Raw genomic sequence first — 45985 nt, 5'->3', positions numbered from 1 at the left:
GAGGAGACCCTCGTGCGGGGCACCGACCCACACCCGTACACCGCCGAGCACCCCGCAGGGGACGGGCCGAGGAGACCCTCGTGCGGGGCGCCGACCCACACCCGTACACCGCCGAGCACCCCGCAGGGGCACGGCCGAGCAACCCCGCAGGGGCACCGCAAGGGGGCCGCTCAGAACAGCGGTAGTTGGCCGGGGTGTTCGGGCAGGGTGAAGCCGTCCAGGGTCGGCGCCGAGGCGCCGAGCGCCACCCGGGCGCGGGAGCCGGGGCAGGACACCAGATCGCCGTGCCCCCGCCCCGAGGGCGGGTCGTGGCGGGCGATCCGGCCGGCGGTGACGGCGCAGTCGCGGCCGCAGGCGGGGCAGGCCCGGCGGGGGGAGTGGGACATGGCGCCCAGTCTGCCCTGCCGGACCGACATCACTCCTGCTGGGAGACGAGCCACGCCTCGTGCGCCCGCTCGATCCGGGCCCACAGCGCCGCCCGGTCCGCCGCCGTCAGGTCGTCGAGCTCACGCCCGAAGACCGTGGACATGGCCTCGAAGAGCTCCTCCGGGCCGGCCAGTTCGCGCTTGTCGCGTCCGCCCGCCGGGTCGAGGGTCAGCAGGATCTTGCCGTGCAGCCGGTTCATGACCCCGGCGTTCCGCCGCAGCATGAAGAAGGACTGCAGGAAGGGGGAGTCCTCGGAGGTGGAGAGCCGCAGGTGCTCGTCCGCGAAGTCGGCCATCGTGGCCGGGGCCGAGCGGAAGTTCATCGCGGGGAAGGGCGAGTCCTCGTTGAGGAAGGTCCAGCCCGCGCCGGCCCCGTCCGCGCCCTCCAGCGGCCGCAGGCCGTACCGGAAGCCCCGCTCGTAGCGGCCCTCGCGCAGGGGCAGCGGCTCGGGGGGCCCGTCGCCCAGGCCGACGTCCACGAAGTAGGCCTCTCCGTCGATCCGTACGGTCAGCGCGAGGTGGTCGCCGCTCACCTCCGTGGACTCGGGATCCGCGGCCATGCCCCCGACGTGGCGGGTCACGTCGTAGCCGAGCTGCTCCAGCAGCGCCGCGAAGGCCCCGTTGAGGTGGAAGCAGTAGCCGCCGCGGCCGGCGCCGATGCGGCGCACGGACAGCTCCGGGTCGATGCCCGGCGGCCGGCCCAGCTGGATTTCGGTGTTCTCGAACGGGATCCGTTCCAGATGGGCCCGCGTGAGCGCGAACAGCCCTTCCACGGAGGGGGATCCGGGGTCCGTGACACCGATCCGGGCCAGGTAGTCGGTGTATATGCCAGTGATCATGTGGACAGCCTAGATCCGGACATGTCCGCGGGACGGACTATTTGTCGATGTCGCCGACCACGAAGAAGAGCGAGCCCAGGATCGCCACCATGTCCGCGACCAACTGCCCCGGCAGCAGCACCGCCAGCGCCTGGATGTTGTTGTACGAGGCGCTGCGCAGCTTCAGCCGGTACGGGGTCTTCTCGCCCTTGGAGACGAGGTAGTAGCCGTTGATCCCGAGTGGGTTCTCGGTCCAGGCGTACGTGTGTCCCTCGGGCGCCTTCAGGACCTTGGGCAGCCGCTGGTTGACCGGACCCGGCGGGAGGGCGTCCATCCGGTCCAGGCAGGCCACGGCCAGGTCGAGCGCATTGTGGGTCTGGTCCAGCAGGCACTCGAAGCGGGCCAGGCAGTCGCCCTCGGTGCGGGTGATCACCTTCAGGACGTCCTGGAGCTCGCCGTAGGCCAGGTACGGCTCGTCGCGGCGCAGGTCGAAGTCGACGCCGGAGGCGCGGGCGATCGGGCCGGAGACCCCGTACGCGTGCACCGCCTCCGCGGACAGCACGCCCACGCCGCGCGTGCGGGCGCGGAAGATCTCGTTCCCGTGCACCAGCTTGTCGTAGACGTCCATCCGGCTCCGGACGTCGGCGATCGCGGCGCGGGCCCGGCCCAGCCAGCCGGCCGGGAGGTCCTCCTTGAGACCGCCGACGCGGTTGAACATGTAGTGCATACGGCCGCCGGAGATCTCCTCCATCACGGCCTGGAGCTCCTCGCGCTCGCGGAACGCGTGGAAGATCGGAGTGATTCCGCCCAGTTCGAGGGGGTACGAGCCGAGGAACATCAGGTGGTTCAGCACCCGGTTCAGCTCGGCCAGCAGCGTCCGCATCCACACGGCACGCTCGGGGACCTCCATGCCGAGCATCCGCTCGACCGCCATGACCACGCCCAGCTCGTTCGAGAAGGCGGACAGCCAGTCGTGGCGGTTCGCCAGCATCACGATCTGGCGGTAGTCGCGGGCCTCGAAGAGTTTCTCGGCACCGCGGTGCATGTAGCCGACCACCGGTTCGGCACTGACGATCCGCTCGCCGTCCAGGACGAGGCGCAGGCGCAGCACGCCGTGCGTGGAAGGGTGCTGGGGGCCGATGTTGAGCACCATGTCGGTGCTCTCCGCCGCTCCGCCGATACCGACCGTGGTCTCCGTCATGCGGGCATTGTCTCAGCCCTAGGGTGGACGCATGGAAACGGGGACAATGGGCGAGACGGGCGGCCCCGCGTGGGTCGGGCTGCCGGGCGGGCTGCTCACTCTGCGGCGGACGCTGCTGGTGATATGGACGGTGCTGCTCGCCGTCGTGACCGCCGTCGGCACGGGGCTGACGCTCGGCCCGGCGTGGGCGGTCCTGGGGGTGTTCTGGCTGCTGGTCCTGGCCTGGGGCTGGGTGCTCCTCGGCCGGAACTGGCGCTCCTGGCGGTACGCCGAGCGCGCGGACGACCTGCTGATCAGCCGGGGCGTGCTGTGGCGGGAGGAGACCGTGGTCCCGTACGGGCGGATGCAGCTGGTCGAGGTCACCTCGGGCCCGCTGGAACGCCGCTTCGGCCTGGCCTCCGTACAGCTGCACACGGCCGCGGCCGCCAGTGACGCCAAGATCCCCGGGCTGGTGCCGGCCGAGGCGGAGCGGCTGCGCGACCGGCTCACGGCCCTCGGCGAGGCAAGGTCGGCCGGCCTGTGAGCCCCGCACCGGTCGACGGCGCCGTCGGACCGGCTGCCGGACCCGCCGAGGAACGCCGGCTGCATCCCTTCACCCCGCTGCGCCGCGCCTGGGTACCGATCGCCGCGACCGTCGGCGTGCTCGCCCAGCAGGGTGACCAGGCGGGGAGGTGGGTGGCCGACCTGTCCGCCCTCCTGCGGGTGGCGGCGCTGGCCGGCCTGGTCATGGTCTTCGGCGCGTACGGCTTCCTCAGCTGGTGGTTCACCCACTACGCCATCACCGACACCGAACTGCGCATCCGCAGCGGGCTCCTCTTCCGGCGCACCGCGCACATCCGCCTCGACCGGCTCCAGGCCGTGGACGTCACCCGCCCCCTCCTGGCCCGGCTGACCGGCGTCGCCAGCCTGCGGCTCGACGTCATCGGCACCGAGGAGAAGGACCAGCTGTCCTTCCTCAGCGAGAAGGAGGCCGTCGCCCTGCGCGCCGAGCTCCTCGCCCGCGCGGCCGGCTTCGCCCCCGAGGAGGCCGTACGCCTGGGCGAAGCCCCCGAACGCGAACTGCTGCGGGTGAGCCCGCGCGAGCTCGTCGTGTCGCTGCTGCTCAACCTGGGCATCTGGGCCCTGCTGGTTCCCGGGCTGACCGTGCCGGCCGTCGTGTGGTGGCTCAGCTCCAGCCCGTGGGCGGCCCTCGTCTCCGTGCTCCCGATGCTCGGCGCGGTCTGGGCGGGCACCGCCGGCCGCTTCCTCACCGAGTACGACTGGCGGGTCGCCGAGTCCCCGGACGGGCTGCGGCTGGACCACGGCCTGCTGGACCGGGCGCACGAGACCGTGCCGCCGGGGCGCGTGCAGAACGTACGGATCGTGGAGCCGCTGCTGTGGCGGCGGCGCGGCCTGGTCCGCGTCGAGCTGAAGGTCGCGGGCTCGAACAACACGGTCCTGGTCCCGGTGGCCACACGGGACGCCGCCTCCGCCGTCGTCGCCCGGGTGCTGCCCGGGGTGGACCTGGCGGCCCTGTCCTTCTCCGGCTCCCCGCGGACCGGGTCCCGCTGGGTGGTTCCGGTGTGGTGGAAGGGCTACGCCCTGGCCGTTTCCCCGGAGGTGTTCGCCGCCCGGCACGGCCGCCTGTGCCGGCGTACGGAGATCGTCCCGCACGCCAAGGTGCAGAGCGTCCGCTTCACCCAGGGCCCGTGGGCCCGCGCCCGCGGCGTGGCCGACGTCCACGTGGACACCGGCGCGAACTGCACGGTCACGGCCCGGCTCCGCCCGGAGCCGGAGGCCGCGACCCTGCTGCACGCCCAGGCCGCCCGCTCCCGCACCTCCCGGGCCTCGGCCCGCCCGGACCGCTGGATGACGGCCCGGCCACCGGCCCCGGAGACGGGGGCCGGGGCGGAGTCCGGCGCGTAGGAGGGAGGGGCGGGGCCGGCTAGCCGGCCCCGCCGCCCGCCCGGACCAGGCCCGTCTCGTATGCCAGGACCACGACCTGGACCCGGTCGCGCAGCCCCAGCTTGGTCAGGATGCGGCCCACGTGGGTCTTCACCGTCGCCTCGGAGAGGACCAGCCGGGCCGCGATCTCGCCGTTCGACAGGCCCTGCGCCACCAGCAGCATGACCTCTCGCTCGCGGTCCGTCAGCCGCTCGATCTCCTTGTTCTGCGGCTCCTGCGTGGTGGTGGGCAGCATCGGCGCGAAGCGGTCCAGCAGGCGCCGCGTCGTGGACGGGGCCACCACCGCGTCCCCGCTGTGCACCGAGCGGATGGCCGCGAGCAGCTCGCCCGGCGGGACGTCCTTCAGCATGAACCCGCTCGAACCCGCCTTCAGACCCGAGAAGGCGTACTCGTCCAGGTCGAAGGTGGTCAGGATGATCACCTTCGGGTGTTCCTCCGGCTCACAGATCCGCCGCGTCGCCTCGACCCCGTCCAGCCGGGGCATGCGGACGTCCATCAGCACCACGTCCACCTTCGTGGACCGCAGCACCTCCAGCGCCTCCAGGCCGTCTCCCGCCTCGGCGACGACCTCCATGTCCGGCTGGGCGGCCAGCACCATACGGAAACCGGTGCGCAGCAGCACCTGGTCGTCGACCAGCATCACGCGGATGGACATCAGTTACCTCGTCCTCGTCATCTCTTCTTCAGGGGAAGCAGTGCGCTGATCCGGAAACCGCCACCGGGCCGCGGCCCCGCGTCCAGGGTTCCGCCGACCATACCGATGCGCTCGCGCATGCCGATCAGCCCGTGCCCGGCGCCGTCGGCGCCGCCGTCCTCGTACAGCTCGTGGGCCGCGCCCCGGCCGTCGTCCTCGACCAGCAGGCCGAGCCCGTCGTCGAAGTAGACCAGCCGGACGCTGGCCGTCGCGTCCGGGCCGCCGTGCTTGCGGGTATTGGTCAGGGCCTCCTGCACGATCCGGTACGCCGTCAGCTCGACCCCGCTGGGCAGCCGGCGCGGGGTGCCCTCGACCTCGAAGTCCACCGCGAGCCCTGCCGTCCGTACCTGCTCGACCAGGACCTCGATCTGTTCGACGTCGGGCTGGGGCACGTAGTCCTCGGACTCCTGCGGCTCGCCGGTGCGCAGTACGCCCAGCAGCCGGCGCATCTCCGCGAGGGCCTGGCGGCCGGTGCCGGAGATGGTCTGGAGGGCTTCCTTGGCCTGTTCGGGGGCCACGTCCATGACGTACGCCGCCCCGTCCGCCTGGACCACCATCACCGAGACGTTGTGCGCGACGACGTCGTGCAGCTCGCGGGCGATCCGGGCGCGCTCGGCGGCCACCGCCACCTTGGCCTGGGCCTCGCGCTGGTTCTCCAGGCGCTGGTTCCGCTCGACGAGCTGGGCGTAGTAGGCCCGGCGGGTGCGCAGGGAATCGCCCAGCACCCAGGCGAGGGCGAACGGGACGATGGCGAAGAGCACGAAGAAGAAGTTGTCGCGCAGGTTGCCCTTGTCCACCGCGAAGCGCAGGGCGTACAGGGGCGAGGCGAGGAATCCGATGGCGAACGCGGTACGGGACATCCGGCGCGAGATGTCGGCGGAGGCGGCCACCGTGTACAGGATGATCAGCATCGCGAGGTCGGCGTTGTTCACGTCGGTATGGGTGATCAGCTTGTAGACGCCGGTGCCGACGGCCAGCCAGAACATCGCCAGCGTCCACTTGCGGCGCAGGGCGACCACGACGCCCATCGCCACCACCGCGGGGACGGCGAGCAGCCGTGCGGTGGTGCTGCTGAAACTGTCGTCGGCGACTTGCAGCATCCCGACCCCGAAGAGGAGGACAGCCCAGAAGCTGTCGACGCCCGTCGGGTGTCTGCGGAGGAAGTCGTAGAGGCGCTGCACGTAACCCAGAGTAGGGAACGCAGATAGGTGCTGGAGTCAACCAGAGGTCCGAACCTGACCTCGGGCGAGTACTCCCCTAGGTGGACGGAAGCATAGCCTTTGTCCGGTGAGCTCTCAGGGTGAAGGTGTGGACCGGGTCCGGTGGCGCAGGGCGATGGACGCCGCGCTGTACGGGCCCGGGGGCTTCTACGTGCGGCCGGGCGGGCCGGGGCCGGCCGGGCACTTCCGTACCTCCGTGCACGCCTCGCCGCTGTACGCGGGGGCCGTGGCCCGGCTGCTGGAGTGGGTGGACGCCGAGCTCGGGCATCCGGCGGAGCTGGACCTGGTGGACATGGGGGCCGGCCGGGGGGAGCTGCTGGCGGGGGTGCTCGCCGCGCTGGAGCCGGGGACGGTCGCGCGGTTGCGCCCGTACGCCGTGGAACGGGCCGAGCGGCCGGCCGGGCTCGACCCGCGGATCCGTTGGGTCGCGGCCCCGCCCGACCGGGCGACGGGGCTGCTCTTCGCCAACGAGTGGTTGGACAACGTGCCCCTGGAGATCGCCGAGGACGGGCGCTACGTCATGGTCGCCCCGGACGGTACGGAGCGCCCGGGCGGCCCGCTGGACGGCGCGGACCGGGCCTGGCTGGAGCGGTGGTGGCCGGGCGGCGGCCGCGCGGAGATCGGCCGGGCCCGGGACGAGGCCTGGGCGGCGGCTGCGGGGACCCTGGAGCGGGGCCTGGCGGTGGCGGTGGACTACGTCCACACCCGGGACGCGCGGCCCCCGTACGGCACCCTGACGGGCTTTCGCGCCGGGCGGGAGGTCCCGCCGGTCCCGGACGGCACCTGTGACGTCACCGCCCACGTGGCCCTGGACTCCTGCGCGGGGCCGGGGGCGGTCCTGCTGACCCAGCGCGAGGCGCTGGCCGCCCTCGGCGTCTCGGGTGCCCGGCCCCCGCTGGCCCTGGCCGGGGCGGACCCGGTGGCCTACGTACGGGCTCTGTCCGCGGCCGGCGAGGCCGCCGAGCTGACGGACCGCGCCGGCCTGGGAGCCTTCGGCTGGCTGGTGCAGCCGGTCGGCATCCCGGCCCCCGCGTGGCCGGGGCGGCCGGCGGCGCACTGACCTGCCGGCGGCGCACTGACCTGCCGGACAGCGCGGAGGGCCGGGATCCAGTGGCGGATCCCGGCCCTCGTCGTCATGCGCTCACCTGGTTACTGCTGGACCTCGTCGTGGCCCTGGTGCAGGCCGCCGCCGCTGCCCGAGCCGCCCGTGGGCTGCGAGACGACCGGCTTCGACAGCGGGGCCAGGTCGTGCGCGTAGTGGCCGACCGCGTCCGCGATGACGTCGACGTTGATGTCGAGCGCCTTCTGGTCGATGTTGGTGATGTCGTCACCCTTGCCGTGGTAGTTCACGTCGTAGGCGACGCCCGCCTGGCCGCCGAACTTCGCGGCCTGCTCCGGGGTCTTGATGCCCTCGGCGCCGGTGAAGGTGCCGCCGGAGGGGATGCCCACCTCGATGAACGGGCCGTAGTCCGAGCGGCCCGAGAAGTCGGTGCCCTCGTGCGGGATCTTCTTCGAGTCGAGGAAGTCGGTGATCCCCTTCTCCAGCTGGGCGGAGCCCGCCGGGCCGGGGCCCGCGCCGGTCGCGTCCGAGTCGTCGCCGTCGTAGACGAAGTAGGCGGCGTTCGGCGAGGCGATCATGTCGAAGTTCAGATAGAGCTTGATCTGCTTCTTCTGCGCGTCCGTCAGTCCGGCGACGTACGCCTCGGAGCCGAGCAGGCCGAACTCCTCCGCCGACCACCAGGCGAACTTGACCTTGTTCTTGACCTTCTTCTGCTCGCTCGCGAGTCGCTGGGCGACCTGGAGGATGCCCGCCGAGCCGGAGCCGTTGTCGTTGATGCCCGGGCCTGCCGCGACCGAGTCGAGGTGTGCGCCGAGGAAGACGGTGTTGTCCGCGTCGCCGCCCTTGGTCTCGGCGATGACGTTGAACGTCTTGCGGTTCTCGCGCAGCTCGCGGATGTCGAGGGTGACCTCGACCGGACCTGCGGCGGCCTCGGCGGCGAGCTTCTCGCCGTCCTCCTGGGTGATGCCGCCTGTCGGGACCTTGCCCAGCGTCGGGTCGCCGAGGGTGCCGTTCAGGGCGCCCGCGGTGTTGTTGTAGATGATCGCGCCGACCGCGCCGGCGGTCGCCGCGTTCTGCTGCTTCACCGCGAAGGTGCAGCCGCCGCGCTTGACCAGGGCGATCTTGCCGGTGAAGGTGCCGGAGGCGAAGTCGCCGGGCTCGCAGCCGTTCGTCCCGTCCGCGTCGACCGGGGCGACGGCGACCGGGGCCGTCACACCGCCCTCCGGGGAGTTCGCCGTGTAGGTCATCAGGTGGATCGGTACGTCGCGCTCGTTCGCGCCGCCCACCGTCAGCTTCTCCTCGATGGTCTCGACGTAGACGAAGTCGAACTCGTTGCGGGTGACCGTGTATCCGGCCGCCTTCATCACGGCCTCGATGTACTTGGCCGACTGCTCGTGGCCCTTGGAACCGGCCGCACGGTTGCCGTTGTTGTAGTCGGCGAGCGACTGCAGCACCTTGAGGTGGTTGTAGGCGCCCTTGCCGGTCGCCTCCTTGACCAGCTTCCTGGCGAGGGCGTCACCGCGGGCGGCGTCGCTCTGCGGGCTCCCGGTCGCGCCGGCGGGTCCGGCCAGCAGCAGGGGCGAGACGAGGGCCGCGGCTGCCAGGGCGGCGGTTGCTGCGGCTATACGGCGTGAGGGCATGAAGGTCCTTCCACGACAAAGACGAGCAGGGCAGGGCGGAGCAGGCACAGCAAGGCGGAGCATGGCGGATCGTGGTGGTGCGGGTGCGCAGAAGTGGTGCGCGTTACGTGGGGGATCGGTGGACGCACGTTAGACAGCAAGTGGCCACCATGGCCAGAGTTTTCGCTGATTCCGGTTTATGAATTCCGCATATCGGTGAATACGGGCCGTGTGATTCCGGCCAACCGCCCGTCGTCCCGAGCCCCGGTCCGGAGCTAGCGGAGGATGCCCTCGATGAAGTCCGATCCGATCCGGGCCACCGCCGTCAGGTCCAACTGGTGCTGGACGTACCGACCCTGACGCCGCGTGTGCATGAGGCCCGCCTTTTTCAGGACGGCCAGATGCCGCGACACCTCCGGCGCGGTGATCCCGTACACGGTCGCCAGTTCGCTCGTCGTGTACGGGGCCCGGGCCAGGCTCCGGCACAGCAGCATCCGCATGGGGTGCGCCAGCGCCTCCATCCGCAGCTGGAGCAGTTCCACCGAGCCCGGCGCGGAGGCCAGTTCGGGGGAGCCGAGAGGATAGTGGACCACCGGGCGCCAGCCCGGGGCGTGCAGCACCAGCAGATGCGGCCAGCCGAAGTTGGTCGGCACGAACACCAGGCCGGCGCCTATTCGGTGATCGGTGGCCGTGGTCGACCCGTGGACCATCTTGTCGGCGGTGATCGTGGTGCCGCGCTCGTCGATGCTGAGGGCCGCCGAGACCTCCTTCAGCGCGGTCGGCAGCCCCTTGCGGCGCAGCACCTCGGTCTTGTGCCGGGCGTCGGCGCTCTGGCCCGGCTCGACGCGCTTCCACGTCTCGGCGAAGAAGGCCTCGTCGCAGTCCTCCAGCAGGCGCCGCATCCACACCCGTACGGCGGCGGTGTCGTCGAGCAGCCGCACCGAGAACTCCAGCTGGCGCGGGCCGCGGGCGGCGGCCGTCTCCAGCGCCTTGGCCCGCGCCGCCGGGTTCGCCAGGGGGGAGGTGGCGGGGCCGCCGTCGTTGTAGAGCGCCAGCCAGCAGTGCTCCATGGCGGCATGCACGAACCGCTCGTCGTCCAGCCGGTCGAGTACGTCCAGCTCCTCGGCCAGCGTGGCGGCCGGCTGCCCGGTACCGCCGGTGATCCCGGCGAAGGCCATGAAGATGTCGGAGAAGGAGCTCCGCCACATGAAGTCGGCCTCCAGCAGCCGGTCCGCGAGGCACGGATCGAGGGAGGCGGCGGTGGCGGTGGTCCAGGAGGTCAGCCCGGGGTGGTGCGCGGGCTGGGAGAGCGCGTGCAGGGACATGCAGAGCTCCGCGAGCGGGGAGGGCGCGAAAGTGATCCGCTCGGTGGGCAGGCCTGCGATGTCGATGGTGACGCTCATCAGGCCATTCTCACGGTCCGCGCAGGTCGGGGACGTCGGGAGGTCCGCGCCGGGCCGCCGTACGAGTGATCGTCAGCGGCCCGGCGCGGCGTCCGGACGAGTGATCATCCGCCACGCGGGGGCGCTTTCGGGCCGTGGATTGACGGGGAACGTCAACTGTCGTGCGGGATGCCGCCGACGGGGTGAGGCTTGAGCCATGAGCGCCATCGAGCAGTACCTCCTCGACACCTACCGGGCCTCCCAGCAGGGCGCCCCGATGCCCCCGCCGCCCGGCCGCGACGACGTCGCCGTCCTGCGTTCGGCCCGCACCTACGCGCAGGCCCGCGCCGTCATGGACGGCGGCTCGGGCCGCCACCCGTGGCGTGCGGCCCTGCGCCGGATACTGGTCCGCCCGCGGCCGTGCTGACGCGGCGGCGGCTGCGGGCCGGACCCGGCCCGGGAACCCACCGCCCGGCCGGACCGGTGCGACGCACGCGCCGCCCCGCCCGCCCCGCCCGGTGCCGGTCTACTCGAAGTTGGGCGCGTTGCGCTGGTACACCAGCCGCAGCCCGATCAGCGTCAGCCACGGCTCGTGGTCGTCGATCACCGAGGATTCGCCCAGCACCATCGGAGCCAGTCCGCCGGTGGCGATGACCCGGACGTCGTCCGGGTCGCCGTGCGGTCCGGCCAGCTCCTTCGCCATCCGGGTCACGACCCCGTCGACCTGTCCCGCGAAGCCGTAGACCACGCCCGACTGCATCGCCTCGACCGTGGACTTCCCGATCACGTTCCGCGGCCGCGCCAGCTCGATCTTCCGCAGCTGGGCCCCCCGTACGCCGAGCGCCTCCATCGAGATCTCGATGCCCGGGGAGATCACCCCGCCCACGTACTCGCCCTTCGCGGACACCGCGTCGAAGGTGGTCGCCGTACCGAAGTCGACCACGATCGCCGGGCCCCCGTAGAGCTCGACCGCCGCGACCGCGTTGATGATGCGGTCCGCGCCGACCTCCTTCGGGTTGTCCATGAGGATCGGCACGCCCGTCTTGATCCCGGGCTCCACCAGCACCGCCGGCACGTCGCCGTAGTAGCGCCGGGTGACCTCGCGCAGCTCGTGCAGCACCGACGGCACCGTGGAGCAGATCGCGATGCCGTGGATCCCGTCGCCCAGCTCGCTGCCGAGCATCGGGTGCATGCCCATGAGGCCCTGCATCAGCACGGCCATCTCGTCGGCCGTGCGCCGCGGGTCGGTCGAGATGCGCCAGTGCTCGACGATCTCGTCACCGTCGAACAGGCCCAGGACCGTGTGGGTGTTGCCTACGTCGATGGTGAGGAGCACGGGTTACACCGCCTCGCGCAGATCGAGCCCGATGTCCAGGATCGGCGAGGAGTGCGTCAGCGCGCCGACGGCCAGGTAGTCCACGCCGGTCTCCGCGTACGCGCGCGCCGTGCCCAGTGTGAGGCGGCCCGAGGACTCCAGCACCGCACGGCCGGCGACCAGGGCCACGGCCTGCGCGGTCTGCTCGACGGTGAAGTTGTCGAGCAGGATCAGGTCGGCGCCGGCCTCCAGGACCTCGCCGATCTGCTCCAGCGTGTCGACCTCGACCTCGATGGGGACCTCCGGGAAGGCCTCGCGCACGGCCTTGAAGGCCTGCGCGACACCGCCCGCCGCCACCACGTGGTTGTCCTTGACCAGCGCCGCGTCCGACAGCGACATCCGGTGGTTGACGCCGCCGCCGCAGCGCACCGCGTACTTCTCCAGCGAGCGCAGGCCCGGCGTGGTCTTGCGGGTGTCGCGGACCTTCGCCGCGGTGCCCTCCAGCACGTCGGCCCAGCGGCGGGTGGCCGTCGCGATGCCCGACAGCCGGCACATGATGTTCAGCGCGCTGCGCTCCGCCGTGAGCAGGTCACGGGTGCGCGAGCGCACGGACAGCAGCAGCTGACCGGCCGTGACGGCGTCGCCGTCCTCCGCGTGCCGCTCCACCTCGAAGGCCTCCGTGCAGACCACGGAGAACACGGCCTCGGCGATGCGCAGACCGGCCACGACGCCGTCCTCGCGCGCGACGAAGTCGGCGACGGCCTCGGCCTCCTCCGGCACGGTCGCGACGGTCGTCACGTCCACGCCGCCGTCCAGGTCCTCGGACAGCGCCATGTGCGCGATGTCCTCGACCTCGATCGGGTCCAGGCCGGCGTCCGCCAGCAGCTGGGCGAGCGCCGGGTCGAGGCCGCTCTCCTCGCCGTCGCCGCAGGCGCAGTCGTCGCCGCAGCCGCCGTCGTTCTGGTCGATCAGGGGAAGTTCGGGGGTGCTCACGGTCACTGCTCCAGGCTCGGGGTGCTCAGGGGGTGCACGGACGGGAAGTCCGCGGAGTCGGTGGGTACGACCACCAGGGCGCGCTTCTCGGTCGCGGAGAGCCGGACGACGAGGTGGCGGCGCCAGTGCGCATCGTCCCGCTCGGGGTGGTCCTCGCGCCAGTGGCAGCCGCGGGTCTCCACGCGCCGCTGCGCCGCGGCGACCAGGACCCGTGCCACGCACAGCAGGTTCGTGGCCTCCCAGGTGTCCACGCCCGGCTCGGCGGTCCTGCCGTGCGCTTCGAGATCGTTCAGGGCGGTGGCGTACAGCGCTTCGAGGGCCTCGGCGGCCGCGTTCAGCGACGCGGCGGAGCGGAGCACGCCCGCGCCGTCCGTCATGATCCGCTGGACCTCGTACCGGGCCCCGGCGGGCTGTAGCGGGCCGGTCGCGGGGACCGGTATGCCCGGGCCGCTGCCGGCGGGCCGCTCGGCGACGATGTCCTCGGCGATCCGCTCGGCGAAGACCAGGCCCTCCAGCAGCGAGTTGGAGGCCAGCCGGTTCGCGCCGTGCACACCGGTGCAGGCGACCTCGCCGCAGGCGTACAGACCGGGGACGGTGGTCCGCCCGTGCAGGTCGGTGCGGACGCCGCCGGACGCGTAGTGCGCCGCGGGTGCGACCGGGATCGGCTCGGTCACCGGGTCGATGCCGTGGGAGCGGCAGGCGGCCAGGATGGTCGGGAAGCGTTGCTCCCACATCTGCGCGCCGAAGTGCCGGGCGTCGAGGTACATGTGCTGCGCGCCCTGCTCCTGCATACGGCGCATGATGCCCTTGGCGACGATGTCGCGGGGCGCCAGCTCGGCGAGCTCGTGCTGCCCCTGCATGAAGCGCACGCCGTCCGCGTCGACCAAGTACGCGCCCTCGCCGCGGACCGCCTCCGACACCAGCGGCTGCTGCCCCTCGGCGTCCGGGCCGAGGAAGAGCACCGTCGGGTGGAACTGCACGAATTCGAGGTCGGAGACCTCGGCGCCGGCCCGCAGCGCCAGCGCCACGCCGTCGCCGGTGGACACCGACGGGTTGGTGGTGGCGGAGAAGACCTGGCCCATGCCGCCGGTCGCGAGGATCACGGCGGGCGCGTGGACGGCGCCGACCCCGTCGTGCTGGCCCTCGCCCATGACGTGCAGGGTGACACCGGCCGTACGGCCCTGCGCGTCCTGGAGCAGGTCCAGTACGAGGGCGTTCTCGACGGTCTCGATGCCCGCGGCCTGGACGGCCTCGACGAGCGCCCGGGAGATCTCGGCGCCGGTGGCGTCGCCGCCCGCGTGCGCGATCCGGCGGCGGTGGTGGCCGCCCTCGCGGGTCAGTTCTATCTCGCCGGTCTCCGTGGAGGTGTCGAAGACGGCGCCGGTGGCCATCAGCCGCCGTACGGCGTCCGGGCCCTCGGTGACGAGCAGCCGTACGGCCTCCTCGTCGCACAGGCCCGCACCCGCGACCAGGGTGTCGTCGAGGTGCTGTTCCGGAGTGTCGCCCTCGCCGAGGGCCGCGGCGATACCGCCCTGGGCCCAGCGGGTGGAGCCGTCGTCCAGCCGGGCCTTGGTGACCACGACGGTACGGCGGCCCCCGGCGGCGCAGCGCAGCGCCGCGGTCAGGCCCGCCACGCCGGAACCGACGACCACGACATCGGCGTCGAGGGACCAGCCGGGGGCCGGCGCGTGCAGCCGTATGCCGGTGCCCGCGGCCGTGTCTGCGCCGCCGCTGCCTGCGGGGCCTCTGCCCGGTGTGCTCACGAGTGTGCTCCGAATTCCAATGGGATGTTGTCGATCAGCCGGGTCGAGCCCACCTTCGCGGCGACGGCCAGCACGGCCCGCCCGGTGAAGTCCTGACCGGTCTCGGTGAAGTCCAGCGGGTCCACCAGCGCCAGGTAGTCCAGCACGAGCGGCGGCTCGTGGCGGCCCGCCTCCTCCAGGACGTGGAGCGCGGCGGCCCGGACGGCGTCCGGCAGCCCGGCGCCCGCCGCCGAGACGGCGTGCGCGTCGGCGGAGGCCCGGATCTCGCCCAGTCGGGCCAGGGCGGTGGCCCGCTCGTCGCTGGCCGGGGCGGCCTCGGCGCGGGCGCGCAGGGCCGCCTGCGCGGCGAGTCGGTCGCGGCCGGCGAACAGGGCGCGCGACAGGGCGAGGGCGGTGTGCCGCTCGGCGGTCGAGAGGTAGCGGTTGCGGGACGACAGCGCGAGCCCGTCCTCCTCGCGGACGGTCGGTACGCCGACCACCTCGACGGGGAAGTTCAGGTCGGTCACCATCCGCCGGATCAGGGCCAGTTGCTGTGCGTCCTTCTGGCCGAAGAGGGCCAGGTCGGGGCGGGTGAGATGGAGCAGCTTGGCGACGACGGTCAGCATCCCGTCGAAGTGCCCGGGGCGGGTGGCTCCTTCGAGGCGCTCGCCCATCGGGCCCGCGGTGATCCGCACCTGCGGGTCGCCGCCCGGGTAGACCTCGTCGACGGCGGGGGCGAACACCGCGTCGGCGCCCGCCGCTTCGGCGATCGCGACGTCTGCGTCGAGGGTGCGGGGGTAGCGGTCGAGGTCCTCGCCCGCCCCGAACTGCAGCGGGTTGACGAAGACGGTGACGACGACCTGGCCGCCCGGCCCGGCCTGCTCGCGAGCCGTACGGATCAGGGTGGCGTGGCCCTCGTGGAGGGCGCCCATGGTCATCACCACGGCCCGGCGGCCGGTGCGCGGCAGCTTGTGCAGCTCCTCGGCGGTGTGCAGCAGCAGGTCGGTCACCGGTCGCCCCCGTCGGACTTCGTGTCGGCGAGCACACCGAGCAGGTCCTCGGCGAGTTCGGGCTTGAGCAGACCGTGCGCGAGGGCCCGGTCCGCGGTGGCGCGGGCCATCGCCAGGTATCCGGCGACGGCGCCGGGCGCGTGCCGGCGCAGCTCCGAGACGTGCGCGGCGACCGTACCGGCGTCGCCGCGGGCCACCGGCCCGGTCAGGGCGGCGTCGCCGGAGCGCAGGGCGTTGTCGAGAGCCGCGCCGAGCAGCGGGCCGAGCATCCGGTCGGGGTGTTCCACCCCGGCCTCGGCCAGCAGCTCCATCGACTGGGCGACCAGCGTGACCAGGTGGTTCGCGCCGAGGGCGAGGGCCGCGTGGTAGAGCGGACGGTTCTCCTCCGCGATCCACTCGGGCTCCCCGCCCATCTCGATGACCAGGGCCTCGGCGGCCAGGCGCAGCTCGTCGGGGGCGGTGACACCGAAGGAGCAGCCGGCGAGCCGCTGCACGTCGACCTCGGTGCCGGTGAAGGTCATCGCCGGGTGCAGGGCCAGCGGCAGGGCGCCCGCGCGGCGCGCCGGGTCGAGCACGGAGGTCCCGTACCGGCCGGAGGTGTGCACGAGGAGTTGTCCGGGCCGGACCGCGCCGGTCTCGGCGAGGCCCTCCACGAGGGACGGCAGTGCGTCGTCGGGGACGGTGAGCAGCACCAGGTCGGCCAGCTCCAGCACCTGCGCGGGCGGCACGATCGGTACGTCGGGCAGCATCCGGGCGGCCCGGCGCACGGAGGTGTCGGAGACACCGGAGACGGCGACCGGCCGGTGTCCGGCCTGCTGGAGCGCGCGCGCCAGGGCGGGACCGACGCGGCCGGCTCCGACGACGCCGACGGCGAGCCGGGCAGGGCGTGGCGGCTGTGATGGATTCACGCGGGGAGGGCCCTTCCGTTCCAGTCCGCGGGGGGTACCGGACGATACGCCGCCATGCTAGCTCCTGGGGCTGTTGGCCGGTCGGCGGCGACGGGGGCGAGGATTTGTGCTCATGAGTGACAACAGCGAGGACACGGAACGTACGAAGCGGCTGGTCGCGGCCTGGCGAGGGGCGGGCCGGCGGCTGTCGCACAGCCTGCTGGAGCCCACGGTCGGGGAGCTGCTCGGCTCCCTCGCCGAGGCCCCCTACGACCTGGACGGCCCGGCTGACGTCTACGGCGACGGGGTCGTCACCGCGCTGGAGCGCAGGGTCGCGGAGCTGCTGGGGACGCAGGACGCGGCGTTCTTCCCGAGCGGGACGATGGCGCAGCAGATCGCGCTGCGGTGCTGGGCCGCCCGGACCGGGAACCCGGTGGTGGCGCTGCACCCGATGAGCCATCCGGAGCGCTGGGAGGGGGGTGCCCTGTCGGCGGTCTCCGGACTGCGGGTGGCGCACCCGACGACGGAGGCGCGCCAGCCGTCGGCCGAGGAGGTCGCCTCGCTGCGGGAGCCGTTCGGCACGCTGATGCTGGAGCTGCCGCTGCGGGACGCGGGCTTCCTGCTGCCCACCTGGGAGGAGCTGGAGGCGCTGACGGACGCGGCCCGGGAGCGGGACGCGGTCGTGCACTTCGACGGGGCCCGGCTGTGGGAGTCCACCGTCCACTTCGGGCGCACGCTGCCGGAGATCGCGGGGCTCGCGGACTCGGTCTACGTCTCCTTCTACAAGTCGCTCGGCGGGCTGAGCGGGGCGGCGCTGGCGGGGCCGCGGGAGTTCGTGGAGGAGACCCGGGTCTGGCGCCACCGCTACGGCGGCCAGATCTTCCGGCAGTTCCCGCAGGCCCTGTCCGCGCTGGCCGGACTGGAACGGGAACTGCCGCGGCTGCCGTCGTACGTCGCCCAGGCGCGGGTGGTGGCCGCGGCGCTGCGGTCGGCGTTCGCGGACTCGGGGGTCCCGTGGGCCCGGATCAATCCGGAGGAGCCGCACACGCACCAGTTCCAGGTGTGGCTCCCGTACGAGGCGGACCGGCTGACGGAGGCGGGTCTGCGCCAGGCGGAGGAGACGGGCACGGTCCTCTTCCGTCGCTGGTCCGCGGAGGGGCCGCCGGGTCTGGCGGTGACGGAACTCGACATCACGGAGCCTGGCCTGGCCTGGACGGAATCCGACGTCCACGAAGCGGTATCGGCCTTCGTGGCCCGGATCTGACGCGGCCGGGCGGGCCGCCGCTGCCCGGGCGGGGCCCCTGCCCGGCCCTGCACGGTCTGCCCGGCTCCGCCCGGCCCTGCCCGGCTCCGCCCGGCCCGCCGCGCCGCGGCCCGCACCCCGGGAGCGAAGTGCCCGGGAAACACCGAATTCCGGAAAGTCACCGGCGGGGACCGGCCACGGCGTTACCGTCCCTTCACGGCAATTACCGGCCACCGCGCCCGGAGGAGACACCATGACCACTCAGCCCGCGTGGCGGAAGTCCTCGTTCTGCAGCGAGGGCGACGCCTGCGTATACGTCGCCACCGCCCCCGGGGCCCTCGTCAAGGTCGCCGATCGCGCCGACCCCGCCCACCTCGTGCTCGCCACCACCCAGGCCGCCTGGGCCGACTTCCTGCGCGCGGTCAAAGAGACCGGCTGAGGGGCCGGCAGGGGGGCGGCCGAGGGGCCGGCCGAGGGACCCGCCGCGCCGCGCCGTGCCCACGATCAGGGGATTTTGTCCGATTAGCGCGTATCTTCGGCCCCATGCCCACGCCCTACGGATCCCGCGGCGGCATGGCGTTCAGCGCCGCTGAGCTGCACCTGCTCAGGCGTCTCCTCGCCCACGCCCTTCAGTCCTCCTCGGCCCCCCTGGCGGCCGAGGAGGTCCAGGACTGCCTGCGCCTCGCGCAGTCGGTGGACGACGCGGTCCTGGAGGCGGGCCGGCTCAGAGCGTTCCTCCTCGCGGACCTCGCGCGCTACCGAAGCGCCCTGCCCGGCAGTCTGTCCGGCTACCTGGAGCTGCTGCAGGACGCCCTGGCCGCCGGGTACGAACCGGAACCCGACGACCTCGCCGCCCTGCGCGCGCTCCGCGCCAATCCGGTCGCCGCGGCGCTGCTGGAGCGGGTCCGGGCCGTCGCGGAGCGTTCCGTACGCCGACGGCTGTCGACCGCCCCGGCGCCCCGGACCCGGCTGCTGGCACTGGCCGGCGGCAAGGACGCCGGAGGCAAGGGCGCCGGCGGCAAGGAGAAGGACGAGCAGCCGTCGCATCCGGCGCCCCACCCCGAGGAGCAGCCGCGCCCCGAGCGGCCGATCCCCACGCCCGGTGAGGTGTTCCCGCCGCGCCGCAAGCCCGCCCCGCCCCCGGCGGCCGGGCGGGTCGCCGGGTAGCTACGCTGTGGGGCATGGACTACGTCTCCGCGCTCGTGCCCCCCTTCGTGATGGCCGCGTTCTTCATCGCTCTCGTCGTGACGATCGTGAAGAGCCAGGGCGGCGCCAACAAGGCCAAGGAGGACGCGGCGGTCGATGCCGTGCTCGCCCGGGCCGAGGCCACCCAGCAGCAGAAGTAACCCCTCAGGGCGTGCGGCCGCACCGGCCGTGCGCCCGTTTTCGTGGCGCGTTGCCGAGCGAATAGTCGGGCAATTCCATACAAGCCGCACTATCGTGCTGTTGTGCCTCGCCCACTGGGAGATCTCGAAGACGCCGTCATGACGCGGGTGTGGCAGTGGAACCGCCCGGTCACCGTCCGAGAAGTACTGGAAGACCTCCAGCAGGAACGGTCCATCGCGTACACCACGGTGATGACCGTTATGGACAATCTTCATCAGAAGGGTTGGGTCCGGCGGGAAGCCGAAGGCCGCGCCTATCGATATACGGCGGTCTCCACCCGCGCTGCCTACTCGGCCGCGCTGATGAACGAAGCCTGGTCGACGAGCGACAACCCGGCGGCCGCCCTCGTCGCCTTCTTCGGCATGATGTCCGCGGAACAGCGCGAAGCACTCCGTGACGCCGTGCGCGTCGTGCAGCACGACGGTGAGTCCGCCGCCGACGCCGCCGCCGAACCTCCCGCTCCGCCCACGGCCGAAGGGGACTCCGCCGAGCGCCCGGAGCCACCGGGGCGATAGCGTCCGCAGCCATGGGAGAGTTTTCCACTGCACATGCAGAAACAGTGACGATCCGCCGTGCCCGCACGCGTGATGTTCCCGCGCTGCGCCGCCTCCTCGACCAGTACGTGCAGCAGCGGATCCTGCTCGACAAAGCACCGGTCGTCCTTTACGAGGACATCCAGGAGTTCTGGGTCGCGGAACGCGACTCCGACGGCCAGGTCGTCGGCTGCGGCGCTCTCCACGTGATGTGGGAAGACCTTGCCGAAGTACGCACTCTCGCCGTCGACCGCGACCTGAAGGGCGGCGGAGTCGGGCATCAGGTGCTGGAGCAGTTGTTGCGCACCGCCCGCACGCTCGGGGTGAGCCGGGTTTTCTGCCTGACCTTCGAAGTCGAGTTCTTTGCGAAGCACGGCTTCGTCGAGATCGGCGAGACCCCGGTCAAGACCGATGTGTACATGGAGCTCCTGCGTTCCTATGACGAGGGTGTCGCCGAGTTCCTCGGTCTCGAACGAGTGAAGCCGAACACCTTGGGCAACAGTCGGATGCTTCTGCACCTCTGATCGATGGCCTCAGCTTTTCCGGCGCTCTGCGCACCTGTGGCCTATGTCCGAATCGCGCACGTTTCCCGCCCTGTTGCGGTCTCGAACCTCTCCCCGGGGGTTTGTGTTTTCCAGGCAAAAGCGGTTTCCTTTCCGCGTACTGCTTTTCGATGAAAGGAAATCCCGGTGGCACAGAAGGTTCAGGTCCTTCTTGTCGACGACCTCGACGGTGGCGAGGCGGACGAGACGGTGACGTTCGCTCTGGATGGCAAGACCTACGAGATCGACCTCACCACCGCCAACGCTGAAAAGCTCCGCGGTCTGCTCGACCCGTACACCAAGGGCGGCCGCCGCACCGGTGGCCGTGCCACCGCCGCCCGCGCCAAGGGCCGTGGCTCGGTGGCGACCGGTCACCCGGACACCGCGGAGATCCGCGCGTGGGCCAAGGAGAACAACTACAACGTGAACGACCGCGGCCGCGTCCCGGCCGAGATCCGCGAGGCCTACGAGAAGGCCAAGGGCTGACGGACCCCCGTCGTACGCCGTCCCAGGCGCGCCCGGTGGCATTCCGTCGCCGCCGCAGCCACCAGGCGTACGAGGTCGGGCCCGTGAGCGGGTCCGGCGGCCCGCCCGGGACCGGGCAGGGTCGGCAGCAGTGCCTCACACCCCTGCTCGGGGGGTCGCAGCCACACGGCGGCCCCCCGAGGGCTTTCTCCCGGGGGCAGCCCCGGGGGAGCCGGGGCGGTGATCCGGCCACCCGCACCCAGGGCGGTCAGATCGAGGGCGACCCCGCCCCACTCCAGCCAGTCGAGCAGCCCCTCCAGCTCCTCTGCGCTCCCCGCGGCCACCAGGAACCGCATCCGGCGCCCCATCAGCGCCACCGGGCCCGTGGCGACCGGCCTGCGCAGCAGCGCCGCTCCTGCGTCGGAGGGCAGCTCCAGCACGTCGAACCGGATCCCGGTCGCGAGCCGGGCGGGCGGCCCGCCCGTGGCGGTCCAGCCGAGCGTCCTTCCGTACCAGGTGGCGTACGCGTCCTCCTCGGGCGCCGTGCGGGGCGGCGGCACGAGTGACGGGGCGAGCGGCGGGAGGGTTACGGCCATGTCCGGAGCAACTTCCGAAACGCCCCGGGGTTACGCTCAATGTGACAGACCGCACGCAACACCATGCGGAACGTAAACGTCCATGATGGCCGGAGTCCCGCATTCGGGACGCAACTGTGTTCGCCCTTAGCGGAGGGAACCGGTGCCACCGGCATGGAGTGTCAGTCCTTACGGGTAAGACATTCCTAGTGGATCGGGGCGACACGCTGATTTGACGGGCCTCCGTTCGCCGTCGGCGTACACGCATGACGGGTATCTGCCTGGCCTGCGGGAACATCGTCTCGCACCATCGAGTTGGAGCAGTTGTCGGCTCTTCAAGCCGGTTTTCCCGCTGATGCAGGGGTGAGCCGTGGACGGATGTCGGCAGTTGGAATGAGCTGTCCCGCCCCGCGGGACTAGCATGCGGAAGGACAGGGCGGGGACCGACCCCGAACTGCCCGACCGCTCTGAGGAGCGATAAACGATGTTCGAGAGGTTCACCGACCGCGCGCGGCGGGTTGTCGTCCTGGCTCAGGAAGAAGCCCGGATGCTCAACCACAACTACATCGGCACCGAGCACATCCTCCTGGGCTTGATCCACGAGGGTGAGGGTGTCGCCGCTAAGGCCCTGGAGAGCCTCGGGATTTCGCTCGAGGCTGTTCGCCAGCAGGTTGAGGAGATCATCGGTCAGGGGCAGCAGGCCCCGTCCGGCCACATCCCCTTCACTCCGCGGGCGAAGAAGGTCCTGGAGCTTTCGCTCCGAGAGGCCCTCCAGCTCGGCCACAACTACATCGGCACCGAGCACATCCTGCTCGGCCTGATCCGCGAGGGCGAGGGCGTCGCCGCCCAGGTCCTCGTGAAGCTGGGCGCCGATCTCAACCGAGTCCGGCAGCAGGTCATCCAGCTGCTCTCCGGCTACACCGGTGGAGGCAAGGAATCGGCCACGGCCGGCGGCCCGGCCGAGGGCACGCCCTCGACCTCGCTCGTCCTGGACCAGTTCGGCCGCAACCTCACCCAGGCGGCCCGCGAATCCAAGCTCGACCCGGTCATCGGGCGCGAGAAGGAGATCGAGCGGGTCATGCAGGTGCTGTCCCGCCGTACGAAGAACAACCCGGTCCTCATCGGCGAGCCCGGCGTCGGCAAGACCGCCGTCGTCGAGGGCCTGGCCCAGGCGATCGTCAAGGGCGAGGTTCCCGAGACGCTGAAGGACAAGCACCTCTACACGCTTGACCTCGGCGCCCTGGTCGCGGGTTCCCGCTACCGCGGTGACTTCGAGGAGCGCCTGAAGAAGGTGCTCAAGGAGATCCGCACCCGCGGCGACATCATCCTGTTCATCGACGAGCTCCACACCCTCGTGGGTGCGGGTGCCGCCGAGGGCGCGATCGACGCCGCCAGCATCCTGAAGCCCATGCTGGCCCGTGGTGAGCTCCAGACCATCGGTGCCACGACGCTCGACGAGTACCGCAAGCACCTCGAGAAGGACGCGGCTCTTGAGCGCCGCTTCCAGCCGATCCAGGTGGCGGAGCCTTCCCTCCCCCACACGATCGAGATCCTCAAGGGCCTGCGCGACCGCTACGAGGCCCACCACCGCGTCTCCATCACGGACGAGGCCCTCGTCCAGGCGGCGACGCTGGCGGACCGGTACATCTCGGACCGCTTCCTCCCGGACAAGGCGATCGACCTGATCGACGAGGCCGGCTCCAGGATGCGCATCCGCCGGATGACCGCGCCGCCGGACCTCCGCGAGTTCGACGAGAAGATCGCGGCCGTGCGCCGTGACAAGGAGTCGGCCATCGACTCCCAGGACTTCGAGAAGGCGGCTTCTCTCCGCGACAAGGAGAAGCAGCTGCTCGCGGGGAAGACCAAGCGCGAGAAGGAATGGAAGGCCGGCGACATGGACGTCGTCGCCGAGGTCGACGGCGAGCTCATCGCCGAAGTCCTCGCGACCGCGACCGGCATTCCCGTCTTCAAGCTCACCGAGGAGGAGTCCTCGCGACTGCTCCGCATGGAGGACGAGCTCCACCGTCGGGTCATCGGCCAGAAGGACGCCATCAAGGCGCTCTCCCAGGCGATCCGCCGTACCCGTGCGGGTCTGAAGGACCCGAAGCGTCCGGGTGGCTCGTTCATCTTCGCCGGTCCGTCCGGTGTTGGTAAGACCGAGCTCTCCAAGACGCTCGCCGAATTCCTCTTCGGCGACGAGGACGCGCTGATCTCCCTCGACATGTCGGAGTTCAGCGAGAAGCACACGGTTTCGCGTCTCTTCGGTTCGCCCCCCGGCTACGTGGGCTACGAAGAGGGCGGCCAGCTCACCGAGAAGGTGCGCCGGAAGCCGTTCTCCGTCGTCCTCTTCGACGAGGTCGAGAAGGCCCACCCGGATATCTTCAATTCCCTTCTCCAGATCCTGGAGGACGGTCGTCTGACCGACTCCCAGGGCCGGGTCGTGGACTTCAAGAACACGGTCATCATCATGACGACCAACCTGGGTACCCGGGACATCTCGAAGGGCTTCAACCTGGGCTTCGCGGCCCAGGGCGACACCAAGACCGGATACGACCGGATGAAGGCGAAGGTCAACGAAGAGCTCAAGCAGCACTTCCGGCCCGAGTTCCTCAACCGTGTCGACGACACGGTCGTCTTCCACCAGCTCACCGAGGAAGACATCGTCCAGATCGTCGACCTGATGATCGCCAAGGTGGACGAGCGCCTGAAGGACCGCGACATGGGCATCGAGCTGAGCGGTGACGCGAAGCTCCTGCTCGCCAAGCGCGGCTACGACCCGATCATGGGTGCCCGGCCGCTGCGCCGGACCATCCAGCGCGAGATCGAGGACATCCTGTCGGAGAAGATCCTCTTCGGCGAGCTGCGTCCCGGTCACATCGTGGTCGTCGGCAAGGAGGGTGAGGGCGAGGAAGCCAAGTTCACCTTCCGCGGCGAGGAGAAGGCGGCCCTGCCGGACCTTCCCCCGATCGAGGCCACGGGCTCCGGCCCGGACCTGTCGAAGGGCGCGTAAGCGCGGCCGAGTGCCAAGGGGCGGCCCCGGAACCGGAAGGTTCCGGGGCCGCCCCTTTTTCCGTCAGTGGGTCACTGCTCGTACACCTGGTAGAAGGACTCGACGTCGGTCTCCGGCAGGCGCTGTGCCAGCCGCTCCTCCAGATCCGGCGCGAGCACCTCGTCCCCGTACAGCCGCAGGGTCCGCAGCGACGGCAGCCTCAGGTGCTCGACCAGGTCCGACAGCACCTCGTCCGATACGGCGAGTTCCTCCAGCTGATCCAGCCGGGACAGCTCGGCCCAGTCGGCCGGGTCGGATGGCCTCCAGCGGTGCCCGAGGTTCAGGATGCGCAGGCCGGAATGCCGTCCCAGGCCCTCAAGGTGCACCGCGGGCGTGTCCAGGACCAGGGATTCCAGCTCCGCCCCGGGCGCGAGGCCGCAGGCCGACCAGGGATACGGCGAGTAGAGCTCCAGCGAGCGCAGCCGGGGCCAGCTCGCGATGACCTCGTGCAGGCCCGGTACGGACATCCTGAGGCGGGCGACCCGCATCGGCAGGCCGTACAGGGCCGTCACATCGGCGAGGCCGGGGCAGCGGAGGATCTCCAGTACCTCGATCGAAGCCTGTTCGCGCAGGAATTCCAGGTCGCTGAGCTCTCCGAGATGGAAGAGGGCCAGACTGACCACCTGGACGCGGGAGCACAGTGCGGACAGGGCCCGGGCGGACACGGTGTCGCGCACGATGAGCCCCGGCGGATGCGCGAACGTGTGCAGGGCGTCGGCCTGGGAGTCGCTGAGGATCTGCAGGGCGTGCGGATCGTGGCGGAGGTGCTCGATCACCTCCCGGGCGTACTTCCGGGCGTCGAAGCGGCCCCACAGCGAGACCAGGGCGTGGTGGACCGCGGGCGACGGCTTGTTGCGGAAGCCCGCCAGATAGGGGATCGCCAGTTCCGAGAGGGTCTCGCCGGCCGCGGCGACGGCCATGAGCGCGTCCTCCTCGCTCGCCGTGGCCGGGTCGGCCAGCAGCTCCAGCACCAGCGGGCCGGTGCGGCCCAGTTCCTTGGCCTCCTCGATGCTCCGGGGCGGCAGCAGGTGCCGTACGGCGGCCTCGGCCTCGGCGCGCAGTGCGGGGTCCAGTTCCGTCGCGTACTGCAAGGAGGCGTAGGCGAGGAGCACGGACCGGTTGGAGTTCCGGGCCAGCAGGGCCCGGATGATTTCGGCGCGGTCGCGGGGGCGGCCCTGGGCCACCGCCATGCGGATGACGTCCTCCCACTGGTCGTCCTCCGCGTGGCCGGTCAGCTCGCCGACGCCGCCCTCGTCCAGGGCCGCCCGGGCGCCCAGGAAGTCCTGGAAGGTGCGGTGGACGAACTCGACGGTGTCCTCCGTCGGGGCCCGCAGGAGTCCGGTGCGCTCCAGGAAGTGCGCGAACACGGCCGGTGCGCCGCCGAGCACACCGGCGGCCGGCACGGCGGGCAGCGCGTCCTCGATCAGTGCCTCGGCCCGGGAGCGGTCCATTTCCGTGCGTCCGTTGCGGATCAGCCAGTACGCGAGCCGCTGGAGCAGCTGCAGCTGGGGTTCCTCGGCCAGGTCCGGCAGCCGCAGGCCGCGCTCGCGGTCGCGGCGGTGGAGCAGCATGGACAGGGCGGCCGCGTACAGCTCCTTGCGGCCCGAGGGCAGGAAGCCGCGGCGCTCCCGGTGCAGGGCGCAGATCATGCCGCACAGCAGTGGATTGGTGGCCAGCCTGGCCAGGTCCGGCTTCTTCGCCACGGAGTCCAGCAGCTGCTCCCGGTACTCGGGCGGGGTGTGGTCCGCGGCCGCGTGCCAGCGCTCGATGAAGGCCCGTACGTTCGCCGGGTTCATCGGGGTCAGGGTCACCTCGGAGAAGTCCACGGCGGCCAGCCAGTCCTGCCGGACCGCCGTGGGGCGGGAGGTCACCAGCCAGCGGTTGCCGGGGCAGGCGGTGATCAGGTCGGCCAGCCAGTCCCGGGCGCGGTCCCGCTCGGCCTCCGGGATCTCGTCGATGCCGTCGACGAGCAGGAGGGCGCGCCCGTCGCGCAGCACCCGGCCCTCCCAACCGCCCGGGGCCTCCCCGGCCAGCGGGGAGCCGGCGAGGAAGTCGCGGGGCGCGGGCAGCCGCTCGCCGTGCCGGGTCAGGGTGCGCAGCGGCAGGACGAAGGGGACGGTCCCCGCGCCGGGGTTCCGGGCGGCGGAGACGGCCAGCCACTGGATGAGGGTGGTCTTGCCGGATCCGGCCTCGCCGCGCAGCAGGACGCGGTGGTGCCCGGCGAGCAGCCGGTCGGCGGGCAGGGAGTAGGCGGAGGGGAGGGCGCCCTCACGGTCCCCGGTCCGGGTTCCGCCGCCCGCCCCGCGGGCGGCGGAGACCTCCAGGCTCACGTAAGCGGTGTCCAGCGGCCAGCGGGAGGAGCCCGGGGCCAGGTCGAGGCCGAAGATGGTGAGGGTGCCGTGGCGCCGGGCCAGGTAGTCCAGGTAGCGGGCCTCGAAGGCGGCGTCGCGGCCGTCCTGGCGGGGGACGCGGGTCAGCAGCTCGTCCACCTTGGCGATGGTCTCGGCGTGCAGCCGGCTCTGCTCGACGAGGGTCGCGGCCACGAAGGTGGAGCGCTGGGTGAAGAAGTTCAGGATGTGCAGGCAGGCCAGATCCACCAGGCGTGCGTGGAAGAGCTCGGCGTCCCGGGAGAGCCCGGGGTGCGGGGCGGCGGCCCGGAGCCTGCGGGCGAAGGCCTGCGGTCCGAGGCGGACGGCTTCCACGTCGGAGAGGGCGAGGTCGCCCAGCGCGTGCAGGGTGGCGGCGAGGGCGGCGGACACGCCCGCTTCCTCGCCGGGTGGCAGGGGCTGTTCCCCGGGGGCGGCTAACGCCTCCTCCACCAGGCGGTCGGCGAGTTTCCGCAGGTCGGCGGCGTCCAGGCCGCGTTTCTCGCGCCAGGCCAGGTAGGAGGAGATCCGGTGCGGCCGGTCCACCAGGCCCGCGCCCGCCCCCTCCTGCCGGAAGAGCTTCCTGACGAGGGGGGACACGACCCCCGAGGCCAGCCGGATCCCCAACACCGATGCGTCCACGACGCTGGAGCCTAGTGACGTGGGCCTCAAACGGTCCTGGTTTCGGTGGGGCCGGGGTTCCGGGTGCGGTGACAAGCCGCACAGGACAAATCGGATGTACTAGGCGGATTCGTAGATCAAATGGACCTCGGGGTGGGGGCTCCGTCCCTGGAAAACCGCCGTCAACAGGCCGGAGAGCCCGGCCTCCGCTACGAGTTCGAGTAGTAATGGGGAGGTTTGGGGAAGTACGGGGGCTCGGGTTACCAAGGATGAGCCAGCCCGGCACGCGCTTCATCGTGCCGGGTCACTTCATGCCTCTTACAGGTGTGAAACCCCCCTTGTCCCCGGCCCCGGAGGTCTGCACATGTTCGCGAAGCGCGTCAACACCCGTCGTACCCGTATCGCTGTCGGCACCACCGCTCTCGGTGCGGTGCTGGCCCTCGGGGCGGGCACGACCGCCGCGTTCGCAGACGCCCCGCAGACCGCCGTCACCGCCAAGGCGGCCGGCGCCGCCGGTGCCGCGGGCGCCTCGAAGACCGGTCTCTGGGACAAGCCGCTGGAGAAGTACACGCTGTCCGCCACCTTCGGCAAGGGCGGCAACATGTGGTCCCACAAGCACTCCGGCCAGGACTTCGCCGTCCCGGTCGGCACCCAGGTCAAGGCCGCGGCCGCCGGCGTCGTCGTCAAGGCCGGCCCGAACGGCGGCGGCGACGGCCCCGCGTACGGCAACGCCATCGTGATCAAGCACGCCAACAACACGTACTCGCAGTACGCGCACCTCTCGAAGATCCAGGTCAAGATCGGCCAGAAGGTCAAGGCCTCGCAGCGCATCGCCCTTTCCGGTAACACCGGCAACTCCAGCGGCCCGCACCTGCACTTCGAGATCCGCACCACCCCGAACTACGGCTCCGCCGTCAACCCGGTGGCCTTCCTGCGCACCAACGGCGTCACCGTCTGACGCGTCCGACTCGTCCGACGCGTTCGACCGTCAGGCCTGCCTGACCCCTCTCGACCGCCGCCCCCGCGGCGCACGTCGTACCGGCCGACCCGCCCTGCTCACCGATCAGGTGAGCAGCCAGGCATGGGTCGGCTTCGGCGCTGGTTCGAGCTTCCCCTCCTTGTACCCGGCGGCCTGCTCCGCCGTGAAGGCCATGTCGTAGACCTTGATGTTGTGCAGGGCGCCCTGCCACGGACCGGTCCAGATGTTGTGGTGCTTGGACCGGCCGAGCTGGAGCGGACCGGGGGCCTGCCAGATGGGCGGCACCGGGGTCTCGCCGGCCTTCTTGCCGTCCACGTAGAGCGCGATGGCCTTCTTCTCGGCGTCGTAGGTGGCCATCAGCAGCGTGGGGGTCTTCACCATGCTGAGCCCCTCGGCGGTGACGGTCCGCGTGGTGGCCGCGGCGCCCTTGTCGCCCGTCTGCACGCGGAAGATCCAGGCCTGCTTGCCGTTGACCTCGTTCACGCCGAGCTCGAAGGAGAACGACTCCCCGTCGCCCTGGCTCATGACGATCCGCGAGCCCTTGGCGGCGGAGTTGTAGGCCCGCGCCGTCACGGTGAAGCTCTTCGTCACGTCCACGACCGGCTCCGCGGACTGCGCCCACGAGTTCCCGTTGCCCCGGCCCACGACCTGGAACCGCTTGCCCAGCGGGCCGACCTTGAGGTCGGGGCCGAGCCGCATGCCCATGCTGCCGTAGCTGTCGCGCAGCAGGGTGTCGTCACCCGCGACGGTGGCGGTGTAGCCGCCCGGCGACTTCGAGTCCTCCGGCTCGGGCGAGGAGGAGTTCGTGGGCTGGGCGTCCGGCTGGCCCCCGTCGTCGCCGCTGCCCATCAGGAAGAACGTTCCGCCGCCGGCCAGCAGCGCGAGGACGGTTATGCCGCCGCCGAGCATCCACAGCCGCTTCTTGCGCCGCTCCGCCGCGGAGCGGTCGGCCATGGCCTCCCAGTCGACCGGCTCGGACGCGCCGGGCAGGTCCGGACCGGCCAGCCGCGTGAAGCCCGGCTGGGCCGGGGCCGGAGGCCACTGCTGACCGCCGCCCGCGTCCGGCTGCTGGTACGCGTCGTGCTGCTGGTACGGGTCCGGCTGCTGGTACGGGTCCTGCTGGTACGGGTTCGGCTGCTGCCCGGCCGGGGGGTAGCCGTAGCTCCCGGCGGAGGACGGATAGCCGTAGCCGCCCTGTGCGGGCGGTCCCGGCGGGAACCCGTATCCGCCGCTCCCCGGGGCGGGCTCGGGCTGCGGGTGGCTCGGGGGATTCGTACCGTCGGTCATGCCACGGATGCTAAGTCACGGACCCCCGAGTGGGTACGGCCCGGTCCCCGTCCCGTCCGACCCGCCCCGGTTCAGCCCTGCGGCGGCTTCAGGGTCGGGAAGCTGCCCGTCGCCGTCGGCGCGTGCTCCGGCAGCCACAGCACCGCCACCGCCCCCGCCGCCGCGCCCTCGCGCTCCACGCCGCCGCGGGCGGCCACGTTACGGAACGTCAGCCGGGCGCCCAGCACCCGCGCCTGGCCCTCCGCAATGGTCAGCCCCAGCCCGTGCCCCACGCCCGCACGGTCCGTCGACCCGGTGCGGAAGCGGCTCGGCCCCTCGCGCAGCAGAGCCTCCGGGAAGCCCGGCCCGTGGTCCCGGACCCGTACGACCCGGCCCTCGACGTCGACCTGGACCGGCGGCTGCCCGTAGCGCGCAGCATTGGCCAGCAGGTTGCCCAGGATCCGCTCCAGGCGCCGCGGGTCGGTGCTGACGATCTCGTCCGCGACGACCCGTACGGTCGCCTCCGGCATCAGCGACGCGACCCGACGGCTCACGAACTCGCCCAGCGCCACGTCCTGGAGCTCCGCCCGCTCCGACGCACTGTCCAGCCGGGCCACTTCCAGTACGTCCTCGACCAGCGCGCGCAGCGCCTGTACCCGGTCCCGCACCAGCTCGGTCGGCCGCCCCGGGGGCAGCAGTTCCGCCGCCGTGAGCAGGCCGGTGACCGGGGTCCGCAGCTCGTGCGCGATGTCCGCGGTCACCCGCCGCTCGGCCTCCAGCCGCTGCTGGAGGGCGTCGGCCATGGCGTCCACGGCCCGCGCGAGGTCGTCCGTCTCGTCGCGGACGACGCCACCGACCGCGTCCCGGACGCGTACGTCGGGATCGCCGTGCGCCACCCGCTGCGCGGCGGCGGCGGCCTTGCGCAGCCTGCGCGAGATCTGTCCGCCGATGAGCACGCCGAGCGCCGAGCCGGCGATCACGGCGGACAGTCCGCCGATGACCAGGGCCCGGTCCAGGTCGGGGAGCAGATTGACGCTCTCCCGGAACGGGGTGTGCAGCGACAGCACCTGCCCGTTCCCGAGCGGTACGGCGGCCCACACCTCGGGCAGCCCGCCGCGCGGCCGCTCCTGGATGTAGGTCCCGCGCCGGCCCGACTGCGCCTTGTGCCGCAGTTCGGAGGGCAGTTCGGGATCGTTGAGCTTGGCACCCATGGGCGGTTTGCGCCCGGCCTCGGCATTGCGGGAGATGAACTGCACGCGCTCCAGCTGCACCTCGCGCGCGCTCTCCAGCATCGACACGCGGGCAGCGCTGTGCACCACCAGGCTCAGCGCGACCGTGACGAGGGCGCCCACGGCCGCGATGGCGAGTGTGATCTTCCAGCGGATCCCCGTGCGGAGGGTGAACCGTCTCATGCCTTGAGTTTGTATCCGAAGCCCCGGACCGTTTCGATCCGGTCCTGGCCGATCTTGGTGCGCAGGCGCTGGACGTGGACGTCCACGACGCGGGTGTCGCCGCCCCAGTCGTAGTCCCAGACCCGCTCCAGCAGGCGGTCGCGCGACAGGACGGTGCCGGGCGCGGAGGAGAACTCCAGCAGCAGCCGCATCTCGGTCGGCGTCAGTGCCACGGCGGCGCCCGCCCGGCGGACCTCCATGCCCTCGGTGTCCACCTCCAGGTCGCCGAAGGAGAGCACGCCGCGCTCGCCGTCCGAGCCGTTGTCGGCCCCGTTCGGGCCGCCGTTCTGCGGGCCGCCCGAGTGGTCGAAGCGGCGCAGGACGGCGCGGATCCGGGCGACGAGGACGGATCCGTCGAAGGGCTTGGTGACGTAGTCGTCGGCGCCCGCCTCCAGGCCCAGCACCACGTCGATGGAGTCGGCGCGCGCGGAGAGCATGATCACCGGAACGGTGGACTCGTCGCGGATGCGGCGGCACAGGCTGACGCCGTCCATGCCCGGGACCATCACGTCCAGCAGCGCGATGTCGGGCCGGTTCGCGCGGAAGGACTCCAGGCCGGACAGGCCGTCGGGCATGGCCGTGACCACGAACCCGTCGCGTTCCAGCGCCAGGGTCGTGGCCTCACGGATGACGTCGTCGTCCTCGACGAACAGGACATGGGTCTCGGCCATGCGGGAGCCTCGCCTCGGTTCTTCTGTGCTCAGTTCTTCTGACTCGTGACCGGGGCGGGCTGGACTCCGCCGTCGACCACGTTGCTGTACTCCGAGTGAACTCGGTCCTGCTCGGTGAACTTCTCCCCGTTCCAGCGGTACGTGATCACGTCCTCGCCCGACGGATAGGCGAGCGCGTCGCTCTTTCCGTAGACCTGCTTCGTGACGACCAGGTCGCCCCGGTCGATCTCCGCGTAGACGGGTGGCTGTTCGTCCGCGAACACATTCTCGTACGCGCCGCCGTCCGCCCGGTACACGTAGGTGCCGCGCCCCAGGGCGTCGGCGCAGGACAGGACGTTGATGACGATGTCGGCGACGGGGCCTCCGGTGACCTTCCCGTAGCTCACGTCCACCGGGTACTCCTTGCCCGAGCACGGCTTGAGGTCGCGTTTGACCTCGTTGCCGACCTTGGGGTCCTTCATCAGCAGCGCAACGGGGTCGACCTTCTTCAGCGCCTGCCCCGACGCGGCGGCCGAGGCCGCGGAGGAGTCCTCGGGGGAGGCTCCCGAGGGGGTGGTTCTGGACACGGCATCGGTGCGGGCCGGGCCGCCGTCGCGCAGACCGGTGCCGCCGGTGGCGCACCCGACCGCGAACACGGCTGTGCCGACGAGGACGACCGTCCCCGCCGACATCAGCACCAGAGAACCTCCGGACAAACCTTGGCCGTTCAGGCCGCGCACCGCTCACGCCCCTCGTACCGCATGGTGTGGTCACCGCGCTCCAGCGCACGCATGTCCAGGTCCCGGCTCTCCAGCTCCTGCCGGAGGCGGGCCAGCGCGCGGTGCAGAGTGCTCTTCACGGTTCCCGCCGACATTCCGAGCGCCGCGGCCGTTTCCTCGGTGCTCATCTGCTCCCAGTGTCGCAGCACGACCACGCTGCGCTGCTTGGGCGCGAGAACCTTGAGGATGTCCATGAGGAGGGCGCGGTCGGCGCGCTGGTCGGAGCCGTCCTCGACCGATGCGTCGGGGAGCTGGTCGGTGGGGACCTCGTCGAGCTTGCGGGCGCGCCACCACTCGGTGCGGGTGTTGATCATGACGCGGCGCAGGTAGGCGTCGGCCAGGGACTTGTCGGCGATGCCGTCCCAGCGGCCGTAGGTGCGCACGAGCGCGGTCTGCAGGAGGTCCTGGGCGTCGGTGGGGTCCGGGACCAGGCGCCGGGCGCTGCGCAGCAGTGCGTCCTGCCGGGTGCGTACGTACTCTTCGAATTCGAGTACCTCACCGTGCGCCATCTCGACCGCCTCCGCTACCGTCCACCCGCTCATCCGCTGCCTTACGGATTCGAAGGTACGGAGGGGTTGTCACGGGCCTGTGCGAGCCAGCCTTCGGTGGACGCACGGACACCCATAGGTTGTGTAACAACCCCCGTGAGCTGCGAGTTCACGGCAGTAAGCGGAATCTTCGAGTCAGCTTCGACCGGGTGCGGGGGCGGGCCGGGGGGCTGCCTGCGGGGCTGCCTGCGGGGCTGCCCCGGGTGCCGTCTGCGGGAGCCGGTATAGGCCTCCGTCCAGGGGTTCCACCAGCCCGTCGGAGACCAGCCCGTCCAGCGCCCGGGCCCGCTGCACCGGCTCGTCCCAGACCGTGTCGAGGACGGCCTGCGGAACGGCGCCCACCGCCTCCCGGAGTACGGCGAGGAGCTTCCCGCGCACCTGCCGGTCGGTCCCGGCGTACGTCTGCCCGCGCCGCGGCGGGCCCTCGTGCGCGGGCTTGCCCGCGAGGCGCCACGCGCACAGTCCGGCCACCGGGCAGCGCGCGCAGTCGGGGCTCTTGGCGGTGCACACCAGGGCGCCGAGCTCCATCGAGGCCGCCGCCCAGCGGGCCGCGGTGTCCTCGTCCTCGGGCAGCAGGGTCCGGGCCAGGCGCCGCTCGGCGGCGGTCGTCGCGTTCGGCGGGTATTCGACCCCGGTCGCGGTGCGGGCGAAGACCCGCCGGACGTTCGTGTCGAGGACGGCGTGCCGCTGCCCGTACGCGAAGGAGGCCACGGCCGCCGCCGTGTACTCGCCGATCCCGGGCAGCGCCAGCAACTGCGCGTGCTCCCGCGGTACGTCGCCACCGTGCCGCTCCGTTATGGCGACGGCCGCGCCGTGCAGCCGCAGCGCGCGGCGCGGGTAGCCGAGCCGCCCCCAGGCCCGTACGGCCTCGCCGGGGGCCTCGGCGGCCAGGTCCGCGGGGCGGGGCCACCGGGCGAGCCACTGCTCGTAGACCGGCAGGACCCGGCTGACGGGTGTCTGCTGGAGCATGAACTCGCTGACCATGACCCCCCAGGGGCCGGCCTCGGGGCGGCGCCAGGGCAGGTCGCGGGCGTGCTCGTCGAACCACGCGATGACGGGGGAGTGCAGCGCGTGGGAGGAGTCGGGGGATACGGCCGTGGAGGAAGCGGGAGATGCAGTCATGGCAGACGGCATCCTGGCACGTTTCGCATGCCTCGGCGCGCCGGACCGGGACCGGTGAACCACACGACGGCCGGGACCGCGCCCGTCCGCGCGGCGGTGATGACCGCAGCCGTCGGACCGGTGAGCGCGAGGACGACGAGGGCTGCGGCCGAACCACCGAGCAGCAGGCCGAACGCCACGTCGTGCGGGTAGTGCACGCCCACGAAGACCCGGGAGAAGGCCATCAGCAGCGCGAGCGGCACGGTCAGCAGCGCGAGCCGGCGTACGGCCATGGTCAGGGCCACGGCGGCGGCGCCCGCGAGGACCGCGTGGTTGCTGGGGAACGACCAGTCGCCCGGCCCGGGGCAGGGCACCAGGGAGGCGGCGGCCCCGACGACGGCGCGGCAGGGCCGCTCCTCGTCCACCGCGGACTGTCTCGAAGGACGATTGCACCCATGAGGGTGTCCAGTGGGCGAAAATCGATGACGGCGCGGTAGGGGTCGGAACTGTCCATGCTTACCGAACGTACTCAAAGCGGCTTAATCTCCGCGTCAGCCCTTTGGCCGGATCTCGATGCCGGCGGTTGCGCCCGCAGGATGATCATCGGCAAATCGAGTGCACCGCGCGGCATGTGGGGCACTGATCGGGTCGCGAACTCTCGTAAAGTTCCGTCCGTGGGATCTCTGCGCAATCCGGTCGGGCCGCTCCCCTCCTCCATCTACTGGCGACGGAGGGCTGTGCTGGCTTCCGTTGTCGCGCTCCTCGCGCTCCTCGCCGTATGGACCGTCAGTTCCGGTGGGGGGAGGACGAGTACGAACGGAAAGGGCCAGGGCGGCCCCGACCCGGTCGCCTCGATCACCCCGGGTCCGGCCGGCACCGGACCCGCGATCAGCGCGGCCCCCGGCGGGCGCCCCGAGTCGGGCAGCGGCGGAACCGCCGGCTCCGAGGGTGGATCCACGGGCGGCGCGGGCAAGAACGGCGAACCGGGCAGCGGCACGGCCTCGAACGGCGGCTCCGGTTCCGGCGGCGCCGCGGGCGGCCCCGCCCAGGTCCCGGCGGACTCCCCGCTGCCCACCTGCGCGTCGGGTGCGCTGCAGTGGGAGGTCAAGAGCGCCAAGAACGAGTACGAGGCGAACGAGAAGCCCCGCCTCGAACTGGTCGCCCGCAACACTTCCGGAACCACCTGCAAGGTCGACCTCGGCCCGAAGCAGGCCGTCCTGACGATCCTTCAGGCGAGCAGCAGTAAGGCGGTGTGGTCCTCGGCGGACTGCCCGGCGGGCGCGGGCAACGCCTTCTTCCGCGTCCCGGCGCAGGGCGAGACCAAGCAGTCGCTGGACTGGGACCGCCGCTTCAGCGCGGCCGACCAGTGCCAGACGCCTCCGGCGGGGTCCGCGGCTCCCGACACCTATGTGGTCGAGGTCAAGGCTCCGGGCATGCCGGTGGCCCGAACCTCATTCGTCCTGAAGCAGGACTAGGCCGTCCGGCTCGGCGGCGCAGCCTAGACGTACCGCTCCAGGATGGACGACTCGGCCAGGCGGGACAGGCCCTCGCGGACGCTGCGGGCACGGGCCTCGCCCACCCCGTCCACGGCCTGCAGGTCGTCGACGCTCGCGGCGAGCAGCTTCTGCAGCCCGCCGAAGTGCTCCACGAGCCGCTCGATGATCGCGCCCGGCAGCCTCGGCACCTTCGCCAGCAGCCGGTAGCCGCGCGGCGACACCGCCGAGTCCAGGGTCTCCGGAGAGCCGGTGTACCCGAGCGCCCGCGCCACGATCGCCAGTTCCAGCAGCTCCGGATGGGTCAGCGCGTCCAGCTCCGCCAGCGCCTCGTCCACCGTGCGGGAACGCTTCGCCGTCGGCTCCGGCACGTAGTCCCGGATGACCAGCTCCCGCTCCTGCTCGATCCCGACCGTCAGCTCGTCCAGCTGCAGCGACAGCAGTCGCCCGTCCGTGCCCAGTTCGACCACGTACTCGGCGATCTCGGTCGCGATGCGGCGGACCATTTCCAGCCGCTGCGCGACGGCCGTCACGTCGCGGACCGTGACCAGGTCCTCGATCTCCAGCGCCGACAGCGTGCCCGCGACCTCGTCGAGGCGCAGCTTGTACCGCTCCAGCGTGGCCAGTGCCTGGTTCGCCCGGGACAGGATCGCCCCGGACTCCTCCAGGACCCGCCGCTCCCCGTCCACGTACAGCGCGATCAGCCGCATCGACTGCGACACCGACACCACCGGGAAGCCGCACTGCTTGGAGACGCGGTCGGCCGTGCGGTGGCGCGTGCCCGTCTCCTCCGTCGGGATCGACGCGTCGGGCACCAGCTGCACACCGGCCCGGAGGATCTTGGTGATGTCCTTGTCGAGGATGAGCGCGCCGTCGAGCTTGCACAGCTCGCGCAGCCGGGTCGCGGTGAACTCCACGTCCAGGACGAAGCCGCCGGTGCACATCGCCTCGACGCTCTTGTCCATGCCGAGGACGATGAGCCCGCCGGTGTTGCCGCGGACGATCCGTTCCAAGCCGTCACGCAGCGGCTGACCAGGTGCGACCGCGCTCAGCGAGGCGCGCATCATGGCCTCCTGCTTGGAGCTTGCGCCCGACTTTCCGGATGCTGCTGCCCCGTCCTTGGCTGCCACTGCACTCCTCCGGTCGCGGGTTGCGCCGCCCTGCGCCGCGGGCACGAGGACGTGCGTACGGCCGGGCGGACCATCCCGAAGTCTACCGGCGCGCGCCGCGGCCCCGCCGTGGCTTGTCCGGGTGCGGCGCGCGAGGGCCTCGTACGGACCCCCTGACCAGCGGATCGTTCGCCCGGGGACGAGCCGGGGCGTCCCCGGGGCGCCCCGGGGGCGGTTACTCCGCGGACCGCTCCCGGGCCGGCGTACGGGACCGGCCGCGCGGCAACACCCGTAGCGCGTCGCCCATGTCGGCCACCTCGATGACCTTCATCCCGGCCGGCACCTTGCCCGGATCCGCCGGGACCAGCGCGTGGGTGAACCCCAGCCGGTGCGCCTCCGCCAGCCGCCGCTGCACGCCGGTGACCCGCCGCACCTCGCCGGCCAGGCCGACCTCACCGATCGCCACGAGGTTCTTCGGCAGCGGGACGTCACTGGCGGCGGAGGCCAGCGCGAGCGCGATCGCCAGGTCGGCGGCCGGCTCGGTGAGCTTCACCCCGCCCACCGTGGCGCTGTAGATGTCGCGCTTGCCGAGCGCCGTGATCCGGCCGCGCTGCTCCAGCACCGCCAGCATCATCGAGACGCGCGAGGTCTCCAGGCCGGAGGTCGTGCGCCGGGGAGAGGGGATCTGCGAGTCCACGGTCAGCGCCTGCACCTCGGCGACCAGCGGGCGCTTCCCCTCCAGCGTCACGGTCAGGCAGGTGCCGGGCACGGCCTCGGCCCGCCGGGTCAGGAACAGCCCGCTCGGATCGGCGAGACCGGTGATCCCCTCGTCGTGCAGCTCGAAGCAGCCGACCTCGTCGGTGGCCCCGTACCGGTTCTTGATGCCGCGCACCAGCCGCAGCCGGGCGTGCCGGTCGCCCTCGAAGCTCAGTACGACATCGACGAGGTGCTCCAGGAGACGGGGACCGGCGATGGCCCCGTCCTTGGTCACGTGGCCGACGAGGAGGGTGGACATCCCCCGCTCCTTGGAGGCCCGGATCAGCGCTCCGGCCACTTCGCGCACCTGGGCCATGCCGCCGGGCGCGCCGTCGATCTCGGGGGAGGCGACGGTCTGTACGGAGTCCAGGATCAGCAGGGACGGCTTCACGGCGTCGAGGTGCCCGAGCACGGCGGACAGGTCCGTCTCGGCGGCCAGGTAGAGGTGATCGCTGAGCGCGTTGATCCGGTCGGCCCGCAGCCGCACCTGGCTCGCCGACTCCTCGCCCGTCACGTACAGCGTGCGGTGCTCGTCGCTGGCCGCCTTCGCCGCGACGTCCAGCAGCAGCGTCGACTTGCCGACGCCGGGCTCACCGGCGAGCAGTACGACGGCGCCGGGCACGAGCCCGCCGCCGAGGACGCGGTCCAGCTCGTCCACGCCGGTGCTGCGGGCGGTCGCCGTCCGGCCGTCGACCTGGGCGATCGGCAGGGCGGCGGTGGAGACCCGGCCGGCGGCGGTGGTCCGCACGGCCGGCGCGCCCATCTCCTCGACGGTGCCCCAGGCCTGGCACTCGGGACAGCGGCCGAGCCACTTGGCGGTCGTCCAGCCGCAATCGGTGCAGCGGTAGGACGGCCGGTCCTTGGCGGATGAACGAGCGGTGCGGGCAGCCATGGCGCTCACGGTAGCCGCCCCCACCGACAGACCGGACCGCGGTGGCGGTCGCGGGGTCCCCGGGTGCCTTCCGGCGTGCCCGTGGGCGTACCGCGTCAGGGCCTGCGTCAGCGCCTCACCGATCTGTTCACCCGTAAGGGCTAAATGTGGTGAAGGCTTCCAGAGCGTCACCGGGGTGCCGCCTACGGTCGCCAGGTGAACAGCAGCAACCAGGCACACTCCTCAGCGCACACCGGCGCACACCGGGCGCACGGGCGCACGCCCCACGAGGGCGAGCAGCCGCCGTCGTTCCGGCACGAGCCCTACCTGGACGGCCTGTTCACGTACTGCCTGTCGGTCCTGTGCGACCACGACACCGCGACCGACGTGCTCGGGGACGTCCTCGCCGTCGCCGAGCGGCACCCGGGCCGCTGCCCCGACGAGGGGGACCGGCGCGCCTGGCTCTACGCGCTCGCGCGCTGGGGCTGCCTGCACCGGCTGGCGGAGCAGCGGCGCGCACGGCAGGGAGCGCATTCCGCCCGGCGTGCGCCGGAGCACACCGAGCGCCGCCGTGCGCCGGGTGGTGACACCGGCCCCGGACGAGGCCCGGAGGCCCACCGGCCGCTTGACGTCAGCGCCTACCGCCGCACCGAGCTGGCCCGGCTCGCCTGGCCCGAAGCAGCCGGCACCACACCCGAGCAGCGCGAGGCCCTCGAACTCGCCGTCCGCCACCGCCTCGGTGTCCCCGAACTCGCCGCCGTGCTCGGCACCCCCGCGGCCGCCGCCCGCGAACTGCTCTCCGGCGCCGCCTGCGAGGTGGAGCGCACCCGCGCCGCCCTTGCCGTCGTGGAGACCGGCAACTGCCCCGGCGTCTCCCGGCTCACCGGTGACGACGGTGACGGCGGCGACGGCAACGTCCTGCTCTCCAGCACCCTGCGCGCCGAGCTCGTCCGGCACGTCGACGACTGCCCCCGGTGCCGCCGCGTGGCCGAACGCGTCGGCGCCGCCGGCCCCTGGCCCGGCTCCGGCGGCCTCAACACCGCCGCCCTTCCCCTGGTACCGGCCCCCCGTACCGCCGTCCACGCCGCGATGCTCCGCTCGGGCCGGGGCCGCGGCCGCGGCGGAGCCGCCCCGCGCTTCGACCGCACCGGCTTCCCCATGGACCCCAAGGACCGCGCGGCCCGCCGCGACCGGCTGCGCGCCCGGGTGGTGACCACCACCGTGGTCGCCACCGTCGTCGCCGCCCCCGTCCTGGCGCTGTGGGCCGCGTACCGGGGCGGCCCGGACACGGGCGAGCCCGGCGACGCCACCCGTATCTCCGCCAGCGAGTCCGAGCTCCCGACCGCGCGGACCGACGGCCGCCCGCTCACCGCCTACGAGAACGCCGGGAACGCCGCCACCACGACCGGCGGCCCGGGCTTCGCCCAGAGCGACACCGCCTCCGACGTCTCCGTCGAGGTGATCAGCAGCGGCCCGCCGGCCACCCCCGACCAGCCCGGCGGCGCCGGCCGCCTCGCCGTGGCCGCGTCCTCGCAGGGATCCGTCACCCTGCTCACCCTCACCGCCTCCGGTGGCGCCCCGGTCGACTGGCGGCTCTGGTCCGACGCGCCCTGGCTGCGCGCGAGCCGGACCGCGGGCACGCTGGCCCCAGGAGAATCGGTCACCCTGCGCATCGTCGTGGACCCCGAGGCCCAGCCCGTCGGCGCCTGGGCGGCCCGGGTCGGGGTCGACCCCAGCGGCGCGGTGGTCTCCATCCAGGGCCGGGGCCGCCCGGCGTCGACGCCCGCGCCCACCCGGAACCCGACGCAGCCCGCGACCCCGGAGCCCTCGCCGGACCCGACGCAGCCGACCACGCCGACCCCGTCCCCGACGGAGCCGACGATCCCGCCGCCGTCCCCGACACCCGCACCGTCCCCGACGGAGGGCACGGGCGGAACGGTTTCCCCGGCCCCGGACCCGGCCCCGTCGGGGTCATCGGGCGCCTGAGGCCGGGCCGGGCTTCGGCCGGGTCAGGCGGGATCCGCGGGGTGCGGGGCCATCGGCAGCAGCGAGGCGAGCCGCGCCTCGCACAGCTCCACGAGCGCGTCGTACCCCTCCTTGCCCATCAGCTCCGTCAGCTCGGGGCGGTACGACACGTACACCGGCTGCCCGGCACCGTGCGCCGAGGTGGCCGACGTGCACCACCAGTGCAGGTCGTGGCCGCCCGGGCCCCAGCCGCGGCGGTCGTACTCACCGATCGACACCTGCAGCACGCGGGTGTCGTCGGGCCGGTCGATCCACTCGTAGGTGCGCCGGATCGGCAGCTGCCAGCAGACGTCGGGCTTGGTCTCCAGCGGCTCCTGGCCACTCTTGAGCGCCAGGATGTGCAGGGAACAGCCGGCGCCGGCGGGGAAGCCCGGCCGGTTCAGGAAGATGCACGCGCCGTCCCAGCGGCGGGTCTGCTTCTCCCCGTCGTCGTCGTGCTGCGTCCATCCGCTCTCGCTGCCGACGTCGTGGAACTGCCACAGCTCGGGCGTCAGCCGGGCCACGTGCTCCGCGACGCGCTTCTCGTCGTCCTCGTCGGAGAAGTGCGCGCCGAGCGTGCAGCAGCCGTCGGACGCCCGGCCCACCTGGATGCCCTGGCAGCCGCTGCCGAAGATGCAGGTCCAGCGGGAGGTGAGCCAGGTCAGGTCACAGCGGAAGACCTGCTCGTCGTCGGCGGGATCGGGGAATTCCACCCAGGCCCGGGGGAAGTCGAGCCCCTTCTCGTCGGCCACGAGCGCGGCCTTGCCCTTGCCGCCCTTGGCTTGGCCGCCCTTGTCCTTGCCGCCCTTGGCCTTGGCGGTGTCCTTGCCCGTGTCCTTCTGCGACCGGGTCTTGTTGGCCTTCTTCGTATTTGGCACAAACCCAAGCCTATGCGCCCCTTACTCAACCCCCGAGTCTTCCTCGCAGTAGCGTTTCCCCCTATGAGACTCGGTGTGCTGGATGTGGGTTCGAATACGGTCCATCTGCTGGTGGTGGACGCGCACCCCGGCGCGCGCCCGCAGCCGGCGCACTCGCACAAGGTGGAGATGAGGCTGGCGCAGCTGCTCGACGAGGCGGGCGCGGTGACGCCCGACGGCGTCGAGCGTCTCGTCTCGGTGATCGGCGACGCGGTGCAGGCCGCCGAGGACAAGGGGTGCGAGGACGTCCTGCCCTTCGCGACCAGCGCCGTGCGCGAGGCCACGAACGCGGACGAGGTCCTCGCGCGGGTCAAGGCCGAGACCGGAGTCGACCTGCCGGTGCTGAGCGGCGAGGACGAGGCCCGGCTCACCTTCCTCGCGGCCCGCCGCTGGTTCGGCTGGTCCGCAGGGAAGCTGCTGGTCCTGGACATCGGCGGCGGCTCGCTGGAGATCGCGTACGGCATCGACGAGGACCCGGACGCGGCCGTCTCCCTCCCGCTCGGCGCGGGCCGCCTCACCTCGGGCTGGCTTCCGGGCGACCCGCCGGACGCGCTGGACATCCGGGCGCTGCGACGGCACGTGCGGGCGGAGATCGCCCGCACGGTCGGCGAGTTCCGCCGCTTCGGCGCGCCGGACCACGTGGTGGCCACCTCGAAGACCTTCAAGCAGCTGGCCCGCATCGCGGGCGCGGCGCGCTCGGCGGACGGCCTGTACGTGCAGCGGGACCTGAGCCGCAAGTCCCTGGAGGAGTGGGTCCCGCGCCTGGCGGCGATGACCACGGCCCAGCGCTCGGCGCTCCCCGGCGTCTCGGAGGGGCGGTCGAACCAGCTCCTGGCGGGTGCGCTGGTGGCGGAGGCCACGATGGACCTCTTCGGCGTGGAGGAACTGGAGATCTGCCCGTGGGCCCTGCGCGAGGGCATGATCCTGCGCCGCCTGGACCACATGCCGGCGCCGGGGGTCTGATCCGGCCGGGTCGCAACCGGAACTCGGGCGGACGCGTCGCACAGATCATGGGACGCGAATGGCTCTTCTCCCTCATACCGCTGACGCTCGGCGTCGCCTTCCTCGGCATCGGCACCTACGGCCTGCGCCGTGCCGCTCTGCTGCGGCGCGACGGCGTCACCGCAGTGGGCCGGATCGTGCGCCACGAAGTGAGCAAGGGGGACGAAGGCGCCACGTACTACCACCCGGTCGCGGCCTGGACCTCGCGGGACGGGCGCGAGCACGCGTACTCGTCCAGGTTCGGTCGCGGCTCGGTCGGACACGCCTATCGGGTGGGAGCGAGCGTCACGGTCCGCTACGACCCGGAGAAGCCCCGCCGTTTCGAGGTCGTGGGCTGGGACGCGCGGACCGTCGATCTGCTCTTCACCGTGCTGGGGTCGATCTTCACGGCGGGCACGGTGATCGTGTTGCTCGTCCGGCTGATCACCCTGTGACGGCCTCCCCCGCGTGGCCGCCGTCACGGTCGGGCGCCGCCGTGGGCCCGTACCCTGTCCCCGTGGCAGAACCAGTCCGTGTCCCGACCGCGAAAGTCGCCCTCTCCACCGCCTCCGTCTATCCGGAGTCGACGGCGACCGCCTTCGAGATCGCCGCGCGCCTGGGGTACGACGGCGTCGAGGTCATGGTCTGGACGGACCCGGTCAGTCAGGACGTCGACGCCCTGCGCCGCCTCTCCGACCACCACGGGGTGCCGATCCTGGCCGTGCACGCGCCGTGTCTCCTGATCACCCAGCGGGTCTGGTCCACCGACCCGTGGATCAAGCTGCAGCGCGCCCGGGCGGCGGCCGAGCGGCTCGGGGCGAGCACCGTGGTCGTGCATCCGCCGTTCCGCTGGCAGCGCCAGTACGCGAGGGACTTCGTCACCGGCATCTGGCGGATGGCCGACGAGACCGACGTGCGGTTCGCCGTGGAGAACATGTACCCCTGGCGCTACCGCGACCGCGAGATGCTCGCGTACGCCCCCGAGTGGGACGTGACCAAGGACGACTACCGGCACTTCACGGTCGACCTGTCGCACACCGCGACCGCCCGCACCGACGCCACCGCGATGATCGACCGGATGGGCGACCGGCTCGCGCACGTCCACCTCGCCGACGGCAACGGATCTGCCAAGGACGAGCACCTGGTCCCGGGCCGCGGTACGCAGCCCTGCGCCGAGCTCCTGGAGCGCCTGGCGCGGACCTCGTTCGACGGGCACGTCGTGATCGAGGTGAACACCCGCCGGGCGATGTCCTCCGCCGAGCGCGAGGCCGATCTCGCCGAGGCGCTGGCCTTCACCCGACTGCACCTCGCCACCGCCACCGCCACCGCCATCGAGTCCGAGCGCGACGGGGCCCACCGCCCATGACGGCCGCCGCCGATGCACCGAAGCCCCGCCGCCGCGGCCCCGGCCGTCCCCGGCAGGACGAGGCCGACGAGGGCCCCGGCACCCAGGAGCGCATCCGGCTCGCCGCCCGCGAGGTGTTCGCGGAGCGCGGGTACGACAAGACGTCCGTACGCGGCATCGCGAAGGTCGCCGGCGTCGACCCGGCGCTCGTCCACCACTACTTCGGCAGCAAGGACGATCTCTTCGCCGCCGCCATCGAGGTCAGCATCGAACCCGCCCTCGTGGTCCCCGCGATCATCGGCGAGGGGCCGGACGGCATCGGCGAGCGCCTCGCCCGCTACTTCCTCGGTGTCTGGGAGAACCCGGTCACCCGGGTCCCGCTGCTGGCCGTGATCCGCTCCGCGCTCACGCACGAGGCCGCCGCGAAGGTGCTGCGCCAGCTGGTGCTGCGGCGGCTCCTGGAGCGCGTCGCCGCCGACCTCGACGTCCCCGACCCGACCTTCCGCGCCGAGCTCGCCGCCTCCCACATGGTCGGCATCGCGATCCTGCGCTACGTGGTCCAGGTGGAGCCCCTCGCGTCCGCCGACCCGGAGAAGATCGTGGCTCTGGTTGCGCCCACGCTCCAGCGGTACCTGACCGAGGAATGAGCCCGCCGTCCCGACATCCGGACGTGGTGTCCGGATCGCGGGCGGTGGGCGTAGCCTCGTATCTGAGCCATATCCGCAGTCGCGGCTGACCGTACAGCCGCACTCATGGGGAGTGAAACCGCATGCCCGAGCTGAGGTCCCGCACCGTCACCCACGGCCGCAACATGGCAGGCGCGCGTGCGCTGATGCGCGCGTCGGGCGTAGCGAGCGCGGACATCGGCAAGCCGATCATCGCGGTCGCCAACTCCTTCACCGAGTTCGTCCCCGGTCACACCCACCTGGCCCCCGTCGGCCGGATCGTCTCCGACGCCATCCGCGCCGCCGGTGCGATCCCGCGCGAGTTCAACACCATCGCGGTCGACGACGGCATCGCCATGGGCCACGGCGGCATGCTGTACTCGCTCCCCTCCCGCGACCTGATCGCGGACTCGGTCGAGTACATGGTCGAGGCGCACTGCGCCGACGCGCTGATCTGCATCTCCAACTGCGACAAGATCACGCCCGGGATGCTGATGGCCGCGATGCGGCTGAACATCCCGGTCGTCTTCGTCTCCGGCGGCCCGATGGAGGCCGGGCAGGCCGTCCTCGTCGACGGCACCGTCCGCAAGCTCGACCTGATCGACGCCATGGTCGACGCCTCCAACGAGAACGTCTCGGACGAGGACGTCCTGCGGATCGAGGAGAACGCCTGTCCGACCTGCGGCTCGTGTTCGGGCATGTTCACCGCCAACTCGATGAACTGCCTCGCCGAGGCCATCGGTCTCGCCCTCCCGGGCAACGGTTCGGTCCTCGCCACGCACACCGCCCGCCGCGCCCTGTACGAGGACGCCGGCCGCACGGTCGTGGAGATCACCAAGCGCTACTACGAGGACGGCGACGAGTCCGTCCTGCCGCGCAGCATCGCCACCCGCGAGGCCTTCGAGAACGCCATGGCCCTCGACATCGCGATGGGCGGCTCCACGAACACGATCCTGCACCTGCTGGCCGCAGCCCAGGAAGCGGGCCTGGAGTACGACCTCACCGACATCGACGCCGTCTCGCGCCGCGTCCCGTGCCTGTCCAAGGTCGCACCGAACGTGGCGCCCGGCGGCACGTACTACATGGAGGACATCCACCGGGCCGGCGGCATCCCCGCCATCCTCGGCGAGCTGCACCGCGGCGGTCTCCTCAACAAGGACATCACCACCGTCCACTCCGACGGCCTGGAGGACTGGCTCGCGAAGTGGGACGCCCGCTCCGGGACGGCCACCGACACGGCCATGGAGCTGTGGCACGCGGCCCCCGGCTGCGAGCGCTCCGCCACCGCCTTCTCCCAGTCCAAGCGCTGGGAGACCCTCGACCTCGACGCCGAGGGCGGCTGCATCCGCTCGGTGCAGCACGCGTACTCCAAGGACGGCGGACTGGCCGTGCTGCGCGGCAACATCGCCGTCGACGGGTGCGTCGTGAAGACCGCCGGCGTCGACGAGTCGATCTGGACCTTCGAGGGCCCGGCCGTGGTCTGCGAGTCCCAGGACGAGGCCGTCGACAAGATCCTCCGCAAGGAGATCAAGGCGGGCGACGTCGTCGTCATCCGCTACGAGGGCCCGCGCGGCGGTCCCGGCATGCAGGAGATGCTCTACCCGACCTCCTTCCTCAAGGGCCGCGGCCTCGGCAAGGTCTGCGCCCTGGTCACGGACGGCCGCTTCTCCGGCGGCACCTCCGGCCTGTCCATCGGCCACGCCTCCCCGGAGGCGGCCTCGGGCGGCACCATCGCGGTCGTCGAGGACGGTGACCGGATCCGCATCGACATCCCGAACCGGTCCATCGAGGTCCTGGTCGACGAGGCCACCCTCGCCGCCCGCCACGAGGCCCTCGGCGGCGTCTACGCGCCGAAGAACCGCGAGCGCAAGGTCTCCGCGGCCCTGCGCGCCTACGCCGCCATGGCCACCAGCGCCGACAAGGGCGCGGTCCGCGACGTCAGCCTCCTCGGCTGATCCAGGGATTCCGGCAACGGCTCCG

General features: G+C 72.3%; 43 protein-coding genes and 1 pseudogene. 20 read left to right on the top strand and 24 right to left on the bottom strand.

What is annotated here, in order from left to right:
• Nucleotides 1-170: 170 nt before the first annotated feature.
• Genes IE257_RS36355 through IE257_RS36345 form a run of 3 tightly spaced genes read right to left on the bottom strand, consistent with a single transcriptional unit; the run spans nt 171 to nt 2444 of the window.
• Entirely contained in the window at nt 171-386 is a 216-nt protein-coding gene (locus tag IE257_RS36355; protein WP_189974127.1) for a hypothetical protein, read from the bottom strand.
• A gap of 29 nt (nt 387-415) precedes the next feature.
• Nucleotides 416-1264, bottom strand: coding sequence for an arylamine N-acetyltransferase family protein (locus IE257_RS36350; protein WP_189974125.1), 849 nt, complete (start codon nt 1262-1264; stop codon nt 416-418).
• Between the two features lie 37 nt (nt 1265-1301).
• Entirely contained in the window at nt 1302-2444 is a 1143-nt protein-coding gene (locus IE257_RS36345) for an NADH-quinone oxidoreductase subunit D (protein ID WP_030389707.1), read from the bottom strand.
• Nucleotides 2445-2475: 31 nt separating this feature from the next.
• Here IE257_RS36345 and IE257_RS36340 point away from each other — a divergent pair, with 31 nt between their 5' ends.
• Both IE257_RS36340 and IE257_RS36335 read left to right on the top strand, forming a co-directional pair.
• The gene (locus IE257_RS36340; RefSeq protein ID WP_189974123.1) at nt 2476-2967 is read left to right on the top strand and encodes a PH domain-containing protein; all 492 of its coding nucleotides are present in this window, start codon (nt 2476-2478) and stop codon (nt 2965-2967) included.
• Entirely contained in the window at nt 2964-4349 is a 1386-nt protein-coding gene (locus tag IE257_RS36335) for a PH domain-containing protein (protein WP_189974121.1), read from the top strand. Before IE257_RS36340 ends, IE257_RS36335 begins: the two co-directional genes overlap by 4 nt.
• Nucleotides 4350-4368: 19 nt before the next feature.
• Here IE257_RS36335 and IE257_RS36330 read toward each other — a convergent pair whose 3' ends face one another.
• Both IE257_RS36330 and IE257_RS36325 read right to left on the bottom strand, forming a co-directional pair.
• The gene (locus IE257_RS36330) at nt 4369-5043 is read right to left on the bottom strand and encodes a response regulator (RefSeq protein ID WP_189974119.1); all 675 of its coding nucleotides are present in this window, start codon (nt 5041-5043) and stop codon (nt 4369-4371) included.
• A gap of 17 nt (nt 5044-5060) precedes the next feature.
• Complete coding sequence (locus IE257_RS36325) at nt 5061-6263, bottom strand: sensor histidine kinase (RefSeq protein WP_189974117.1); 1203 nt, start codon at nt 6261-6263, stop codon at nt 5061-5063.
• A 154-nt stretch (nt 6264-6417) separates the two neighbouring features.
• On the opposite strand from IE257_RS36325, the gene IE257_RS36320 reads away from it, so the two are divergent.
• Entirely contained in the window at nt 6418-7362 is a 945-nt protein-coding gene (locus IE257_RS36320; protein WP_189974141.1) for an SAM-dependent methyltransferase, read from the top strand.
• A gap of 89 nt (nt 7363-7451) precedes the next feature.
• Here the strand turns inward: IE257_RS36320 and IE257_RS36315 are convergent, their stop codons facing one another.
• Together IE257_RS36315 and IE257_RS36310 are read right to left on the bottom strand one after the other, a co-directional pair.
• Nucleotides 7452-9002 carry a M28 family metallopeptidase gene (locus IE257_RS36315; RefSeq protein WP_189974115.1) on the bottom strand — a complete coding sequence of 517 codons (1551 nt, stop codon included), beginning with the start codon at nt 9000-9002 and terminating at the stop codon, nt 7452-7454.
• A 254-nt stretch (nt 9003-9256) separates the two neighbouring features.
• On the bottom strand, nt 9257-10384 hold the full coding sequence (locus tag IE257_RS36310) for a DUF5937 family protein (protein ID WP_189974113.1): 1128 nt from the start codon (nt 10382-10384) through the stop codon (nt 9257-9259).
• Nucleotides 10385-10580: 196 nt separating this feature from the next.
• On the opposite strand from IE257_RS36310, the gene IE257_RS36305 reads away from it, so the two are divergent.
• Nucleotides 10581-10790, top strand: coding sequence for a hypothetical protein (locus IE257_RS36305; protein WP_189974111.1), 210 nt, complete (start codon nt 10581-10583; stop codon nt 10788-10790).
• 99 nt (nt 10791-10889) lie between these two features.
• On the opposite strand, the gene IE257_RS36300 is transcribed toward IE257_RS36305, so the two are convergent.
• The 5 genes from IE257_RS36300 to IE257_RS36280 are packed head-to-tail and all read right to left on the bottom strand — an operon-like array spanning nt 10890 to nt 16331.
• A complete protein-coding gene (locus IE257_RS36300; protein WP_052876528.1) occupies nt 10890-11699 on the bottom strand; it encodes a type III pantothenate kinase in 810 nt (269 codons plus the stop codon).
• A 3-nt stretch (nt 11700-11702) separates the two neighbouring features.
• Nucleotides 11703-12671, bottom strand: a complete 969-nt coding sequence (gene nadC / locus IE257_RS36295) for a carboxylating nicotinate-nucleotide diphosphorylase (protein ID WP_189974110.1) — start codon at nt 12669-12671, stop codon at nt 11703-11705.
• Between the two features lie 2 nt (nt 12672-12673).
• A complete protein-coding gene (locus IE257_RS36290) occupies nt 12674-14434 on the bottom strand; it encodes an L-aspartate oxidase (protein ID WP_189974108.1) in 1761 nt (586 codons plus the stop codon).
• Nucleotides 14431-15423, bottom strand: a complete 993-nt coding sequence (gene panC, locus IE257_RS36285; RefSeq protein WP_189974107.1) for a pantoate--beta-alanine ligase — start codon at nt 15421-15423, stop codon at nt 14431-14433. The genes IE257_RS36290 and panC overlap by 4 nt, the downstream gene beginning before the upstream one ends.
• Complete coding sequence (locus tag IE257_RS36280; protein ID WP_229920874.1) at nt 15420-16331, bottom strand: Rossmann-like and DUF2520 domain-containing protein; 912 nt, start codon at nt 16329-16331, stop codon at nt 15420-15422. Before IE257_RS36280 ends, panC begins: the two co-directional genes overlap by 4 nt.
• 112 nt (nt 16332-16443) lie before the next feature.
• Between IE257_RS36280 and IE257_RS36275 the strand changes: the two genes are divergently transcribed.
• The 7 genes from IE257_RS36275 (at nt 16444) to IE257_RS36245 (ending at nt 20500) form a co-directional block, all read left to right on the top strand.
• Nucleotides 16444-17574, top strand: coding sequence for a threonine aldolase family protein (locus IE257_RS36275; protein ID WP_189974106.1), 1131 nt, complete (start codon nt 16444-16446; stop codon nt 17572-17574).
• Nucleotides 17575-17806: 232 nt separating this feature from the next.
• A complete protein-coding gene (locus tag IE257_RS36270; RefSeq protein ID WP_030389722.1) occupies nt 17807-17992 on the top strand; it encodes a DUF397 domain-containing protein in 186 nt (61 codons plus the stop codon).
• Nucleotides 17993-18126: 134 nt separating this feature from the next.
• Nucleotides 18127-18720, top strand: coding sequence for a hypothetical protein (locus tag IE257_RS36265; protein ID WP_189974137.1), 594 nt, complete (start codon nt 18127-18129; stop codon nt 18718-18720).
• Nucleotides 18721-18734: 14 nt separating this feature from the next.
• Nucleotides 18735-18899 carry a hypothetical protein gene (locus IE257_RS36260; RefSeq protein ID WP_184791606.1) on the top strand — a complete coding sequence of 55 codons (165 nt, stop codon included), beginning with the start codon at nt 18735-18737 and terminating at the stop codon, nt 18897-18899.
• Between the two features lie 102 nt (nt 18900-19001).
• Complete coding sequence (locus tag IE257_RS36255) at nt 19002-19454, top strand: BlaI/MecI/CopY family transcriptional regulator (RefSeq protein WP_189974105.1); 453 nt, start codon at nt 19002-19004, stop codon at nt 19452-19454.
• An 11-nt stretch (nt 19455-19465) separates the two neighbouring features.
• On the top strand, nt 19466-19996 hold the full coding sequence (locus IE257_RS36250) for an amino-acid N-acetyltransferase (protein ID WP_030389726.1): 531 nt from the start codon (nt 19466-19468) through the stop codon (nt 19994-19996).
• A gap of 165 nt (nt 19997-20161) precedes the next feature.
• A complete protein-coding gene (locus IE257_RS36245; protein ID WP_053175663.1) occupies nt 20162-20500 on the top strand; it encodes a histone-like nucleoid-structuring protein Lsr2 in 339 nt (112 codons plus the stop codon).
• Here the strand turns inward: IE257_RS36245 and IE257_RS36240 are convergent.
• Nucleotides 20479-21075, bottom strand: a complete 597-nt coding sequence (locus IE257_RS36240; RefSeq protein WP_189974104.1) for an SCO3374 family protein — start codon at nt 21073-21075, stop codon at nt 20479-20481. The two genes, IE257_RS36245 and IE257_RS36240, sit on opposite strands and share 22 nt — an antisense overlap.
• A gap of 463 nt (nt 21076-21538) precedes the next feature.
• Here IE257_RS36240 and IE257_RS36235 point away from each other — a divergent pair, with 463 nt between their 5' ends.
• A complete protein-coding gene (locus IE257_RS36235; RefSeq protein ID WP_189974103.1) occupies nt 21539-24064 on the top strand; it encodes an ATP-dependent Clp protease ATP-binding subunit in 2526 nt (841 codons plus the stop codon).
• A gap of 71 nt (nt 24065-24135) precedes the next feature.
• On the opposite strand, the gene IE257_RS36230 is transcribed toward IE257_RS36235, so the two are convergent.
• Nucleotides 24136-27111, bottom strand: a complete 2976-nt coding sequence (locus IE257_RS36230; RefSeq protein WP_189974102.1) for an NACHT domain-containing protein — start codon at nt 27109-27111, stop codon at nt 24136-24138.
• A gap of 343 nt (nt 27112-27454) precedes the next feature.
• On the opposite strand from IE257_RS36230, the gene IE257_RS36225 reads away from it, so the two are divergent.
• Nucleotides 27455-28048: a M23 family metallopeptidase gene (locus IE257_RS36225; RefSeq protein ID WP_189974101.1), complete on the top strand. Its 594-nt coding sequence runs from the start codon at nt 27455-27457 to the stop codon at nt 28046-28048.
• Nucleotides 28049-28153: 105 nt separating this feature from the next.
• Here IE257_RS36225 and IE257_RS36220 read toward each other — a convergent pair whose 3' ends face one another.
• From IE257_RS36220 to IE257_RS36190, 7 genes and pseudogenes are all read right to left on the bottom strand, one after another.
• On the bottom strand, nt 28154-29356 hold the full coding sequence (locus IE257_RS36220) for a LamG-like jellyroll fold domain-containing protein (RefSeq protein WP_189974100.1): 1203 nt from the start codon (nt 29354-29356) through the stop codon (nt 28154-28156).
• A 71-nt stretch (nt 29357-29427) separates the two neighbouring features.
• Nucleotides 29428-30747, bottom strand: coding sequence for a two-component system sensor histidine kinase CseC (gene cseC / locus IE257_RS36215; protein WP_189974099.1), 1320 nt, complete (start codon nt 30745-30747; stop codon nt 29428-29430).
• Nucleotides 30744-31457 (bottom strand): two-component system response regulator CseB, encoded by a 714-nt coding sequence (gene cseB / locus IE257_RS36210; protein ID WP_189974098.1) that lies wholly within the window; start codon nt 31455-31457, stop codon nt 30744-30746. Before cseB ends, cseC begins: the two co-directional genes overlap by 4 nt.
• A 29-nt stretch (nt 31458-31486) precedes the next feature.
• Nucleotides 31487-32128: a hypothetical protein gene (locus IE257_RS36205; RefSeq protein WP_189974135.1), complete on the bottom strand. Its 642-nt coding sequence runs from the start codon at nt 32126-32128 to the stop codon at nt 31487-31489.
• 35 nt (nt 32129-32163) lie between these two features.
• Nucleotides 32164-32724 carry a SigE family RNA polymerase sigma factor gene (locus IE257_RS36200; RefSeq protein WP_189974133.1) on the bottom strand — a complete coding sequence of 187 codons (561 nt, stop codon included), beginning with the start codon at nt 32722-32724 and terminating at the stop codon, nt 32164-32166.
• A gap of 174 nt (nt 32725-32898) precedes the next feature.
• Complete coding sequence (locus IE257_RS36195; RefSeq protein WP_229920873.1) at nt 32899-33885, bottom strand: iron-sulfur binding domain-containing protein; 987 nt, start codon at nt 33883-33885, stop codon at nt 32899-32901.
• Nucleotides 33882-34298: pseudogene (locus tag IE257_RS36190) on the bottom strand (phosphatase PAP2 family protein); the annotation flags it as partial. The gene IE257_RS36195 and the pseudogene IE257_RS36190, both read right to left, overlap by 4 nt.
• Nucleotides 34299-34601: 303 nt before the next feature.
• Between IE257_RS36190 and IE257_RS36185 the strand changes: the two are divergent.
• Nucleotides 34602-35339, top strand: coding sequence for a hypothetical protein (locus tag IE257_RS36185; protein ID WP_308279426.1), 738 nt, complete (start codon nt 34602-34604; stop codon nt 35337-35339).
• A 23-nt stretch (nt 35340-35362) separates the two neighbouring features.
• On the opposite strand, the gene disA is transcribed toward IE257_RS36185, so the two are convergent.
• Entirely contained in the window at nt 35363-36487 is a 1125-nt protein-coding gene (gene disA, locus IE257_RS36180; RefSeq protein WP_030727101.1) for a DNA integrity scanning diadenylate cyclase DisA, read from the bottom strand.
• A gap of 214 nt (nt 36488-36701) precedes the next feature.
• Entirely contained in the window at nt 36702-38114 is a 1413-nt protein-coding gene (gene radA, locus IE257_RS36175; RefSeq protein ID WP_189974095.1) for a DNA repair protein RadA, read from the bottom strand.
• Nucleotides 38115-38309: 195 nt separating this feature from the next.
• Here radA and IE257_RS36170 point away from each other — a divergent pair, with 195 nt between their 5' ends.
• Entirely contained in the window at nt 38310-40079 is a 1770-nt protein-coding gene (locus tag IE257_RS36170; protein WP_189974094.1) for a BACON domain-containing protein, read from the top strand.
• A 23-nt stretch (nt 40080-40102) separates the two neighbouring features.
• Here IE257_RS36170 and IE257_RS36165 read toward each other — a convergent pair whose 3' ends face one another.
• Nucleotides 40103-40975 carry a DUF3109 family protein gene (locus tag IE257_RS36165; protein WP_372453120.1) on the bottom strand — a complete coding sequence of 291 codons (873 nt, stop codon included), beginning with the start codon at nt 40973-40975 and terminating at the stop codon, nt 40103-40105.
• A gap of 63 nt (nt 40976-41038) precedes the next feature.
• Here IE257_RS36165 and IE257_RS36160 point away from each other — a divergent pair, with 63 nt between their 5' ends.
• The 5 genes from IE257_RS36160 to ilvD all read left to right on the top strand — a co-directional run bounded on the left by IE257_RS36160 (nt 41039) and on the right by ilvD (nt 45960).
• Nucleotides 41039-41977, top strand: a complete 939-nt coding sequence (locus tag IE257_RS36160) for a Ppx/GppA family phosphatase (RefSeq protein WP_189974093.1) — start codon at nt 41039-41041, stop codon at nt 41975-41977.
• Nucleotides 41978-42024: 47 nt separating this feature from the next.
• Nucleotides 42025-42450, top strand: a complete 426-nt coding sequence (locus IE257_RS36155) for a DUF3592 domain-containing protein (RefSeq protein ID WP_189974092.1) — start codon at nt 42025-42027, stop codon at nt 42448-42450.
• A 62-nt stretch (nt 42451-42512) separates the two neighbouring features.
• Nucleotides 42513-43361, top strand: coding sequence for a sugar phosphate isomerase/epimerase family protein (locus IE257_RS36150; RefSeq protein WP_189974091.1), 849 nt, complete (start codon nt 42513-42515; stop codon nt 43359-43361).
• A complete protein-coding gene (locus IE257_RS36145; RefSeq protein WP_189974090.1) occupies nt 43358-43987 on the top strand; it encodes a TetR/AcrR family transcriptional regulator in 630 nt (209 codons plus the stop codon). Before IE257_RS36150 ends, IE257_RS36145 begins: the two co-directional genes overlap by 4 nt.
• 122 nt (nt 43988-44109) lie before the next feature.
• Nucleotides 44110-45960 carry a dihydroxy-acid dehydratase gene (ilvD, locus tag IE257_RS36140; RefSeq protein WP_189974089.1) on the top strand — a complete coding sequence of 617 codons (1851 nt, stop codon included), beginning with the start codon at nt 44110-44112 and terminating at the stop codon, nt 45958-45960.
• The last annotated feature ends 25 nt before the right edge of the window (nt 45961-45985 follow it).

It is taken from the genome of Streptomyces avidinii (assembly GCF_014650695.1).
Classification (GTDB): Bacteria; Actinomycetota; Actinomycetes; order Streptomycetales; family Streptomycetaceae; genus Streptomyces; species Streptomyces avidinii.
This window is presented reverse-complemented; position numbering and strand designations above follow the sequence as displayed.

Excerpts from the sequence above, each read along its gene's own strand:
- IE257_RS36355 (WP_189974127.1), bottom strand. The coding sequence starts at position 386 with ATGTCCCACTCCCCCCGCCGGGCCTGCCCCGCCTGCGGCCGCGACTGC.
- IE257_RS36350 (WP_189974125.1), bottom strand. The coding sequence starts at position 1,264 with ATGATCACTGGCATATACACCGACTACCTGGCCCGGATCGGTGTCACG.
- IE257_RS36345 (WP_030389707.1), bottom strand. The coding sequence starts at position 2,444 with ATGACGGAGACCACGGTCGGTATCGGCGGAGCGGCGGAGAGCACCGAC.
- IE257_RS36340 (WP_189974123.1), top strand. The coding sequence starts at position 2,476 with ATGGAAACGGGGACAATGGGCGAGACGGGCGGCCCCGCGTGGGTCGGG.
- IE257_RS36330 (WP_189974119.1), bottom strand. The coding sequence starts at position 5,043 with ATGTCCATCCGCGTGATGCTGGTCGACGACCAGGTGCTGCTGCGCACC.
- IE257_RS36320 (WP_189974141.1), top strand. The coding sequence starts at position 6,418 with ATGGACGCCGCGCTGTACGGGCCCGGGGGCTTCTACGTGCGGCCGGGC.
- IE257_RS36315 (WP_189974115.1), bottom strand. The coding sequence starts at position 9,002 with ATGCCCTCACGCCGTATAGCCGCAGCAACCGCCGCCCTGGCAGCCGCG.
- IE257_RS36310 (WP_189974113.1), bottom strand. The coding sequence starts at position 10,384 with ATGAGCGTCACCATCGACATCGCAGGCCTGCCCACCGAGCGGATCACT.
- IE257_RS36305 (WP_189974111.1), top strand. The coding sequence starts at position 10,581 with ATGAGCGCCATCGAGCAGTACCTCCTCGACACCTACCGGGCCTCCCAG.
- IE257_RS36275 (WP_189974106.1), top strand. The coding sequence starts at position 16,444 with ATGAGTGACAACAGCGAGGACACGGAACGTACGAAGCGGCTGGTCGCG.
- IE257_RS36270 (WP_030389722.1), top strand. The coding sequence starts at position 17,807 with ATGACCACTCAGCCCGCGTGGCGGAAGTCCTCGTTCTGCAGCGAGGGC.
- IE257_RS36265 (WP_189974137.1), top strand. The coding sequence starts at position 18,127 with ATGGCGTTCAGCGCCGCTGAGCTGCACCTGCTCAGGCGTCTCCTCGCC.
- IE257_RS36260 (WP_184791606.1), top strand. The coding sequence starts at position 18,735 with ATGGACTACGTCTCCGCGCTCGTGCCCCCCTTCGTGATGGCCGCGTTC.
- IE257_RS36250 (WP_030389726.1), top strand. The coding sequence starts at position 19,466 with ATGGGAGAGTTTTCCACTGCACATGCAGAAACAGTGACGATCCGCCGT.
- IE257_RS36240 (WP_189974104.1), bottom strand. The coding sequence starts at position 21,075 with ATGGCCGTAACCCTCCCGCCGCTCGCCCCGTCACTCGTGCCGCCGCCC.
- IE257_RS36235 (WP_189974103.1), top strand. The coding sequence starts at position 21,539 with ATGTTCGAGAGGTTCACCGACCGCGCGCGGCGGGTTGTCGTCCTGGCT.
- IE257_RS36225 (WP_189974101.1), top strand. The coding sequence starts at position 27,455 with ATGTTCGCGAAGCGCGTCAACACCCGTCGTACCCGTATCGCTGTCGGC.
- IE257_RS36220 (WP_189974100.1), bottom strand. The coding sequence starts at position 29,356 with ATGACCGACGGTACGAATCCCCCGAGCCACCCGCAGCCCGAGCCCGCC.
- cseC (WP_189974099.1), bottom strand. The coding sequence starts at position 30,747 with ATGAGACGGTTCACCCTCCGCACGGGGATCCGCTGGAAGATCACACTC.
- cseB (WP_189974098.1), bottom strand. The coding sequence starts at position 31,457 with ATGGCCGAGACCCATGTCCTGTTCGTCGAGGACGACGACGTCATCCGT.
- IE257_RS36205 (WP_189974135.1), bottom strand. The coding sequence starts at position 32,128 with ATGTCGGCGGGGACGGTCGTCCTCGTCGGCACAGCCGTGTTCGCGGTC.
- IE257_RS36200 (WP_189974133.1), bottom strand. The coding sequence starts at position 32,724 with ATGGCGCACGGTGAGGTACTCGAATTCGAAGAGTACGTACGCACCCGG.
- IE257_RS36195 (WP_229920873.1), bottom strand. The coding sequence starts at position 33,885 with ATGACTGCATCTCCCGCTTCCTCCACGGCCGTATCCCCCGACTCCTCC.
- radA (WP_189974095.1), bottom strand. The coding sequence starts at position 38,114 with ATGGCTGCCCGCACCGCTCGTTCATCCGCCAAGGACCGGCCGTCCTAC.
- IE257_RS36160 (WP_189974093.1), top strand. The coding sequence starts at position 41,039 with ATGAGACTCGGTGTGCTGGATGTGGGTTCGAATACGGTCCATCTGCTG.
- IE257_RS36155 (WP_189974092.1), top strand. The coding sequence starts at position 42,025 with ATGGGACGCGAATGGCTCTTCTCCCTCATACCGCTGACGCTCGGCGTC.
- IE257_RS36145 (WP_189974090.1), top strand. The coding sequence starts at position 43,358 with ATGACGGCCGCCGCCGATGCACCGAAGCCCCGCCGCCGCGGCCCCGGC.
- ilvD (WP_189974089.1), top strand. The coding sequence starts at position 44,110 with ATGCCCGAGCTGAGGTCCCGCACCGTCACCCACGGCCGCAACATGGCA.